Annotated in this window: 54 protein-coding genes and 1 tRNA gene (1 of these 55 running past the window's edge); 30 read left to right on the top strand and 25 right to left on the bottom strand. The window is 69.4% G+C overall.

Annotated features, from left to right (window positions below; all coding sequences use genetic code 11):
- Positions 1-550 carry the 3' portion of a sialate O-acetylesterase gene (locus GGQ61_RS11200; RefSeq protein ID WP_183772614.1) on the top strand. It extends 218 nt beyond the left edge of the window, so 550 of the gene's 768 nt are visible here — the last part of the coding sequence; its start codon lies off the left edge, out of view; it ends in the stop codon at positions 548-550.
- Here GGQ61_RS11200 and GGQ61_RS11195 read toward each other — a convergent pair.
- Positions 547-816, bottom strand: coding sequence for a hypothetical protein (locus GGQ61_RS11195; RefSeq protein WP_183772612.1), 270 nt, complete (start codon positions 814-816; stop codon positions 547-549). The genes GGQ61_RS11200 and GGQ61_RS11195 overlap by 4 nt on opposite strands.
- Before the next feature lie 111 nt (positions 817-927).
- Here GGQ61_RS11195 and GGQ61_RS11190 point away from each other — a divergent pair, with 111 nt between their 5' ends.
- The 3 genes from GGQ61_RS11190 to tauD are packed head-to-tail and all read left to right on the top strand — an operon-like array spanning position 928 to position 3783.
- Entirely contained in the window at positions 928-1584 is a 657-nt protein-coding gene (locus tag GGQ61_RS11190; protein WP_183772610.1) for a type II toxin-antitoxin system HicB family antitoxin, read from the top strand.
- A 6-nt stretch (positions 1585-1590) separates the two neighbouring features.
- Positions 1591-2850, top strand: coding sequence for a DUF445 domain-containing protein (locus GGQ61_RS11185; protein ID WP_183772608.1), 1260 nt, complete (start codon positions 1591-1593; stop codon positions 2848-2850).
- 54 nt (positions 2851-2904) lie between these two features.
- Positions 2905-3783 carry a taurine dioxygenase gene (tauD, locus tag GGQ61_RS11180; RefSeq protein WP_183772606.1) on the top strand — a complete coding sequence of 293 codons (879 nt, stop codon included), beginning with the start codon at positions 2905-2907 and terminating at the stop codon, positions 3781-3783.
- A 3-nt stretch (positions 3784-3786) separates the two neighbouring features.
- On the opposite strand, the gene GGQ61_RS11175 is transcribed toward tauD, so the two are convergent.
- The 5 genes from GGQ61_RS11175 to GGQ61_RS11155 form a co-directional block, all read right to left on the bottom strand.
- The gene (locus GGQ61_RS11175) at positions 3787-5448 is read right to left on the bottom strand and encodes a glycosyltransferase family 4 protein (protein WP_183772604.1); all 1662 of its coding nucleotides are present in this window, start codon (positions 5446-5448) and stop codon (positions 3787-3789) included.
- An 83-nt stretch (positions 5449-5531) separates the two neighbouring features.
- Positions 5532-6239, bottom strand: coding sequence for a 2OG-Fe dioxygenase family protein (locus GGQ61_RS11170; protein ID WP_425501008.1), 708 nt, complete (start codon positions 6237-6239; stop codon positions 5532-5534).
- 143 nt (positions 6240-6382) lie between these two features.
- Positions 6383-6459 (bottom strand) — tRNA-Arg (locus tag GGQ61_RS11165).
- Positions 6460-6554: 95 nt separating this feature from the next.
- Complete coding sequence (locus tag GGQ61_RS11160) at positions 6555-7835, bottom strand: hypothetical protein (RefSeq protein ID WP_183772602.1); 1281 nt, start codon at positions 7833-7835, stop codon at positions 6555-6557.
- Between the two features lie 114 nt (positions 7836-7949).
- On the bottom strand, positions 7950-8972 hold the full coding sequence (locus tag GGQ61_RS11155) for a P1 family peptidase (RefSeq protein WP_221221022.1): 1023 nt from the start codon (positions 8970-8972) through the stop codon (positions 7950-7952).
- A 101-nt stretch (positions 8973-9073) separates the two neighbouring features.
- Here GGQ61_RS11155 and ggt point away from each other — a divergent pair, with 101 nt between their 5' ends.
- Positions 9074-10795, top strand: a complete 1722-nt coding sequence (gene ggt / locus GGQ61_RS11150) for a gamma-glutamyltransferase (protein WP_183772598.1) — start codon at positions 9074-9076, stop codon at positions 10793-10795.
- Here ggt and GGQ61_RS11145 read toward each other — a convergent pair.
- The 4 genes from GGQ61_RS11145 to GGQ61_RS11130 form a co-directional block, all read right to left on the bottom strand.
- Entirely contained in the window at positions 10792-12288 is a 1497-nt protein-coding gene (locus GGQ61_RS11145) for a sensor histidine kinase (RefSeq protein WP_183772596.1), read from the bottom strand. The genes ggt and GGQ61_RS11145 overlap by 4 nt on opposite strands.
- A gap of 93 nt (positions 12289-12381) precedes the next feature.
- Positions 12382-13422 carry a quinone-dependent dihydroorotate dehydrogenase gene (locus GGQ61_RS11140; RefSeq protein ID WP_183772594.1) on the bottom strand — a complete coding sequence of 347 codons (1041 nt, stop codon included), beginning with the start codon at positions 13420-13422 and terminating at the stop codon, positions 12382-12384.
- Positions 13419-13760 carry a DUF952 domain-containing protein gene (locus GGQ61_RS11135; RefSeq protein ID WP_183772592.1) on the bottom strand — a complete coding sequence of 114 codons (342 nt, stop codon included), beginning with the start codon at positions 13758-13760 and terminating at the stop codon, positions 13419-13421. The genes GGQ61_RS11140 and GGQ61_RS11135 overlap by 4 nt, the downstream gene beginning before the upstream one ends.
- A gap of 1 nt (position 13761) precedes the next feature.
- A complete protein-coding gene (locus GGQ61_RS11130) occupies positions 13762-14253 on the bottom strand; it encodes a SixA phosphatase family protein (RefSeq protein WP_183772590.1) in 492 nt (163 codons plus the stop codon).
- Between the two features lie 124 nt (positions 14254-14377).
- Between GGQ61_RS11130 and metX the strand changes: the two genes are divergently transcribed.
- Together metX and metW are read left to right on the top strand one after the other, a co-directional pair.
- A complete protein-coding gene (gene metX / locus GGQ61_RS11125) occupies positions 14378-15529 on the top strand; it encodes a homoserine O-acetyltransferase MetX (protein ID WP_183772588.1) in 1152 nt (383 codons plus the stop codon).
- Positions 15526-16188, top strand: a complete 663-nt coding sequence (gene metW, locus GGQ61_RS11120) for a methionine biosynthesis protein MetW (protein WP_183772586.1) — start codon at positions 15526-15528, stop codon at positions 16186-16188. The genes metX and metW overlap by 4 nt, the downstream gene beginning before the upstream one ends.
- Positions 16189-16234: 46 nt before the next feature.
- Here the strand turns inward: metW and GGQ61_RS11115 are convergent, their stop codons facing one another.
- Entirely contained in the window at positions 16235-16513 is a 279-nt protein-coding gene (locus GGQ61_RS11115; RefSeq protein WP_183772584.1) for a hypothetical protein, read from the bottom strand.
- Between the two features lie 17 nt (positions 16514-16530).
- Complete coding sequence (locus GGQ61_RS11110) at positions 16531-19656, bottom strand: autotransporter outer membrane beta-barrel domain-containing protein (RefSeq protein ID WP_183772582.1); 3126 nt, start codon at positions 19654-19656, stop codon at positions 16531-16533.
- Positions 19657-19828: 172 nt separating this feature from the next.
- On the opposite strand from GGQ61_RS11110, the gene GGQ61_RS11105 reads away from it, so the two are divergent.
- Together GGQ61_RS11105 and GGQ61_RS22465 are read left to right on the top strand one after the other, a co-directional pair.
- Positions 19829-20170, top strand: coding sequence for a helix-turn-helix domain-containing protein (locus GGQ61_RS11105; protein ID WP_056022743.1), 342 nt, complete (start codon positions 19829-19831; stop codon positions 20168-20170).
- Positions 20171-20185: 15 nt separating this feature from the next.
- Positions 20186-21547: a calcium-binding protein gene (locus GGQ61_RS22465; RefSeq protein ID WP_221220997.1), complete on the top strand. Its 1362-nt coding sequence runs from the start codon at positions 20186-20188 to the stop codon at positions 21545-21547.
- Positions 21548-21550: 3 nt separating this feature from the next.
- Here GGQ61_RS22465 and GGQ61_RS11095 read toward each other — a convergent pair whose 3' ends face one another.
- Together GGQ61_RS11095 and GGQ61_RS11090 are read right to left on the bottom strand one after the other, a co-directional pair.
- Positions 21551-21895: a P-II family nitrogen regulator gene (locus tag GGQ61_RS11095; RefSeq protein ID WP_183772580.1), complete on the bottom strand. Its 345-nt coding sequence runs from the start codon at positions 21893-21895 to the stop codon at positions 21551-21553.
- A gap of 67 nt (positions 21896-21962) precedes the next feature.
- Entirely contained in the window at positions 21963-22718 is a 756-nt protein-coding gene (locus GGQ61_RS11090; protein ID WP_183772578.1) for a class I SAM-dependent methyltransferase, read from the bottom strand.
- An 81-nt stretch (positions 22719-22799) separates the two neighbouring features.
- Here GGQ61_RS11090 and gloB point away from each other — a divergent pair, with 81 nt between their 5' ends.
- Together gloB and GGQ61_RS11080 are read left to right on the top strand one after the other, a co-directional pair.
- Positions 22800-23564 (top strand): hydroxyacylglutathione hydrolase, encoded by a 765-nt coding sequence (gene gloB, locus GGQ61_RS11085; RefSeq protein ID WP_183772576.1) that lies wholly within the window; start codon positions 22800-22802, stop codon positions 23562-23564.
- Between the two features lie 8 nt (positions 23565-23572).
- On the top strand, positions 23573-25201 hold the full coding sequence (locus tag GGQ61_RS11080; protein ID WP_183772574.1) for a Na+/H+ antiporter: 1629 nt from the start codon (positions 23573-23575) through the stop codon (positions 25199-25201).
- Here GGQ61_RS11080 and GGQ61_RS11075 read toward each other — a convergent pair.
- From GGQ61_RS11075 to GGQ61_RS11065, 3 genes are read right to left on the bottom strand one after another with little or no spacing between them, the layout of a single operon-like run.
- Complete coding sequence (locus GGQ61_RS11075; RefSeq protein ID WP_183772572.1) at positions 25198-25890, bottom strand: TPM domain-containing protein; 693 nt, start codon at positions 25888-25890, stop codon at positions 25198-25200. The genes GGQ61_RS11080 and GGQ61_RS11075 overlap by 4 nt on opposite strands.
- A 2-nt stretch (positions 25891-25892) precedes the next feature.
- Complete coding sequence (locus GGQ61_RS11070) at positions 25893-26678, bottom strand: TPM domain-containing protein (protein WP_183772570.1); 786 nt, start codon at positions 26676-26678, stop codon at positions 25893-25895.
- Positions 26675-27295, bottom strand: a complete 621-nt coding sequence (locus tag GGQ61_RS11065; RefSeq protein ID WP_183773790.1) for a LemA family protein — start codon at positions 27293-27295, stop codon at positions 26675-26677. The genes GGQ61_RS11070 and GGQ61_RS11065 overlap by 4 nt, the downstream gene beginning before the upstream one ends.
- 256 nt (positions 27296-27551) lie before the next feature.
- On the opposite strand from GGQ61_RS11065, the gene GGQ61_RS22625 reads away from it, so the two are divergent.
- Positions 27552-28352, top strand: coding sequence for a LytTR family transcriptional regulator DNA-binding domain-containing protein (locus tag GGQ61_RS22625; RefSeq protein WP_183772568.1), 801 nt, complete (start codon positions 27552-27554; stop codon positions 28350-28352).
- Here the strand turns inward: GGQ61_RS22625 and GGQ61_RS11055 are convergent.
- Positions 28349-28711 carry a SpoIIAA family protein gene (locus tag GGQ61_RS11055; RefSeq protein WP_183772566.1) on the bottom strand — a complete coding sequence of 121 codons (363 nt, stop codon included), beginning with the start codon at positions 28709-28711 and terminating at the stop codon, positions 28349-28351. The genes GGQ61_RS22625 and GGQ61_RS11055 overlap by 4 nt on opposite strands.
- A gap of 114 nt (positions 28712-28825) precedes the next feature.
- On the opposite strand from GGQ61_RS11055, the gene GGQ61_RS11050 reads away from it, so the two are divergent.
- Positions 28826-29491, top strand: a complete 666-nt coding sequence (locus tag GGQ61_RS11050; RefSeq protein ID WP_183772564.1) for a permease — start codon at positions 28826-28828, stop codon at positions 29489-29491.
- Positions 29492-29493: 2 nt separating this feature from the next.
- Here GGQ61_RS11050 and GGQ61_RS11045 read toward each other — a convergent pair whose 3' ends face one another.
- Positions 29494-30075 (bottom strand): histidine phosphatase family protein, encoded by a 582-nt coding sequence (locus tag GGQ61_RS11045; protein WP_183772562.1) that lies wholly within the window; start codon positions 30073-30075, stop codon positions 29494-29496.
- A 114-nt stretch (positions 30076-30189) separates the two neighbouring features.
- On the opposite strand from GGQ61_RS11045, the gene GGQ61_RS11040 reads away from it, so the two are divergent.
- The 4 genes from GGQ61_RS11040 (at position 30190) to GGQ61_RS11025 (ending at position 33047) form a co-directional block, all read left to right on the top strand.
- Positions 30190-30639 (top strand): MarR family winged helix-turn-helix transcriptional regulator, encoded by a 450-nt coding sequence (locus tag GGQ61_RS11040; RefSeq protein ID WP_183772560.1) that lies wholly within the window; start codon positions 30190-30192, stop codon positions 30637-30639.
- Between the two features lie 5 nt (positions 30640-30644).
- Entirely contained in the window at positions 30645-31913 is a 1269-nt protein-coding gene (fabF, locus tag GGQ61_RS11035; RefSeq protein WP_183772558.1) for a beta-ketoacyl-ACP synthase II, read from the top strand.
- Positions 31914-32221: 308 nt separating this feature from the next.
- Positions 32222-32593, top strand: a complete 372-nt coding sequence (locus GGQ61_RS11030) for a hypothetical protein (RefSeq protein WP_183772556.1) — start codon at positions 32222-32224, stop codon at positions 32591-32593.
- A complete protein-coding gene (locus GGQ61_RS11025) occupies positions 32583-33047 on the top strand; it encodes a hypothetical protein (RefSeq protein ID WP_183772554.1) in 465 nt (154 codons plus the stop codon). The genes GGQ61_RS11030 and GGQ61_RS11025 overlap by 11 nt, the downstream gene beginning before the upstream one ends.
- On the opposite strand, the gene GGQ61_RS11020 is transcribed toward GGQ61_RS11025, so the two are convergent.
- The 3 genes from GGQ61_RS11020 to GGQ61_RS11010 all read right to left on the bottom strand — a co-directional run bounded on the left by GGQ61_RS11020 (position 33044) and on the right by GGQ61_RS11010 (position 38468).
- On the bottom strand, positions 33044-34699 hold the full coding sequence (locus GGQ61_RS11020; protein ID WP_183772552.1) for a M28 family metallopeptidase: 1656 nt from the start codon (positions 34697-34699) through the stop codon (positions 33044-33046). The two genes, GGQ61_RS11025 and GGQ61_RS11020, sit on opposite strands and share 4 nt — an antisense overlap.
- Positions 34700-34761: 62 nt before the next feature.
- Complete coding sequence (locus GGQ61_RS11015) at positions 34762-36609, bottom strand: ABC transporter ATP-binding protein (protein WP_183772550.1); 1848 nt, start codon at positions 36607-36609, stop codon at positions 34762-34764.
- Positions 36606-38468: an ABC transporter ATP-binding protein gene (locus GGQ61_RS11010; RefSeq protein WP_183772548.1), complete on the bottom strand. Its 1863-nt coding sequence runs from the start codon at positions 38466-38468 to the stop codon at positions 36606-36608. The genes GGQ61_RS11015 and GGQ61_RS11010 overlap by 4 nt, the downstream gene beginning before the upstream one ends.
- Positions 38469-38920: 452 nt before the next feature.
- Between GGQ61_RS11010 and GGQ61_RS11005 the strand changes: the two genes are divergently transcribed.
- The 5 genes from GGQ61_RS11005 (at position 38921) to GGQ61_RS10985 (ending at position 44402) form a co-directional block, all read left to right on the top strand.
- On the top strand, positions 38921-39949 hold the full coding sequence (locus GGQ61_RS11005) for an SAM-dependent methyltransferase (RefSeq protein WP_183772546.1): 1029 nt from the start codon (positions 38921-38923) through the stop codon (positions 39947-39949).
- The gene (locus GGQ61_RS11000) at positions 39946-40359 is read left to right on the top strand and encodes a DUF2177 family protein (protein WP_183772544.1); all 414 of its coding nucleotides are present in this window, start codon (positions 39946-39948) and stop codon (positions 40357-40359) included. The genes GGQ61_RS11005 and GGQ61_RS11000 overlap by 4 nt, the downstream gene beginning before the upstream one ends.
- A gap of 190 nt (positions 40360-40549) precedes the next feature.
- Positions 40550-42133 (top strand): AMP-binding protein, encoded by a 1584-nt coding sequence (locus tag GGQ61_RS10995; protein ID WP_246370789.1) that lies wholly within the window; start codon positions 40550-40552, stop codon positions 42131-42133.
- A gap of 79 nt (positions 42134-42212) precedes the next feature.
- A complete protein-coding gene (locus tag GGQ61_RS10990; RefSeq protein ID WP_183772542.1) occupies positions 42213-43001 on the top strand; it encodes a nucleotidyltransferase domain-containing protein in 789 nt (262 codons plus the stop codon).
- Positions 43002-43238: 237 nt separating this feature from the next.
- Positions 43239-44402, top strand: a complete 1164-nt coding sequence (locus GGQ61_RS10985; RefSeq protein WP_183772540.1) for a DegT/DnrJ/EryC1/StrS family aminotransferase — start codon at positions 43239-43241, stop codon at positions 44400-44402.
- A 357-nt stretch (positions 44403-44759) separates the two neighbouring features.
- Here GGQ61_RS10985 and GGQ61_RS10980 read toward each other — a convergent pair whose 3' ends face one another.
- Positions 44760-46484, bottom strand: a complete 1725-nt coding sequence (locus GGQ61_RS10980; protein WP_183772538.1) for a bifunctional helix-turn-helix transcriptional regulator/alpha/beta hydrolase — start codon at positions 46482-46484, stop codon at positions 44760-44762.
- 212 nt (positions 46485-46696) lie between these two features.
- Between GGQ61_RS10980 and GGQ61_RS10975 the strand changes: the two genes are divergently transcribed.
- From GGQ61_RS10975 to GGQ61_RS10955, 5 genes are all read left to right on the top strand, one after another.
- Entirely contained in the window at positions 46697-47662 is a 966-nt protein-coding gene (locus GGQ61_RS10975; protein WP_183772536.1) for a quinone oxidoreductase family protein, read from the top strand.
- A 159-nt stretch (positions 47663-47821) separates the two neighbouring features.
- Positions 47822-48655, top strand: a complete 834-nt coding sequence (locus tag GGQ61_RS10970; RefSeq protein ID WP_183772534.1) for an alpha/beta fold hydrolase — start codon at positions 47822-47824, stop codon at positions 48653-48655.
- A gap of 23 nt (positions 48656-48678) precedes the next feature.
- Positions 48679-49464: an SDR family NAD(P)-dependent oxidoreductase gene (locus tag GGQ61_RS10965; RefSeq protein ID WP_183772532.1), complete on the top strand. Its 786-nt coding sequence runs from the start codon at positions 48679-48681 to the stop codon at positions 49462-49464.
- Positions 49461-50048 carry a histidine phosphatase family protein gene (locus GGQ61_RS10960; RefSeq protein ID WP_183772530.1) on the top strand — a complete coding sequence of 196 codons (588 nt, stop codon included), beginning with the start codon at positions 49461-49463 and terminating at the stop codon, positions 50046-50048. The genes GGQ61_RS10965 and GGQ61_RS10960 overlap by 4 nt, the downstream gene beginning before the upstream one ends.
- A complete protein-coding gene (locus GGQ61_RS10955) occupies positions 50045-50632 on the top strand; it encodes a histidine phosphatase family protein (protein WP_183772528.1) in 588 nt (195 codons plus the stop codon). The genes GGQ61_RS10960 and GGQ61_RS10955 overlap by 4 nt, the downstream gene beginning before the upstream one ends.
- Here the strand turns inward: GGQ61_RS10955 and GGQ61_RS10950 are convergent.
- Entirely contained in the window at positions 50586-50807 is a 222-nt protein-coding gene (locus tag GGQ61_RS10950; RefSeq protein ID WP_183772526.1) for a hypothetical protein, read from the bottom strand. The two genes, GGQ61_RS10955 and GGQ61_RS10950, sit on opposite strands and share 47 nt — an antisense overlap.
- 118 nt (positions 50808-50925) lie before the next feature.
- Between GGQ61_RS10950 and GGQ61_RS10945 the strand changes: the two genes are divergently transcribed.
- Positions 50926-51669, top strand: a complete 744-nt coding sequence (locus GGQ61_RS10945; protein WP_183772524.1) for a YebC/PmpR family DNA-binding transcriptional regulator — start codon at positions 50926-50928, stop codon at positions 51667-51669.
- A gap of 26 nt (positions 51670-51695) precedes the next feature.
- Here the strand turns inward: GGQ61_RS10945 and GGQ61_RS10940 are convergent, their stop codons facing one another.
- Positions 51696-51878, bottom strand: coding sequence for a hypothetical protein (locus GGQ61_RS10940; RefSeq protein ID WP_183772522.1), 183 nt, complete (start codon positions 51876-51878; stop codon positions 51696-51698).
- Between the two features lie 123 nt (positions 51879-52001).
- Between GGQ61_RS10940 and GGQ61_RS10935 the strand changes: the two genes are divergently transcribed.
- Positions 52002-52691, top strand: a complete 690-nt coding sequence (locus tag GGQ61_RS10935; RefSeq protein ID WP_183772520.1) for an MgtC/SapB family protein — start codon at positions 52002-52004, stop codon at positions 52689-52691.
- 83 nt (positions 52692-52774) lie between these two features.
- Positions 52775-54214: an aminotransferase class V-fold PLP-dependent enzyme gene (locus GGQ61_RS10930; RefSeq protein WP_183772518.1), complete on the top strand. Its 1440-nt coding sequence runs from the start codon at positions 52775-52777 to the stop codon at positions 54212-54214.
- Positions 54215-54305: the final 91 nt, after the last annotated feature.

The following is a 54305-nucleotide window of genomic DNA, read 5'->3' as shown; positions in this document are numbered from 1 at the left end:
TGAGTCGCAGTTCGCCTACCGCTGGCGCCAGGACCACGCCTGCGCGCCGCTTTACGTGGTCAAGTACGCCCGCGGGGAGACGGGGCTGGCGCCGGACCCGGCCGCCCGCGATTGGTCGCCGTCCTCGCACGGCGACCTCTGGGACGCCGCCACCGCCGAGATAGATGCGGCCAAGGCCGCCCTAGCCGCCCAGGGCCTGGCCCCGCGCGTGCGGGCGGTGCTGTGGATGCAGGGCGAGACCGACGCGCAGAGCCCGGCCAAGTCCCGCGCCTACGCCGCCAATCTCGCCGCCTTCGTGGCTCAGGTGCGGGCCCGCTGGGGCGACGCCGACACCATCGTGCAGATCGGGCAGATCGACCGTCCCGGACCGGCCGGCTGGGAAACGGTGCGGCAAGCCCAGGCGCGGGTCGCCGGCCGCGACGCCAAAACCACGCTCACCGACACCGATCCCTTTGAGCGCCAGCCGGCGGACGGCGTGCACCTGACGGCTTCCGGCCAGGTCCGCCTGGGCGATGAGTTCTACGAACGGTTGGCCGCGGTTCGGCCCTAGCCGTCGAGGCGATCCGGCGTGAAGCTGATCACGCCCTGACGCTCCAGCTCGGTCAGGATCTGGTCAATCTGGCTGCGCAGCTCCAGCATGCAGTTCGGGGTCAGGATCAGGTAGCCGGACTTGACCTTGTGTTCCTCGCCCGCTTCGTCCGCGACGTTGGCGGCGAAGGCTAGGCGCGCGACCCCGGATTGGAAGCCGAGTCCGGCCATGGCGTCGCCGAAGATCATCGGCAGGTCGAAATCGGGCAATCCGGGCGGGCTGGGCATGCCGCCTGATCGCATGATTCCGGGGGCTGCGGCCAAGTCGCACACGCCGGCTTGAATTTGCGCAAAACTACACAACGTCTATTCTTCGTTTATTCGCGGAGGATCCTCCCCATGACTACCCTCGTTTTCGTCGCCCTGGCCCGCAGCGCTCCGGCCGGCGGCTACAGCGCCAGCTTCCCCGACCTGACCGGGCTCACCGTCGAGGGCGCCGACATCGCCGCCCTGGTCGTCGCCGCCCGCGAAACGGTGCTGAAGGAATTGCAGCGCCTGGCCGACGACGGCCACGACTGGCCCAAGCCGACCGCGCTCGAAGCCGTCACGGTCGAGGCCGGGGTCGTCCCGTTCCTGGTCGACGTGTCGGTCGAGGACACCCCGGTGCGCGTCAACATTTCGATCGGCGAGCGGCTGCTCAAGCGTATCGACCAGGCCGCCGAAACCCGCGGCATGAGCCGCTCGGGCTTCATCGCCGCCGCCGCGCGGACCGCGCTGGGCGAGAAGATCGGGGCCGGCGCGGGCGCCGACTTCGACGCCATCGCCCGCAAGCTGCAGGACGAGTGGTCGGTGCTCGGCCGCAAGATCACCGACAGCCTCGGCCCGGACTCGGCCTTCAACCGCAGCGTCAACGAGTTCGACGCCAAACTGACCGAGACCATCCGCAAGACCGCGGACAACATCTCGGCCGCCATGGCTCGGCGAAAGGAGACCGAAGCCCGCAAGGACGAGGCCGCCAAGGACGAGAAGAGCCACCCCGCCGACGCTGCGATCTAGTCCGGCATGGCTGCGGGCACGATCGCGACCGCCGCGTCGCGGGACGAACTGAAGCTGCGTGAGCTGAAGCGCATGCAGGCCATCGCCACCGGGCTGCTGGTGGCGATGGCGATCGTCTTCGTGGCCGCCAGCCGCGCCGACGACCATTGGCCATGGCTGGCCTATGTCCGCGCCTTTGCGGAGGCCGCGATGGTCGGGGCCTGCGCCGATTGGTTCGCCGTGACGGCGATCTTCCGCCGACCGCTCGGCCTGCCGATCCCGCACACCGGCATCATCCCGCGCAACAAGGACCGGATCGGAGAGGCGCTCGGCGGCTTCATCGCGGACAACTTCCTGACCGTCGACGTGCTGGACAGCCGCTTGAAGCAGATCGAGGTCGCCCGCTGGGGCGGCGAGTGGCTGCGCCAGCCGCGCCACGCGCGGCGCCTGGCCCGGCGTCTCTCGGCCCTCGTCCCGACCATCCTCAAAGTGCTGCCGCGCGACATGCTTCGCGAGACCGCCGGCTCGGCCGCGGTCGCCGCCATCCGCGCCGTGCCGGCCGCCCCCACCGCCTCGAAGTTGCTGGCCGCCTTCTGGAACGAGGGTCGTTCCCAGGCCGCCTTCGACTGGGGCCTCGACAAGCTCGCGGCCTATCTCGAGGCGAACGAGGCGACCATCCAGCAGAAGGTCGAGGCCAAGTCCTGGAAGTGGATGCCGAAGTTCATCGACAAGATGATCGCCCAGAAGGTCACCACCGGGCTTGGCGAACTGCTCGTCGAGATGCGCGAACCCGACCACCCCTGGCGCCAGGAGCTGAAGGCCTGGATCGAGACCTTCATCGACCGTCTGGCCCATGACCCCGAGCTGATCGCCAAAGGCGAGAACCTGAAGGCCAAGCTGCTGGCCGACCCGGCCCTACGCGAACAGGCCGCCGGCGTCTGGCGCGAGATCGAACAGCGCCTGGCCGACGGCGACGGCGCAGGCCTGACCGAGCGGCTGGAGCAGATGCTGACCGCGCTCGGCGAATGGCTGCACACCGAAGAGACCGCACAGGCCCGCCTGAACGAGTGGGCCCGGATACTGGCCCGCCAGGTCATCGCACCGCGCCGTCACGAAATCGGCGGCTTCGTCGCCCAGGTGGTGGCCAGCTGGGACACCAAGGGCGTGGTCGACAAGCTCGAACTGCAGGTTGGCAAGGACCTGCAGTACATCCGCGTCAACGGCACGCTTGTAGGCGGACTGGTAGGGCTGGCGATCTTTTCTGCGAGCCGCGCCTTCGGACTCTAGTAGCGCCGTTCTCTGCCCCGCGCTTAGATGCGGCGAGCAGGCGGAGAACGCGACATGGCCCAGTTCAAGGTGACCCCTCTGACCCCGACCATCGGGGCGCTGATCGAAGGCGTGGACCTCGCCCAGCCAGTCAGCGACGACCTGCTGCACGCAATCCGCCAGGCGTTCCTTAAACACCAGGTGGTGTTCTTCGAGGACCAGCACATCACCCCGGTCCAGCATCGCGACTTCGCCGCGCGGTTCGGCGCGCTGCACACCCATCCGCTTTATCCGGGGGTGCCCGAGGCGCCGGAGCTGTTCATCCTCGACAACCACAAGGACAACCCGACCGACAACGACAGCTGGCACACCGACGTAACCTTCATCGAGACGCCGCCGATGGCCTCGATCCTCTACGCCAAGCTGCTGCCGCCCTCGGGCGGCGACACCATCTGGTCGAACTCCAAGGCGGCGTATGAGGCGCTTTCACCGGCCTTCCGCGAATTCCTGTCGGGGCTGGATGCGGTGCACGACTTTGCGCGCGGCTTTCCCACCCGCGGGATCGTCGCCAAGGGCGCCGGCGAGGACAAGCACGCCAAGGCGGTGGCCGAGCACCCGCCGGTGCTGCACCCGGTGATCCGCACCCACCCGGAAACCGGCGAGGACGGGCTGTTCGTCAATTTCGGCTTCACCGACCGGATCAAGGGCCTGCGCCGCAAGGAGAGCGACGCGATCCTGAACATGCTGTTCGAGCACATCCAGAAGCCGGAATTCCTGGTCCGCTGGCGCTGGAGCCCGAACGCCATCGCCTTCTGGGACAACCGCGTGACCCAGCACTATGCGGTCAACGACTACCTGCCCCATCGCCGGATCATGAACCGCGCCACGGTGCTGGGCGACCGCCCCTATCACCGCTCGCGGGCGCCGGCCGGGCTCAAGGCCGCGGCCGAATAGGGCCTATCGCCAGTCCAGCAGGCCGAGCTTGCACATCCAGACGATGGACATGCCCAGCAGCTGCTGACGCCCGTTCGGGAACGGCGCGACCAGGTCGCGCACGCTCAGCTCGCCCTCGGCGATCAGCCGGCCCAGCATGACGGCGCTGTCCTGCGGCGAGGCGCGCCAGTTGGCGGCGAAGTGATCGAGCCGGATGTTCTGCGTCCGCTCCAGATCGGCGAGGGTCACGCCGGGCCGCGCCGACACGCGAGTGCCGGGCGCCAGCACCTGGGTCGCAAACCGCGCGAAGGCGCCGAACGGTTCGGTCTTGGTCGGATTGCGCTTATATTTGAGCTCCTCCGGCTGAGCGGCCAGACGGATCGCCTCGAGCTCAGCGAGAAGTTCCTGCAAGCCGGCGACGACAACCTTCCAATCGAAGGTCTCGCGGATGCGCTTGCGGCCGGCTTCGCGCATCTTGGCGCGCAGCTCCGGAGAGGCGATCAGTTCGCCGATGCGGGCCGCCGCGTCGCCGACATTAATCGCCGTGTGTTGGGCCACCGAGCCGACATAGGACTGGTACGTCATCCCCATGTGCAGGTGGCGGTTGACCATCCCCTGCCCGGCCCCCACCGGCCCGCCCAGCGAGCGCACCAGGAAGCCGTCGATCCCGTCGCGCACCGTGAAGCGGTAGCCGTCCCAGTCGCTGGCCACCACCGGCATGCCGGCCGCCATCGCCTCCAGCGGCGTGATCCCGAAGGTCTCCTGGATGTTGTCGACCAGCGATAGGAATATGTCCCCGGCCGCCCACATGGCCCCGACCACGGCCGCGTCGTTGCCGTTCAGGTAGTGCACGGCGACCGAGGGGGCGTAGGCCGCCGCCGCCTCCTCGTACATCGATCGATGATCTTCCGGGTTCGGGAACCAGCCGACCAGGGCGAAGTGCACCTTGCCCCCCGTCGCCTTGGCCGCCTCCTCGGCGGCGCGGAACATCGGCTGGGGGAACGCCTTCTCGAAGAAAGACAGCCGCCCGACCCACATGATCACGACGTCGTCGGGTCTAACGCCCATCTGCTCGCGGGTAGCGGCGCGCACGTCCGGTCGGTCGGCCAGGGCGGCGAAGGCCGAGCCCTCCACCCCCAACGGCAGCAGTGGCAAGTGCGGGCGGATCTGCTTGGTTCCGCCGTAGCGGTCGGCCAGATAGCCGGTCCACTCGTCGAACATCTCCACCAGCGATGCCTGCACCACCGGCGAGGTGCAGATCAGCGCGTCCCACGGCTGCATCGGAGCGACGGCGGACTTGGCGATCATCTCGCGCATCGCCAGCGGCGCCAGGGTGTGGACCATGCCGACCAGGCTGTAGGTGTTCTCCAACCCCACCTGCCGGCGCAGCCAGGCCATGTCGGTCAGCTCGGGCACCCCGCGCACGAGCGCTCCGGCGGCGGTTGGCGGCCCCTGGTCGAGGAGGTGGGTCGTGGCGACCTGGGCGCGCACTGCTTCACCGGGAACCAGTCCCGCCACGAGGTCGGCGGCCGCCACCTGGGCGCCGGTCAGGAAGTCCACCCGATCGACGTCGCCATAGCGCAGCACCGCCCTGAACAGCTCGACGTTGGCGACGTCCTTGCCGAACGGATTGTGCTTCGGCCGCACGCCGGCGGACGGATGATAGAGCGCGATGCTGCGTGCCAAGGCGGCCTTCCCCAGTTCGAAGTCGCCGTGCGCTGCGGCCCCTGGCTGTGCTCTCGCACAGCCGCCGCGCCGAGCCAAGCGGCCTAGGGGTCGCTGCGCCGGAAGGTCGTCACCAGCACGTCGCGATAGGCCGGGCGGCTCGGATCGACCGCTTCGATCGCCGTCACGCCATGAAACACGCGATGGTCGTCGATGAACACCGCGTCCAGCGGCTCCAGCAGGGTGAAGCTGCCCAGGGCCGCGCCGGTCGGATCGAAGATGTCGGTGACGCCGGCCGCGACGTTCTCGCGCGCCACCAGCATGACCAGCACCCAGTCGACGCCGTCGCGATGCGCGCCCTCCGGCGTCGGCCGCCCGGCCTCGTCGGCCCGCGCCTCGATTCGGAACTGGTGCATCTCCGTGCGCCAGGGATACCCGGCTTCCGGCCCGGCGACGCGGCCGAACACGTCCAACGATGCCTCCAGGATCGCCTGCGTCAGCGGCAGATCGAGCACTGCCGGCGTGATCGGCGCGAACCACCGTTCGACCCCGCCGTTGAGGCGGTTGTAGTCCACGCTCTGAAAGTGGGGCTGGTGGGGCAGGCGCTCGGTTCGCCCGGGCTGCGCTTCCAGCGTCGCATAGCGCCGCCGCCGATAGCGGCCGCCGTCGGCCATGTACTCGTCCACCGCCAGGTCGTTCCAACTCGCCGCATAGGCGTCCCAGTCGGCGAGCGCAGCCGGACCCAGCAGCTCGCGCATCTGCGGCCCGCGCACCCGCGCGAACCCGTCCCTGGCCACCTGCGATCTGATCACGTCGAGCAACGGCGCGCTCCCTTCGGCGCACCGCAGCTATGCCGTTCGCCGCGACATTCAAGCCCAATCGCGCAGCACGGGAGGCGCAGCCGCCGCCACGGCGGAACCCCGCCTGCGAAGTTGATTTTCATTTCAGGAGAAAATGGCGCGCCCGGAACGATTCGAACGTCCGACCCTCAGATTCGTAGTCTGATGCTCTATCCAGCTGAGCTACGGGCGCGCAGTGCCTCTCGGCGAAGGCGCGGAACCTAGTCGGCGAGGCAGCGGTTGGCAAGCGGGGGCGAGCGGAAAATTTCGCCCCCGCCGATTTTCTTTTCAGAGCCCCGGAAGTCGGCCGCCAAGACCCTTCAAGATCGCGCCGCCGACGCCTGGCACGCCGAAGGGCGACTTGCCCTGCTGGCCGCCTTGACCGCCCTGAGTTCCCCGAGCGACGCCGGCGTCATCGTCATCGCCGCCCATGCCCGGCATCTCCATGCCCAGCATGGCGCCGGTCTGGGATTTGTATCGGACCTTGACGGTCCAATCGATGTTCCAGGCCACCTTCGGGTCGTCCGGACGAGGCGGGTACGAGATGTTGGTCTCGCCGCCATAGGCGGCCAGTTGCACCATCGCCTGCGGAGCCGCCTTGGTGAACTCCACCGGAATGGTGCAGCTGGTCGTGCTGGGCGCCATCAGCGCCCGCGACGCCACCAGGCGCTTGATATCCGCCGAAGAGAGATACTCCGGCATGGCGAAGGCCGAGGCCTGCGCCTCGCTCGACGACCACATGACGACCGTGTCGCCGTCGGACGCGCCGACCGCCGTAGCGAGATAGCCCTCGGCGTTGGTGACCGCGTTCCAGGCCAGCTGACCCGAACCGCTGGGGTTCATCAGGTTCTTGGTCAGGTTGAGCGGTCCCAGGAAGTCCTGCTGGGCGGCCAGCGCGAACTTGATATCGGGGGTGTAGGTGCCGCGGATCAGGTGATCGCCGACCAGCGAGCCGGCGCCCGGCACCGAGGTGCGGGTCTTGTCGTTCGGCCACTCGCCATAGGTGGTGTTGCGGCTGGGCGACGGCGGCTGCATCGGCGTGCCGAATTGGCCGGCCAGGGCTTGCATGCCGGGCGGAGCCTGCCCCGCCGCGACCTTGGCGAAGTCGATGACGATCGGCTGGCCGGCCTTGGCGTGCTCGCCGCAGCCCCAGAAGACCAGCAGCTTGCCCTTGGGCTTGTAGTTCTCGGGCATGTAGTTGTCTTGCCGCGGCGGCCCGACGGGAGAATTCGGGGTCACCAGCGGCAGGCTCTGGCCCGCCCGCAGCCCCGCCGGCGGCAGATGCTCGGCGCTGGGCGCGCCGGTCGGCTTGCGCGAGGTCCCGAGCTGCAGGGTGAGGGTCTTGGCGACGTTCGAGCCGCCCCCGCCGCCCATCATCGCGCCCATCATCGCGCCCATGGAAGGACGCCCGCCGCCTCCGCCGCCCATGGCGCCGAACCCGGTCTGGGTCTGGGCGCTCATCCAGTAGGTGGCGACCGGGCCGGTCACCTGTTGCTTGGTCTGCGCGTCGGCTGCGCCGGCCAACAGGCCTGCGCCGGCCACGAGGGCCGTCGTTCTCACCCACTGCATGGGCAGGTCTCCATTCAGAACTCTAAGAACGCGGGTCTCTAAACTGTATGCGCAGCCGCAGCGTTCTCCAAATCGCCGAATGGGCCCAGGCGAGCGACGAAAGCGCCGAAGGCGTCAGACAGGCAGATCGCGCCAGCCGCGGACGCCCTTCCAGGGCGTGGCGGCGTAGACGCCTCGAGCCGTCGCCCGGGCCAGAACGTCGGTCGCCAGCGCCCCGATCCGCGCCACGACGTAGTCCGCCCCCTCGGCCGGGAGCGGACGGCGGGCGGTCGAGAGCGCAAACACCACGTCGCCGTCAAAGGGGGCATGGATCGGACGAATCGCCCGGGCCAAGCCGTCCTGGGCCATGATCGCCACGCGCTTGGCCTGCGCCGGGGTAAGGGCGAGGTCGGTCGCGACGCAGGCGATTGTGGTGTTCATCCGCGCCTTCGGATCGGACTTGGCGAGACCCCACTCGTCGGGGCCGGCGCGCAGGTCGCCGGCGCCCAGACCGCCGAACTCGCCGTTCAGCTCATAGGGGGCGGCCCAGAAGGCGCGTCCGCCGGGCGCGACCACCGACCCGAAGGAATTGACGCAGACCAGCGCGCCCACGGTGATTCCGTCGGCGCTGACGACCGAGGCCGATCCCGTCCCGCCCTTCAGCGCCCCGGCCATCGCGCCATAGCCCGCGCCGGCCGTACCGAGCTCGACATCGAGGCCGGCCGCGAGCACCGCCTCGCGGCCGAGGCGGCGATAGGGCGGCTCCTCTCCCCACGCCTTGTCGCCGCCGTTGGCGAGGTCGTAAAGGATGGCGCCGGGCACGACCGGCGAGCGCGGCACGCCGCTTGAGCTGACCATGCCGTAGCCGCGGCCCTGCGCCCCCAGCCAACCCACCACGCCATCGGCGGCTGCGAGGCCGTAGACCGAGCCGCCCGACAGCACGATGGCGTCCACCGCATCGACGAGGTTCTCCGGCGCCAGGGCGTCGGTCTCGCGCGTGCCGGGGCCGCCGCCGCGCACGTCGCAGCCGGCGACGGCGCGATCGTCCGGCAGGATGACGCTGACCCCGGTGCGGGCGGCCGCGTCGCTGGCCTGGCCGACTTTGAGGCCCGGCACGTCAGTGATCAGGTTGCGCGCGCCGGGCGCGGCGGAGGGCATCTGGCTCATAATCGGCATCGAAAGCACGGCGGCGCATTTGTTGTCCACGCGCGGATGGCTATGGTGGCGCTCTTCTCCCCTCCGCCTCCGACGGGTTCTACGTGCTTCAGCTCCAGCGTTTCGCCGCCCTCCCCCTCGCCCTGGCCCTGGCCGCCTGCGCCACGACCGCCACGAAGGAGGCGCCCGCGCCCGCGCCGACCGCCACCGCGCCAAGCCCGAAGGTCATGGTCTCGGCCGCCAATCCGCTGGCGGTGGAGGCGGGGCTGAACGTTCTGCGCAAGGGCGGCTCGGCGGTGGACGCGGCCGTGGCCGTGCAGGCGGTGCTCAGCCTGGTCGAGCCGCAGAGTTCGGGCGTCGGCGGCGGCGCGTTCATGACCTACTACGACGCCAAGACCAGGAAGGTGACGGGTTACAACGGCCGCGAGACCGCGCCGGCCGGCGCCACCGACACCATGTTCCTGGACGCGTCCGGCAAGCCGCTGCCGTTCCCGGTGGCGGTGACCAGCGGAAAGGCGACCGGCGTGCCCGGTGCGGTGGCGATGCTGTCGATGGCCCAGGCCCAGCACGGCAAGCTGCCCTGGAAGGACCTGTTCGGCGACGCCGAGCGACTGGCCGCCGACGGCTTCGTGGTCAGCCCGCGGCTGGCCGGCATGATCGCCAGTCCGTTCCCGCAGGCGGGCGTCCCCGACGCCAAGGCCTATTTCACCAAGCCCGATGGCCAGCGTTACCAGGCTGGCGACGTGCTGAAGAATCCGGCGTACGCCGCCACCGTCCGCAAGATCGCCGCCGAAGGGCCCAAGGCGCTGCTGGAAGGCTCGATCGCCGAGGCCATCGTCGCCAAGGTGCATGAAGGCCCGCTGCCCGGCACGATCACGCTGGCGGACCTCAAGTCCTACAAACCGAAATCGGGCGACGCGGTCTGCCGGCCCTATCGCGTCTACATCGTCTGCGTGCCCGACGCCCCGTCCAGCGGCGCGGCCCTGCTCCAGGCGCTCGGCATCCTGTCGCACACCGACATCGCCGACCGCGGCCCGACCGACCCGCAGGCCTGGTTCTTGTTCGCCCAGGCCAGCCGCCTGATGTACGCCGACCGCGACCGCTACTTCGGCGACCCGGACTTCACCCCGGTGCCGATCGAGGGCCTGCTGGAGGACAGCTACGTCGCTCAGCGCGCGACCCTGATCGGCGACGTCGCCGGCCCGGCCCCCGGCCCCGGCACGCCGCGCGGCGCAGGCGCCCTGGCCCCCGACGCCACCAAGGAGCCGGGCGGCACCTCGCACTTCGTCGTCGTTGACGCCGACGGCAACGTCGTGTCGATGACCACCACGGTCGAGAGCATTTTCGGCACCGGCCGCATGGTCGGCGGCTTCTTCCTCAACAACCAGCTGACCGACTTCTCCTGGGCCCCGGTCAACGCCGACGGCGCCAAGGCGGCCAACGCCGTGGCCCCCGGCAAGCGTCCGCGCTCGTCCATGGCCCCGACCATCGTGCTGGACCGCGAGGGACGCTTCGTGGCGGCTGTCGGCTCGCCGGGCGGCAACTCGATCCTGGCCTACAACCTCAAGGCTCTGGTCGGGATCCTGGACTGGAAGCTGAGCGTACAGGACGCCTTCAACCTGCCCAACCTGATCGCCCGCGGCGACAACATCGCCTCGGAGCCGGCTCGCTATGCGCCAGGCGTCGTCGACGCGCTGGCGGCCAAGGGGATAGCCTTTAAAGGCAGCGGCGGCGAAGGCTCGGGCCTGCACGGCGTCATGGTCACCCCGCAGGGCCTGCAGGGGGGCGCGGACGAGCGCCGCGAGGGCGTGGCGAAGGGCTTCTAGCTCTCGGCGTTCTTGGCGCGCCGGCGCTTCGGCGCCGGCGCCCGGGTCGGAGCGCCCGGCAGGCGCAGCTCGAACACCGTGCCCTGCGGCCCGGTCTCGGCGAGCGTCAGGTCGCCGCCATGGCCCTGGGCCAGCTCATGGGCGATGGCCAGGCCCAGGCCCGCCCCGCCCTGCCGCGTCGAGCCGGCGAAGGGCTGGAACAGCCGCTCACGGGCCCGCTCGGACACGCCCGGACCGTTGTCAGCCAGGCGAATGACGCTGACCCCATCCTCCTCGAACAGCGAGACCTGCACCGAGCCCGGCGTCTGGCGGTCTGTCTGCTGCTCGATCGCCTGGCGGGCGTTGCGCATCAGGTTCACCAGGATCCGGTGCAGCTGGTCAGGATCGGCCACGACCTGCTCGGCCGGGTCCACGAGCGAGATCATCCGCACGCCGTCGGGCGAGAGTCTTGCCTCCTCCTCGGCGTCCTCGAGCACCTGGGCCAGGCGCAGCGATCGGACGTCGGGCGCGGCCTCCTCGGTCTTGCCATAGGCCAGCACGTCGCTGGCCAGCTTCACGGCCCGGTCCAGCGCCCGCTCCAGGCGCGGCAAGGCCTGGGTCACCTGCGGGTCCTTCAACGCCGCGAGCCGCTCGGAGGCGATCTGGGCGCTGGTGAGCATGTTGCGCAGGTCGTGGTTGATCTTGGCGACCGCCTCGCCCAAGGCGGCCAGGCGCGCGCGCGATTGCAGGGCCGTGCGCAGCTCCTCTTGCATCCGCTCCAGCTGCACCTCGGCGCGGCCGACCTCGTCGCGACGGCCGGAGGGTTCGATGTGGGCGGCGGTGTCCTCGGGGTCGGCGGCGAAGCGCTCCATCGAGCGGGTGATCCGCTGCATCGGGCGGACCAGAAAGTAGTTGAGCGACAGGTAAACGAGGCCGCCCGCCAGGAACGAGACGAAACCCATGATCGCCAGCAGGCGCCAGAGATAGGCGCTCAGCTCGGCCTTCAGCTCGGTGTCGGGCGCGACCACCTCGATGAACTGGGCCTTGTAGAAGCGCGGCTCGGCGATCACGCGGACCATGCGCCGCTCACCGCCGCCGAACAGGGTCTGGAACGGCGCCGACAGCCAGGAGGCCGGGGCTTGGTCGCGAAGGTCGACGAGATAGGGCGGCTCCTCCAGCCGCGGGCCGGGAACCTTCAGGAACCGGTTGCCGTCGTTGTCGAGCACGGCGACGGTCTGCACGCCGGCGCCCTCGCGCAGCTGCGAGGCCAGATTCTCGCTGAGGATCTGGTCGGGCGCGACCTCGGTGGCCATCGAGGCCAGTTCCGCGGCGCGGACCCGGTCCAGCAGCCACTGCTCCTCGAACGAGGCGAGCGCAGCCGGCAGGGCGATGGCGCTGGCGCCGGCCACGAACAGAATGGTCAGAATCAGCAGACGCGCTGACAGGCCGCCCGGCCAGAAAAAGCGGCGCGTGGGCGGCTTCTTGGGCGCCGGGGAAGAGGGGGCGTCCGCCATGACGACTCCCCCGTTACTGCACCCGGAACGGTTCGGCAACGCAGCGCCGTTCCGAAGCGTGGCCGATTCCGCAGGAAAGCCCGCGCTTTGACCTCAATTGGCGCCCACCGCCTGGGCGACGGAGCCGAACCCGTCGCGGCGCAACAGGTCGGCGAGCTCGCGTTTGATTCGGATCACCAGTCCCGGCCCGCCGAACACCATGGCCGAGTAGAACTGGACCGCAGAGGCGCCGGCCCGGATCTTGGCGTAGGCGTCCTGGCCCGACCCGACGCCGCCAGCCCCGATAAGCACCACGCGGCCGCCGGCCGCCTGGGCGAAGGCGCCCAGCATCTTGGTCGAGAGCGCGGTCAGCGGGGCGCCGGAAAGCCCGCCGGCCTCGCCGGCGAAGCGCGAGGCCAGCTGCGGGCGGCTGATCGTGGTGTTGGAGACGATGATCCCCTCCAGCCCATTGGCGACCACGGTCTCGACGATGGCCTCGACCTCGCCGTCCTCGAGGTCGGGCGCGACTTTCAGGAACATCGGGACACGACCCGCGGCCGGCAAGGCATCGCGCGCCTCGGCCAGCCGGCCGAGCAACTCTTCCAGCGCGGCCTTGGTCTGCAGCGCGCGCAGGCCCGGCGTGTTGGGCGAGGAAATGTTGATCGTGAAGTACGAGGCCAGGCCCCACAGCCGGGTCAGGCCGGTGACGTAGTCGGCCACACGGTCCGCGGCGTCCTTGTTGGCGCCGATGTTGGCGCCGACCACGCCAGGTCCGCGCCGCGCGAGGCGGGCGGCGAACGGCTCCAGGCCCTCGTTGTTAAAGCCCATGCGGTTGATCACCGCCTCGTCCTCGGTAAGGCGGAACAGTCGCGGACGGGGATTTCCGGCCTGGGCCAACGGCGTGACCGTGCCGCACTCGACGAACCCGAAGCCGCTGGCCAGCATAGGCCCGAACACCTCGGCGTTCTTGTCGAAGCCCGGCGCCAGACCCACGCAGTTAGGCAGCTTCAGCCCGGCCACTTCCGTCGCCAGAATCGGGTCGTCGCCGCCGGCGCGCGGGCCGAGCCCCAGCGCCAGCAGGCGGATGGTCAGCCGATGAGCGTCCTCCGGGTCGAGGACGTGCATGGCGCGGGCGGCGATGTCGTGCAGGCTCATGGCAGCTTCCCTAGCTGCGGAACCCCGTCGGAGGCCAGCGGCGCTTCGGTGACGGCGCGCACCTTGTCGACCGCGAGATGGCCGTAGAGATGCGGGAAGAGGTCCCCGCCGCGCGACGGCTCCCAGACCAGGGCGGCGCCCAGGTCGTCGGCTTCGATCTCCAGCGCCACCAGGTCGGCTTGGCCGGCGAAGTGCCGCCGAGCCGTCTCGGCCGCCTGCGCGGCGGTCGAAAAATGGATGAACCCGTCGGCATGGTCGACGGCCGAGCCTTCGAAGACGCCGGCGGCCTGGGCCTTCGCCCACTCGGCCCGGGAGAGGATCTTGTAGATGCGTCCCATCTCAGCCCCGCGGGAAGAACAGGCCGTCGTAGGCCGGCCGCCCGGCGGCGTCGAACAGGAACACCGCCGCGGCCGCCGTGGGGAAGGCGGCGTGGGCCCGGGCGATCAGAGGGGCCGGGGCCGAGCCCTCCGACAGCAGCCGGATCGCCAGTTCCTGCAGACCCGGATTGTGCCCGACCACCATCACGGTGCGCGAGCTTTCGCCCGCCGCCTCGGCCAGTTCACGAACCAGCCGCTCCTCGGCCAGATACAGCGAACGCTCGAGGCGCGCCGCACAGGCGGGAAAGGCGCCCTGCGCCGCCGCCCAGGTCTCGCGGGTGCGCTGCGCGGCCGAGACGAGCGCGATGTCGGGGACCAGTCCCAGATCCGCGAGATTGGCGGCCATCGCCGCCGATTCCCGCACTCCGCGGTCGGTGAGCTTGCGGTCGAAGTCCTCGCCGCTCTTGGAGTCGCGCTCCGCCTTCCCGTGGCGCATGAGAATAAGCCGATCCATGAACTCTCCGCCGCGCTCCTTGCTGCCTGACGCGCCCCCGAGCGCTGCTGGAAGGTGTCATAGCCGTCCAAAGCCGATACGCGAAGCTGTTGACAGCGAAAGAGCTTGGCGGTCCAAGCGGTTGATGAGCGCGATTGCGATCCCGAAGGGCGAAACCGGCGGCGGGCTTTACCGCTTCCCGGCCGATCGGCCGCTGCGGCTGGACTCGGGCGCGCTGCTCAGTCCGCTGGAAATCGCCTACAAGACCTACGGGACGCTGAACGCCGACAAGTCCAACGCCGTTCTGGTCTGCCACGCCCTGACCGGCGACCAGCATGCGGCCTCGCCGCACCCGGTGACGGGCAAGCCCGGCTGGTGGGACCGGGTGATCGGTCCCGGCCTGCCGCTCGATCCCGAGCGCTACTTCATCATCGCCACCAACGTCGTCGGCGGCTGTATGGGGTCCACTGGACCGGCCTCGCTGAACCCGGCGACCGGCGAGCCTTACGCCCTTTCCTTTCCGGTCATCACCATCGCCGACATGGTGCGCGCCCAGGCCATGCTGATCGAGGCCCTGGGCATCGAGACCTTGTTCGCCGTGGTCGGCGGATCGATGGGCGGGATGCAGGTCCTGCAATGGGCGGCCGACTATCCGGAGAAGCTGTTCTCGGCGATCTGCATCGCCGCGGCGGCGCGCCACTCGGCCCAGAACATCGCCTTCCACGAGGTCGGGCGACAGGCGATCATGGCCGACCCCGACTGGCGCGGCGGCGCCTACCAGCGGGCCGGCGTACGGCCGGAGAAGGGCCTGGCCGTCGCCCGCATGGCAGCGCACATCACCTACCTGTCCGAGCCGGCCCTGCAGCGGAAGTTCGGCCGCGAGCTGCAGCGCGACGGCCTGTCCTGGGGCTTCGACGCCGACTTCCAGGTCGAGAGCTACCTGCGCCACCAGGGCGCCAGCTTCGTCGACCGCTTCGACGCCAACTCGTATCTCTACATCACCCGGGCGCTGGACTATTTCGACCTCGCCGCGCGCTGCGGCGGGGTGTTGGCCGAGTGCTTCGCCAAGGCCCGGCACGTGCGGTTCTGCGTGCTCTCGTTCTCGTCCGACTGGCTCTATTCCACGGCCGAGAGCCGTGACATCGTCCGCGCGCTCAACGCCGCCGGCTGCCGAGCCAGCTTTGCGGAGATCGAGAGCGACAAGGGCCACGACGCCTTCTTCCTCGACGAGCCGGAGCTGGATTCGGCGCTGCGCGGCTTCCTGGCCTCTGCGGCCGACAAGCGGGGCCTTGCGTGATCGCCATCCGCGACGACTTCAGGGAAATCCTCCGGATGGTGCGCCCGCACGCGCGGGTGCTCGACGTCGGCTGCGGCGAGGGCGAGTTGCTTGAGCTGCTGACCAATGAAAAGGGCGCCGACGGCCAGGGGCTGGAGCTGTCGCGCGAAGGCGTGGCCGCCTGCCTGGCGCGAGGCCTGGCCGTGGTGCAGGGCGACGCCGACCGCGACCTCGACAACTTCCCGACCAAGGCCTTCGACTACGCGGTGCTGTCCAAGACCCTGCAGCAGGTCCGCGATCCCAAGCACGTGCTGTCGGAACTGCTGCGCATCGCCGACCGCGCCGTCGTCTCGCTGCCGAACTTCGGCCACTGGCGGGTGCGGCTGGACCTGCTGACAAAGGGCCGGATGCCCGAGACCAAGGCCCTGCCCGAGCCCTGGTGGTCGACGCCGAACATCCATCTCTGCACGCTGCGCGACTTCACGGCGCTGTGCGAGGATCTCGAGCTGCGGATCGACGCCTGCGCCTCGCTGGTCCCGGGCAAGCCGGCCCGGCAGATCGACCCGATGGCGCCGATCGAGAACTGGCGGGCGGAGAACGCCCTGTTCCTGCTCAGCCGAAAGGCGGAGCCGGCGCCTCCAAGCACACCGGCCGCGCCCCCAGGCGACCTCTTCGAATAACGGCGGGCGGCGGGGGACCTTCCGCCCGGGGGGGACCAATGCCGCGTTAGGAGAGCCATTTCGGCTGCGGGCGTCCCGCCGCAGCCATCAGGCTGAGGAGCGCCAGGCTCCCCTCGAAGAGGCAGAAGCCGGCCACGAACAGGACCGGCGTCTCCACGATCGCGCGGGGGTCGACCACCACCAGCGCGATCCCGAAGACCAGACAGACGACCGCTCCGGCCAGGGCGGCCCAGGAACGCCAGAGCGGCGGGCGCCCATGCGTGCGCCGCGCCACGCCGACCAGCCCGGCGGCGATCGCCAGGAGACCTCCAGCCAAGAGCGTCATCTCAACCCAACTCCACACTAGAAGAGGAAGCGGACCACCACCCGGCCGTCATAGGCCTCGTAGTCGTCGCGGTACTCCCCGCCGCCCTCGAGGGCGAAGTCGAAGTATTGCCCCTGGCCGCGCAGGGCCAGGCGCACCACCGGCCCGCCGCCCGACAGGTCGGGTGCGGCGAGGCTGAAGGCGGGACCTCCGGCGACGAAGCGGGCGGTCGTGACGTCCACTCCGTCGCCGGTTGCCTGCCGCCAGCCGGCGGTCAGCTCGGGAATCCAGACAAAGGCGCTCTCCTCGCCGAAGCGGGCTCCGAGGGTTAGCCCCGCGAAGGCGCTGAGCTGGTTGCTCGAACGCTCGTCGATGGAGAGATCCATCGCCGCGCCGCCGCCGGACTCGGTCCGGCCGTCTTCCTTCAGCATGAAGTAGTCGGCGTTGGCCTGGGGCTTGAAATAGAAGCGGCCGAGGTCGAACAGGTACGACAGGCCGGCATGGGCGGCGAAGGTCAGGCCGCTCCAGTCCGACTTCGACTGCTTGTTGAGGCCGGCGGCCGGGTCGGACAGCACCCGCGTGCTCTTCAGCGTCGCATAGCCGCCGTTCAGGCCGAGATTCGCGGTCAGCCCGCCGGCCGTGTCGCGCCAGTAGACGCCGGCCGAATAGACCTGGCCGCCCAGCGACTCCGCCGCCGAGGCGAAGGCGTCGTCGACATTGACGTTCACGAAGCTGGTCATCAGGCCCAGCGTGCCGATGCCCGTGTGGGGAGCCTCGATGCCGCCGGCCAGGCCGAAGCCGTCGGCGTCATAGTTGGTGGTGCGGTCGACGTCGCGCTTGACCAGGAAGGCGATCTCCTGGGTCCAGACCCGCAGGCCGTCGCCGTTCAGCTGGCCGTCGCTCTCGTCGATCGCCCGATTGGTGGCGTCCGAGGCCGCCGCCAGGGTGTGGAACAGGCTGCCGGTGAAGTCGGGCAGGAACTGGTCGTAGAGGCCGGCGAAACCCTTCTCGTCGGTCTTGCCGAGCAACGCGTCGCGCACCGTCGTGTCGCGGTCGAAGTTGGCGAATACGGCGTCATAGGCCGCGGCCTCGGCGGAGTTCAGCCCCGCCTCGGCGGCGGTGCGCCGGCGCACGTCGGCCAGCAGCGAGTTGTTGGCCTGGTCGATGCGAAGCTCGGACTTGTAGAGCCACGGCGTGGCGCCGAGCAGGCTTTGGTCGAGGGTCCCGGCGGTCAGCGCGCCGGCCTTGATCAGGGTGAAGGTGGTCGGTTCGCTGAGCTTAGAGCTGAAGCGCAGGCCCACCTTCGAGCCGGTGGCGAGGTTCGCGGCGCCGGCGACGTTCAGCGTCGTCGACTTGCCGGCCGTCGGATCGGCGGTCAGCACGAGCTCACCCGTCGACCCGAGGCTCAGCGAGGTCAGGTTGACGGTGTCGGTGTTGGTCGCCGTCAGCCGCCCCTTGGCGATGTTCATGGTCAGACCGCCGCCGGCGTCGGTCACCGCGCCGGTCAGGCTGGCGCCGCCGTCGATCACCAGGGTGTCCGCGCCCGAGCCGAACGACACCGCGCCGACCATCGTGCCGGCCAGCAGCTCCAGGCGGGCCGGGCCCGAACCGAACAGCACGTCGCCGACGATGGTCGGGGTGACTGATGTCGAGGCGTTCGGGCCCTGGCGGACGGTCACGCCGTTGGCGTTGGCGCGCAAGTCCATGGCCACGGCCTTGCCGGTGATGGTGTCCGTGCTGGAGAAGCCGGCGCCGATGGTCTTCACGTTCTCAATCAGGCTCAGCGAGCCGGATGCGTCGAAAATCGCGGTCGCCGCGCCCTTGCTCCCGGTGATCGCCGCGGTGATCTCGCCCGAGTTGCCGAGGTACGAGACGCCGGCCCCGGCGTCGATCTGCACCGCGCGGACGTCGACCGCGTCGGTGGAAGTAGAAGCGGCCTTGATCGAGCCGCCGTCGACCAGGATCTTCGGCGTGCTGACGCCGGACCCAAGCCGCAGGCCGGTCGCGTTGGCCTTGGCGGCCGTGGCGCTGACCGCGCCCGACACGCGCACGCCGCCGTCGATCGTCACGCCGCCGCCGAGGCCGCCGACTTGCACGGCCGTGGCCGAGACGCCGTCATAGATGCCGAGCGCCTGGGCCGAGCCCTTGATGTTCAGGCCGTAGGCGCTGACCCCGGTCCCGCCGACGCCCAGACGGATCGCCCGCGAATCCGAGCCGATCAGCATGGCCGGCGCCGATCCGATCGAGGTGATCGCGCCGGTGGTCTGGCTGGTGTCGGCCAAGCCGTCGCCGTCCTCGTCGGCGTTGTTCTTGTCGAGATCGGCTGGCGGGGCGTCGACTACGACGCCGCCGAACACATCGCCGCGCACGCGCACGGCCGGGCCGCCGATCAGCAGGTCGTCGGCGTCCAGCTTGGCCACGGCCGCGTCGGTCCCGCGGCTGGTGTAGCGGAAGCCCGTTGAAGAGATCGCGCCCCCCAGGATCAGCTTGCCGCCGACGTTGTCATCGGTGGCCACGGCCACCGCGCCCTCGCCCTGCACGACCGCCGACGAGCGGATCGCCACGTCGCCGCCGACCGTGCTAGCGGAGTGGACGCCATAGACGTTGCTTCCGGTCACGGCGATCGCGCCGGCGGTGCGGATCGATCCGTCGATCGCCGTCTCCACCGAGATGGCGGCCGAATTGTCGCCTTCGACGGTGATCGAACCGCCCGACTGAATCACGTCGCCATGGAAGGCGCCGGGGCCGACCACGCGGATGCCGTAACGGCGCGCGCCGGTGGCGAACGGCCCGTCGACGTCCCCATCGCCGTCGGTGTCTTTCAGCTCGGTCGTCTCGTCGATGGTGATCGTGCCGGCGTTCTTGATCGATCCGGTCATCCCGCCCAGGCCAAGAATGCCGGTGGCGTCGTTGACGTCCGAGAACTTGATCGTGCCCTCGTTGGTCACCGTGTTGCTGCTGTTCAGCGTGACTGCGGCGCCGGCGGACGTCGGCTGGATCGTCCCGGCGGTGCTTATCCTCACGTCGTCGCGCGCCCCGCTGGCGGCGGTGGCGGTGGCGACCGGCGTTGCGACGGTGGTCGAGATGACGGTTTCGGCCTGGGCCGCGCCCGCCAACAGGCAAAGCGGCGATGCGGCGGTGAACAGGACGTGGCGAAGGCGCATGATCACTCCAGTCGGATCTCACGACGTGGCTTGCGGCCACAGATCCGTGCTATGACTATGACGAGGCGTTACACGTCTCGTATTAATGCGTTTCGTAAGTACTGTACATCGGCGGGTCAATGCGCAAAATGCGCAGGCGGCCAATCGCGCCGCGAGCTGAAGGAGTAGAAGCATGCCAAGAAGCGCGGTCGATCCTGCGCGGGCGGCGGTCACCAAGAGTCTGCGGCAGGAAGCCGGACGCTGGTTGAAGGCCGGACGCGAAGCCGCGGGCCTGACCCAGGCCGAACTGGCGGAGCGCGTTGGGTTGCGCTACTACACCTTCGTCTCGCAGGTGGAGAGCGGCCTTGGCCGCGTCCCGATCGAGACGCAAGGCGCCTGGGCTCAGGCGATTGGCCTCGATCCTGCCGAATTCGCCCGTACCTTGCTGCGCTATTATGAGCCGGAGCTATTCCGGCTGCTGTTCGGGGACGCCGCTCAGGATGCGCCGGTCGCGCGCCTGGCGGGAAGGGGCTAAGGAACCACCGTCGGAATGGACAACGTCGTCCCGTTCGCGCCGCGGCCCAGCGCCGGCGGCGGATGGACCGCCGCTGAACGCGCGCGGCTGTCGGAACTGGCCGACCGGCTGGCCGAGGGCGGCGCCAAGGTCGAGGTCGTGTACGGGGTCACCGACGAAGGCGATCCCTGGTGCGTCATCAAGGACGACCAGGAAGAGGTGCTGATCCACGTCGCGCGGATCAACGGCCAGTTCGTGATCCACGACGCCTCGTCCGACGCGATCCAGGAGGGCGAGACCCTCTGGGCCGCCTGCGACCGCCTGCTCGGCGGGGATTGGCGCGAGGCCCGCGACGACGTCGTCGTCTCGCTGAGCGCCCGCCAGGTGCAGACCTTCATCGCCCTGGTGGTCGCCGCCACCTTCATCCACGAGGTCGACGACGCCGAAGCCGCGACGCCGGCCGCGACCGACCATGCCGAAGCCGTCGCGGCGACCGCGCCGTTGGCGATCGTCGCCGCCAGCGCCCAGTCGAACGACGAGGTCCAGCGTCAGGACCTGCTGGCCCCGCAAAATCACGGCGCCGGCGAGGACGTGCAGCCTGCGTCCGCCTCGACCGGCGGGGAAGACCAGGCCTCGCCCACCGCCGCGCAACCGCCCGCCGCCGAGACGCCCGATACCGCGCCCGCCGCGCCGGCCGCGCTCGACGCGCAGACCGAGCCGAACCATGACGCCGCGCCGCCCGCCGAAGACGTCCGCCAGGGCCGCGTGATCGAGGGCACGGCCGGCGACGACACCTTGCGCGGCGGCGACGGCGACGACACGCTCTCGGGCGGCGCGGGCCATGACAGCCTGCTCGGCGGCGCGGGGGCGGATCAGCTCTATGGCGGCGACGGCGCCGACACGCTGGATGGCGGCGGCGCGCCCGAGGGCCGCTTCGACATTCTCGACGGCGGGGCCGGCGACGACCTGATCCACCTGTCGGCGACGACCATCGCCGTGGGCGGGGCCGGGGCGGACACCTTCACGATCGGGGCGCCGCCGCCCGGCGGCGGACTATTGGGGGTGGTGTTCGACTTCTCGGCCGGCGAGGGCGACCGCCTGACCTATCGCGGTCGCGACGTGAACGTCGTCAATCACAAGGAACAGCCGAACATCTTCGAGGGGATGCACACGGCCGGGAACCAGAGCTTCACGCCGACGCCGGGCCAGCGCGTCGAGGTCGACCTCGACGGCGACGGCCAGCTCGACGGCTACCTGCTGCTCGGCCATGGGCGTCCGGGCGGCCCCGGGACGCCGCCCGACCCGAACATGGTGGTGGTTGTCGAAGCGCACGCCTTCGGTGATCCGGCCGACTATGCGGCTTTCCGGGCCAGCCAGAACGACGGGACGTTTATCTAGGCCTCAGCCGGCGATGGCGGACGCGTCGCGATCACCGGTGCGGATGCGCAGGGCCTGCTCCAGATCCAGCACGAACACCTTGCCGTCACCGATCTTACCGGTGTTGGCGGTGCGCGCCACCGCCTCGATCACCGCCTCGGCGATGTCGGAGGGGACGGCGATCTCAAGCTTCACCTTCGGCAGCAGCTTCACCTCGTACTCGGCCCCGCGATAGACTTCTGTCTTGCCGCGCTGACGGCCATAGCCGCGGACCTCGGTGACCGTCAGGCCCGACGCCCCGGCCTCGGTGACGGCCTCCAGCACCGCGTCCAGGCGGCTCGGCTTGATGACCGCGACGATCATTTTCATGGTGCTACTCCAAGACTCCGCAGACGCCCCAAGCTAGGGCCAAGCGATACCGTGTCCAAGCGCTTGTCTACTTCGGCGGTTCCTGCGCCCGCGAAACAGGCGCCCGACTGGCCGGAACGGGCGAAAGGCCCGGTCGGACGGCAGGCGCCCGCACCCGAGACGGCCGCGCCTTGACCGCAAAGCTCTCCTTCACCGCCTCGGTCAGCACCAGCCCGGCGAACCCCGGCCACAGCCGCGAGCCCGCCTGCTCGAAGCCTTCGGCCCAGCCGGCCATCCAGGTCACCGGCGGCACGTAGAGCGCGCGCGTCCAGCCGGTCGGCTCCAGCTCGGCTTCCCGCAGCAGGTCGGCGAGCTGGCTGCGGGTGTAGGGCCGCCCGTGTCCGAACGGCGTGCGCTCGGCGTTGGCCCAAAGGCCGTTGCGCGCGGCCGTGACCACCACAACCCGGCCGGTGGGCGAAAGCACGCGCCAGACCTCGCGCAGCAGGGCGATGGGGTCCGGGCTTTCTTCCAAGGCGTGCACGGCCAGGATGCGGTCGAAGAAGGCGTTCTGGAACGGCAGGGCGTCCTCGGCCGAAAGGCAGGCGAGGTTCGCGCCCTCGGCCGGCCAAAGCTCGACCCCCTGCTGGGCCGGCATCGCCGCCACCACCCGCCGCGCGGCCGGCCGGATCGGGCCAAGGAACGGGGTGGCGTAGCCCAGGCCCAGCACATCAAGGTCGCGGGCGTCGTCCCAAGTCTCCAGCACCTTGCGCGACACCATTTCGCGCGCGGCGCGGCCGAGCCGGGTGGCGTAGAATTGGCGGAGTTCGAGGACGTCGCGACGCATGCTCCGGAAGACTTATGCTCGACTTGGCCGGCTGCCGACCCTAAATCGCAAGAACCCCGACAAGAAGGCCAGGAGAGACACGTGTCGATCATCGTCCATCAGTTTCCCTGCCTCTCGGACAACTACGGCTTTCTGGTTCGCGACGACGCCACCGGCCTGGCCGCCTGCATCGACACGCCGGAGGCCTCGGTCATCCTGCGCGAACTGGCGGCCCTCGGCTGGAAGCTCGACCTGATCCTCAACACCCACTGGCACCCCGACCACGCTGGCGGCAACGCCGAGATCAAGGCCGCCACCGGCGCCACGGTGGTCGGCCCCGCCGAGGTCGAGCGCATCGGCCACGCCCCTGATCGCATCGTCGCCGGCGGCGATCAGGTCATGCTCGGCCAGACCCGGTTCGAGGTGATCGAAAGCGGCGGCCACACGCTGGGCCACGTCGCCTTTTTCGACGCCGCCGATCATGTCGCCTTCGTCGGCGACACCCTGTTCGCGCTCGGATGCGGACGCCTGTTCGAAGGCACGCCGCAGCAGATGTGGGACAGCCTGCAGCGGCTGGCGGCGCTCCCCGACGACACCAGGGTCTACTGCGCCCACGAGTACACAGCCTCCAACGCCCGCTTCGCGCTGTCGGTCGACGACAACCCCGCGCTGAAGGCCCGCACAGGCGACATCTTCGCCGCGCGCGAGCGCGGCGAGTGGACGGTGCCGACCACCATCGGCGTGGAAAAAGCCACCAATCCGTTCCTGCGCGCCCCTCAGCTGGCCGGGCGCCTGGGCCTGACGGGCGCCGCCGACCATGAGGCGTTCGCCGCCGTCCGGGCGGCCAAGGACAGCTTCAAAGGCTAGGGCGGCCGTTGTCCTCGATCACGACGGTCCTCGTCCTGCTGCTGGCCGTCGTGGTCAGCGCGCCGCTCGCGCGGCTCGTGCGCATGCCGCTGCCGCTCGTCCAGATCGGGCTCGGCGCGATCATCGCCCTGTCGTTCATCCCGACGGTCGACCTGAAGCCGTCGATCTTCTTCCTGCTGTTCCTGCCGCCGCTGCTGTTTCTCGACGGCTGGCGCATCCCCAAGGACGACCTGTTCAGAGACGGGGCGGTGATCCTGGAGCTGGCGCTGGGCCTGGTGGTGTTCACCGTCGTCGGCGTCGGTTTCCTGATCCACTGGCTGATCCCGGCCATGCCGCTGGCCGTAGCGTTCGCCCTGGCCGCCATCCTGTCGCCGACCGACCCGATCGCGGTTTCGGCCATCGCCTCGCGCGCGCCGATTCCCAAGCGGCTCATGCACATTCTCGAGGGCGAGTCGCTGCTGAACGACGCCTCGGGCCTGGTCTGCATGCGCTTCGCGGTCGCCGCGGCGGTGACCGGCGCCTTCTCGCTGCGGGAGGCGGTCGGCTCGTTCCTGTGGGTCGCGTTCGGCGGCCTGGCCATCGGCGTCGGCGTCACCTGGACCGTCACCAAGCTGAAGAACTGGATCATCGACAAGCTGGGCGAAGACACCAGCGTCCAGATCCTCGTCAGCCTGCTGATCCCGTTCGGCGCGTACCTGCTGGCCGAGCACTTCCATTGTTCGGGCATTCTGGCGGCGGTCGCCGCCGGCGTGACCATGAGTTTCACGGAACAGACCGGCCGGGCGCTGGCGGTCACGCGGGTGCGGCGCGCGGCGGTCTGGGACACCGTCCAGTTCGCCCTCAACGGCGTGATCTTCGTGCTGTTGGGCGAACAGATGCCCTCGATCATGGCCCGCGCCGCCGAGACCGTCCGCGTCACCGGCCACCACGAGCCATGGTGGCTGATCGTCTACGTGCTGGCGATCACCGCCGCCCTCGCCGTCCTGCGGTTCGTCTGGGCTTGGTTCTCACTGAAATGGAACATCGCCCGCGCCATGCGGCGCGGCCAGCCGCCCCCGCCCGTGAGCTGGCGGCTGATCGCGGCGACGTCGGTCGCGGGCGTGCGCGGGGCGATCACCCTGGCCGGCGTCCTGACCCTGCCCTTCGCCCTGGCCGACGGCACACCGTTCCCGGCCCGTAACCTGGCCATCTTCCTGGCCGCCGGAGTGATCATCGTCTCGCTGGTGCTGGCCAGCATCGTGCTGCCGCGGCTGTTGAAGAACCTTGAGCTTCCGCCCGAGCCCTCGCACCAGAACGAGATCGACAACGCCCGCGTCGAGGCCGCCCAGGCCGCAATCACCGCCATCGAGCAGGCCCAGCACGGCATGGCCGAGGGCCGCGCCGACGCCGATCTCTACATCGACGCGTCAGGGCGGATCATGGAGCTCTACCGCCAGCGGATCGACAGCCGCCGCCAGGAGCCCGAGGCCCTGGAGATCAATCGCCGCATGGACCTGATCGAGCGCCAGCTGCGCCTGGCCGGGCTACGCGCCGAACGCGACGCGATCTTCAAGCTGGCCCGCGCCCGACGGCTCGACGACGAGAGCGCTCGCAAGCTGGTGCGCGAGATCGACCTCCTGGAGGCGCGCTACGGCTAGCCGAGCACGACCACTGAGTCCGACAGCTCGTTGGGATTGTCGTCCTCGCGCGGTGGGAAGTGTTCGGCCAGGATCGCACCGCAGAGGCCGATCGCCTCCTCGAAGCCGTCGGCCGGGCGGCCGGCCTTGAAGCCCGCCATCAACCGCGCCATCGCCTCGTCCCACGCGCCGGCCGACACCTTGGCGGCGATGCCCTCGTCAGCAATCAGCTCGGCCATGTGCTCGCGGGCAGAGACGTAGATCAACACCCCGGTCCGCTCGCGCGTGGCCTGCAGGTTCTTGGCCAGGAACTGCTCCAGGGCGCGCCGGCGCACGCGCTCGCGCTTCAGGCCCCGAGGCGTCATGACGTGGCGGACGGCCGGGATCGCCACGAGGATCGTCACCGCCACGAACAGCGCGCACTGTAACAGGATCGCCCCGCTCAGCGCGGTCCGCGCCGCAGCCTCGGCCGCCGAACTCATCTGGGCCGCCGACCAGCCGCCGCCGATCTCGTCCGGCGCGGTGACGTGCACGCCAGCCGCCAGCAACACCGCCGGCGCGGCCAGGGCGGCGATCGCGCCCCAGGCGATCGGCGCCTCCAGGTACTCCGAGGACTCAGGCGCCACCACGCAATAGATCTCGCCTGTGGTGCCGGCCTCGGCCGCCTTTACGGCCGCCTCGATCCGAACGCGGTCGGCTTCGGTCAACATTCCTACCAACTCCCCGAGGCCCCGCCGCCGCCGCCGGATCCGCCGCCGCCGCTGAAGCCGCCTCCGCCAAAGCCGCCGCCGCTCCAGCCGCCGCGGCCGCCGCCCCCGCCGCCGCTGCTGAGGATCAGCGGCAACCACCACAGGCTTCCGCGCCGCCGGCCGCCGAACACGCCCTTGAGCAGCCAGAAGATGACGAGGATGACGACGATCGTCCCGAAGCTGATCCCGCCCTTGCCCTCAGCAGGCTGCTTCTGCGCCTCGGCGACCGCCGCAGCCGCCTGGTCCTCGGGCAGCGACAGCTGCTGGACGATGGCCGCGGTCCCATCGACGACCCCTTGCTCGAGCTGACCCGCCTTGAAGGCGGGGATGATCCGCTGGTTGATGATCAGGCTGGACAGCGCGTCGGTCAGAACCGGCTCCAGGCCGTAGCCGACCTCGATGCGCACCTTCCTCTCGCTGGGCGCGACGATCAGGATCGCCCCGTCGTTGCGCTCCTTGCTGCCGATGCCCCAGGTGCGCAGCAGCTGGTAGCCGTAGTCCTCGATCTCGTAGCCCTGCAGGTCAGGCAGTGTCGCGACCACCAGTTGGCGGCCGGTCTGGGCTTCAAGATCGGCAAGCTCGGTGGTCAGCTTCGCCTCGGTCTCCGGCGACAGGATGTCAGCGTCGTCGACCACTCGTCCGGTCAGGGGGGGAAAGGTGGGCGCCGCCGCGGTCGCCGCGCCGACCCAGACGAACAGGACCAGGACCGCAAGGCGCAGCGCGCCCCACGGTCCCGTATGCATCGTCATTGGGCGGGAGCCGGAGCCGGGGCCGGGGTCGCCGGCGCCATGTTGACCGGCGGCGCGGCCGGCGCGGAGCCGCCGAAGTTCACGCTCGGCGCGGTCTGCGCGGCTGCACTGGCGGCGAAGGTCTGCATCGGTTTGGCCCAGCGGTGCACGGTCCCGGCCCACAGGGCGCCCGGGAAGGTGCGGATCTCGGTGTTGTAGTCCTGCACCGCGGCGTTGTAGTCGCGCCGCGCGATGGCGATGCGGTTCTCGGTGCCTTCAAGCTGGCTCTGCAGCGCCATGAAGTTCTGGTTCGACTTCAGGTCCGGATAGCGTTCCTGGATCATCATCAGCCGGCCGAGAACGCCCGACAGCTGGTCCTGAGCCTGGGCGAACTTCTGGAACTGCACGGGATCGGTGATGGTGGAGGCGTCGACCTTGACCTGGGTGGCAGAAGCGCGCGCCTCGGTGACCTGAGTCAGCACTTCGCGCTCCTGGGTCGCATAGCCCTTCACAGTCTCGACCAGGTTCGGAATCAGATCGGCCCGGCGCTGGTACTGGTTCTGCACCTCGGCCCAGGCCGCCTTGGCCTTCTCGTCCTTGGTGGGGATGGTGTTGATCCCGCAGCCTGCGATCAGCATGGGCGTCAGCACGATCAAGGCTGCGCGCACGAAGCGTCGGCGAATATTGGTCACGTGAGATTGCTCCCAAAGCCGCCAAGTCCGAGCTTGGCGCGCGCATCATTGTCCTGCGGCGAACGACTTCGCAATCTCCGCGCGGCTACTGAGAACCTGCTCGCGCCGGCGCGGCCTTTGGCGGGGCTTGGCCGAGAGGCCCGAAGCGGTGAAAGTCCGCCCGGGCGCGAGGGCCCGTGCAGGAACCGGCGGCGAGCGATCCGTGACCAGCGAGGATGCATCCGGGACACGCTCGATCTACTGGCGGGCCTACGCCCTGATCGGCGCGGCGATCGTCACGCTCAACGTCGTCAACATGTTCACGGCGTTCCGCGACCGCCCCGAGGCCCCGCCCGTCATGCCGGTCCTGGAAGAGAGCACCAGCGCGGTGTCTGCCCTCGCCTTCCTGTGGATCGCCTTCGCCGCCTTCCGCCTCGCCCCGCCCGGCAGCCGCCCGGTCTGGCGGATGGTCGCCGTGCAGTCCGCCGGGCTCCTGGCCTTTACGACCGCCCACGTCACCGGCTTCATGTTGCTCCGGATGGCCGCCTTCCAGGCGCTGGATCTGCCGTTCCGGTTCGATCTGGCCGATCGCTTCGTCTACGAGCTGCGCAAAGATGCGTTCGGCTATCTGCTGGGAATGGCCGCGCTATGGGCGATGATCCGGCTCTACGGCGCCAAGCCGGCCGCGGCCGTCAGCACGCCCGCCACCTTCGACATCCGCGATGGGGCGCGGATCCTTCGCACGCCGCTGGCCGAGATTCTCGCCGCCACCTCGGCCGGCAATTATGTCGAGTTCATCCTGACCGACGGTCGAAAGCCGCTGATGCGCGCCTCGCTGACCGCGATCGAGGCGCAGCTCGCGCCGCTCGGCTTCGTGCGCACCCACCGCTCCTGGCTGGTCAACGCCGCCCGCGTCACCGAACTGCGCCCCGAGAAGTCCGGCGACTACGCCGTTCGCCTCGGCGATCTGGAGGCGCCGCTCTCGCGCCGCTTCCCCGAGGCCCTGGCCCGCCTGCGCGGTTAGACGCCGTCCTTGGCCCAGGCCCGCGCGGTCTCCAGGTCCTTCAAGTCGAAAGTCCGCACCTGCACCGAAAGGAAGGCCGCGAAGAACCGCGCCATCGGCCCCATCCAGCCGTTGTCGGTCACCACCGCACAGCGGCCGAACGAATCCAGCCGCGAGAAGCTGTAGTTCAGGTCGCGCCACCAGAGGCTCGGCTCCATGCCCGCAAAGCTGCGCACCACCTCGACCGCATTGATCTTCTTATGGGTCTTCAGCAGCGCCTCGATGGCCGCCACCGCGGCCTCGTAACCCGCTTTGTCGATCGCCCCGTCGACGGTCAACTCGATGTAGCCCGCGGTCTCGTCGATCTTGATGTCCATCATGACCAGCTCCATTGCGGCGAGACTTCGGCCCAGGCAAAGGCGCCGCATTGAGGCCGATCAAGGCTGTCGATAACCTTCGCCGCTCGTGATCGCCGCATCACCCTGGAGCCGTCCATGGACTTCATGAAGATCCTGCGGAGCTTCGAGGATTTCATCTTCGAGGCCACCTCGTGGCTGGCCTTCTATCCGCTTACCCTCTGGCGGGTCGTCACCCGCCCGATGACCTGGATGGCCTATTCGGACGCCGAACAGTCCGATGAGGGCGAGGGGCGCTACGACCGAGCGCTTTCGCCGCCGCTGCTGCTGCTGCTCACCGTCGTGCTGCTGAATGCGATCAGTTCCGCCACCCATTCGGCGCCGGACACCACGTCGGAAGTGGTGAAGGCCATGAACAGTACGCCCGAGAACCAGGCGCTTACTCGCGCCTTGGTCTTTAGCCTGCTGCCGCTCGTCGCTGCGATCATGATGCTCAGGGCCCGCCGCGAAGCTCTCTCGCGTGATGCTCTGCGCGCGCCGTTCTACGCCCAGTGCTATCTGGCCGCGCCCTGCGCGCTGATCCTGAATTCCGGGCTATTCATATTCGCGCATGACCAGTTGTCCAACACGCTGGGGATCGCCGTGATGGTGATTGGCGCCGCCTGGTTTCTCTTCGCGCAATCGCGCTGGTTCTCCGCGAAGCTGGCCGTCGGTCTCGCAAAGGGCGCCATCTGGGCCGCGGGCTCAACCGTGACGGCGATCGTCTGCCTGCTGGCGATCCTGATCCCTATCGCCTCGATTTAGATCTAGGCTCCCGCCACCTCCCGCAGGTGCGCGCGCTCGTTCAGGGCCACGACGTTCCGCTGGCCGGCGCGGGCGCACATATAGCGGTGGACGCTGGTGTAGCCGGGCTCGAAGAACAGCCGGGGGGCCATGCCCAGGACGTGCGCGGTCCAGACGTTGATCACCCCGCCGTGGCAGAACACCGCCACCCGCTGGCCCGGATGGGCGGCGATCATCTCCTCCAGCCCGCCGACCACCGCGGCGCTGAACGCCTCGATGTCCATGGCGTGCTCGCCGGTGGCCATGGCCAGCCAGGCCTCGTAGTTCTCGCGCTTCAGCACCTCCATCGGGATGTAGGCGCCGGAGTCGCGGTCGAACTCGGCGACGCCCTCGTGGATGTTGATGGCGTGGCCGAAGCGCTCGGCGAACGGCTGGGCGGTCTGCACGGCGCGTCGCATCGGGCTCGACCACACCGCGTCGGCGCCCTCGTGCGCCAGCCAGTCGGCGACCTTGCGCGACTGCTCGTGGCCCTCCGCCGACAGGTCAGGATCGGCGCTGTCGTCGCGGCGCACCGGCAATCCGTGGCGGATGAGGATGAGTTCCATGTGTTTCCCCTTGCCGGTTCGCCCCAGCCTGGGATCGTTATCTCCGAGCCGGGCGGCCGGCGCCAGACCAGAGCCTGCTTTTGTCGCCGCGATTAATCCTGTATATGCCGGATAATGCAGCCGCCCGACGACATGCTGTGGTTCTGCTTCGGCCATCGCAGCCGCAAGGCCGCGCGCGCCGTGACCCGGGCGTTCAACCAGCGCCTCAAGCCGTTCGGCCTCAACATCAGCCAGTACGTGCTGCTCGGCGTCATCGCCCGCGGCGAGCACGGCTCGGTCGCGGCCATGGCCGAGGAGGTCGGTGTCGAGCCCTCGGCCCTGCTGCGGAACCTGAAGCTGCTGGAGTCCCGCGGCCTCGTCGCCGGCGAAGGCGGGCGCGGGCGCGGCGGCCGGCGCCTTGCGGTCACCCCAGCGGGCGCCGACCTGATCAGAACGACCATCCCCAGTTGGCGCCAGGCGCAGGCCGATCTGGCCGCGCTGCTGGAGGGCCAGGCCGACGAAACCCGTCAGGCCCTGGTGCGCTTGGAACGTGCGGCCTTGGCCCTCGAGAGAGCTGAAAGGTGAGTGAGATGCGTAGAATCGTCGTGACCGGACAGGGCGTGGTCTCCCCGCTCGGAACCGGAACCGAGAAGGCCTGGGCGCGGCTGGTCGGCGGACAATCGGGCCTGCGCCGGCTGCCCGCCGAGCTCGCCCCCGACGTGCCGGCTCAGGTGGCCGGGAACGTCCAGTCCATCGCCGAGGACCCCGAGGCCGGCTTCGACCTCGACGCGGTGGTCTCCGGCAAGGACCAGAAGAAGATGGACCGCTTCATCCAGTTCGCCATCGCTGCGGCGGACGAAGCGGTCGCCCAGTCCGGCTGGGCCCCACAGAGCGAGGCCGAGAAACATCGCACCGCCACCGTGATCGGCACCGGCATCGGCGGCTTCCCAGCCATCGCCGAGGCGGTGCGCATCACCGACGAGCGCGGCGTGCGGCGGCTATCGCCGTTCACCGTGCCCTCGTTCCTCGCCAACCTCGCCGCCGGCTGGGTGTCGATCCGCCACGGCTACAAAGGCCCGATCGGCGCGCCCGTCACCGCCTGCGCCGCCGGCGTCCAGGCCATCGGCGACGCCGCCCGGATGATCCGCGCCGGAGAGGCCGACATCGCGCTCTGCGGCGGGGCCGAGGCGACCATCGACCGCGTCAGCCTCGGCGGCTTCGCCGCCGCCCGCGCCTTGGGTACGGCTTTCAACGACGACCCGCCCAAGGCCTCGCGCCCGTTCGACTCCGCCCGTGACGGCTTCGTGATGGGCGAAGGCGCCGGGATCATGGTCATCGAAGCCCTCGACCACGCCCTGGCCCGCGGCGCCAAGCCGATCGCCGAACTGGTCGGCTACGGCACCAGCGCCGACGCCTATCACCTCACCGCCGGCCCCGAGGACGGCGACGGCGCGGCCCGCGCCATGCGCGCGGCCCTGGCTCAGGCCGGCCTGGAGCCGTCGGCCATCGGCCACCTTAACGCTCACGCCACCTCGACTCCGGTTGGCGACAAAGGCGAGTTGGCGGCCATCAAGTCGGTGTTCGGAACCGGCCACGGTCCGGCGATCAGCTCGACAAAGTCGGCGACCGGCCACCTGCTCGGCGCGGCCGGCGGGCTGGAGGCGATCTTCACCGTGCTGGCGCTGCGCGACCAGGTGATCCCGCCGACCCTCAACCTCGAACACCCCGACGAGGACGCCGCGGGCCTCGATCTGGTAGCGCTCAAGGCGCGGCAGGCGAGCTTCGAGCACGCGCTGTCGAACGGCTTCGGGTTCGGCGGCGTCAACGCCAGCGTGGTCTTCAAGCGCTGGACCGGCTGACCAGCGCCCCCGACGCGCCCAGAAGCTGTATCTGCACGGCCGGCCGCACCCCAGGGTGCGGCCGATGCCGTTTTCGGCCCCTCGCCTCCCCAATATGGGGACCTTCGCGCTCGACCTTCAGGACTTGTTAGCTATCGCCGCGCGGCTATCGGTCCTAGTTGTGCAGCTTATGTTTCAGAGCGCGTTATGATCGAACTTAAGAAAATAGACTACTCATTGTCAGGATACGAGGCATTAGCGTCGTATACCCGACGCCATCTGATCTGGATTTTACATGGCGTTACAATTCGTCGTCCGGGAAATTGCGAATGACAATCATCAATTTCCCGACCGATCGCTTCCGAACGCCGCACAGTGCTGCTGAAAAGGCCCGGATTCTCATCATTATCGTTACCGGCATCCGCACGCTGGGCGAGCCCGCGACCACCGACGAGTTGGTCGAGTTCGCGCGCGGCCGACTCGCGACCATGGAGGGCTTTCGCCTGAAGGCCGGCGTCGAGGCGCTGCTGCGCGAGTACGCCGAGCCGGCGCCCGCCGCGCCCTTCGCCCACCCGCCGTTCCGCCGGGTGCTGTTCGGCGGGACCGAGGCCTGGGCGTTCAGCAAGCCGTTCCGCATGGAGCTCGCCGCCAGCGGCCTGGACGTGCGGTTGCGGCCGATCGGCGGCGCCCATGACGCCTGAGCCGACCGAGGAGCCGGCGGACATCTTCTTCGCCCGGCTGTCAGGGGCCTTTGTCCTGCGCACCCTGGCCAACGCCAGCGAAGTGTTCGAGGGCGACATGATGCTCGGCATTGTGTTCATGGCCATCGGCCAGGCGACGGTCAGCCACGTCGCCGCCGAGCGCCACCTCTCGGAGTTCGAAGCCGGCGTCGCGCCGGACGACATGCGCCATCCGGTCAGCGTGCTCTCGATCGCCGGCTCGCTGAACATCCCGCGCGAGACCGCGCGCCGCTATGTCTCGCGACTCATCGATCTCGGCTACTGCCAGAGGGTGCACGGCCGCCGCGTGATCATTCCTGGCGAGGTCTATCAGCGCCCGGAGCTGGTCCAGGCGCTGCACCTCAACAAGCGTGACCTGTTGCTGCTGCTCGCCGCCTACCGCCGGGCCGGGGCGCCGAAGGACGACGCGATCTAGCGCCGCTTGGCGGCGCTGGCGTCGCGCAGCGGCTTGAACTCCGAGCCGTCTTTCCAGTTCGGCCAGGTCCCGCCCGCGGCCAGCTGCTTGCCCATCTCGTAGAACAACGCCACGTCCTGGGCCGCGCCCGACAGGTCCCAGTCCGCCGACCAAGCGTCGCCGGTCGTGTGATAGGCGCTGGCCGTATAGTCGGTGACCCACTTGTCGCCCGCCGCGCGGCCGCCGTTGACCAGGTCCGCGCCGCCGCCCAGCCCCATCAGCAGCAGCACCGGCACGCCCTTGCGGGCCAGCGAGAAGTGGTCGGCGCGGTAGAACAGCGCCCGCTCCGGATGGGCGTCCGGCGTCACCGTCCGCCCCTGCGCGGCGGCCGCCTTGGCCAGCATGTCCTCGAGCGCGTTCTGCCCTGCCCCGATCAGCACCACGTCCTTGGACAGGCCGTTGGGCTGCAGCACGTCCATGGTCAGGTTGGCGGCCATGGTCTCCAGCGGCACGGTCGGATGCACGCCATAGTATTCCGAGCCGAGCAGGCCGCGCTCCTCGGCGGTCCAGGCGGCGAACACCAGGGTGCGGGCCGGCGGCGGACCCGCCTTGAAGGCCCTGGCGATCTCCATGGTCCCGGCCACGCCGATGGCGTCGTCGAGCGCGCCCGGGCGTACCGTGCGCCCCTGGGCGTCCGGCGCGCCGACGCCGTAGGCGTCCCAGTGGGCGGCGAACATCACGCTCTCGTTCGGCAGCTTCGAACCGGTGATCTTGCCGATCACGTTGCGGCTGACGATCTGGTCGTGGGTCACGCCGTAGCTGGCCGAGAACGCCGCGCCGGTCAGCGGCACAGGCTGGAAGTCGGCTCGCTGGGCCTTCGCCTTGAGGGCGTCGAAGTCCTGTCCGGCGGCGGCCAGCAGCTCGCGTCCGGCCGCCCCGCTCAGCCAGCCCTGCAGCAGCACCTTCTCCTTGGCCGGATCGGCCCGGACGATGTCGAAGCCTTCGCCGTTCGAGGCGATCACCGTCGACCAGCCGTAGCCCGCCCCCGGCGCCTCGTGGATGATCAGCGCCCCGACCGCCCCACGCCGCGCGGCCTCCTCGTACTTGTAGGTCCAGCGCGCATAGTAGGTCGCCGCCTGGCCGCCGAACATGCCGGCGACCGCCGCGTCCGCCGGGGCCTCGAAGTCGGGATCGTTGATCAGGAAGACCGCGATCTTGCCCTTCAGATCGACGCCCTTGAAGTCGTCCCAGCCGCGCTCGGGCGCGGTCACGCCATAGCCGACGAACACCAGCTGGGCCTTGTCGATCGCCACCGTATCGACCGGCCGCAGGGTGGTGGCGGTGACGTCGGTGTTGCGCGCCAGTTCGCGGCGCTTGCCGTTCAGGTCGAGCGCGAAGACGGCGCCGTCCTTCAGCTTGGTGTGTAGCAGCGGCACGTCCTGGGTATAGGCGCCCGCGTCCCCGGCCGGCTCCAGCCCCAGGGCTTTGAACTCCTTGACCAGGTAGTCGATGGTCTTGGCCTCGCCGGGCGTCCCCGGCGAGCGGCCCTGGAACTCGTCCGAGGCCAGCACCTTGGTCACCTCCGACAGCCGCGCCGGATCGATCGGGTCCTGCGCCAGGGCGCTCGTGGCGAGCAGCGACAGGGCGAGCGACAGCGCGGCGGTGCGGATCATGGGAACTCCTGAAACTTGAGCGCCCGAACCTACAGCAGCCGGCCACGCGGCCAAAGCCGGCCTCACGTCCGCGTCGCGAACTCCGCATCGCCGGTCGTCGCCACCACCTGATCGTCGAACGAGGCGTGCGCCGAGGTGTAGAGGTGCGAATAGAGCCCGCCCGTCGCCATCAGCTCGTCGTGACTTCCCTGCTCCAGGATGCGCCCCTGTTGCAGCACGATGATCCGGTCGGCGTCTCGGATGGTCGCCAGCCGGTGGGCGATGACGATGCAGGTCCGCCCCTCGAACAGCACCTTCAGCGCCTTCTGGATCGCCTGCTCCGTGAAGCTGTCGATGTTGGCCGTCGCCTCGTCGAGGATCAGGATCTGCGGGTCGGCGACCAGCGCCCGGGCGAACGAGATCAGCTGCCGCTGGCCCATCGAGATGTTGCGCCCGCGCTGGCCCAGCTTGGTCTGATAGCCGTCCGGCAGCTTCATGATGAAGTCGTGCGCCGCCACCGCCTTGGCCGCGGCGACCACATCCTCGAAACTGGCCCGCTCGGTGTTGTAGCGGATGTTCTCCTCGATCGTGCCGGTGAACAGGAACGGCTCCTGCAGCACCATGCCGATGGTCTTGCCGAGGCTGTCGAGGGTTACGTCGCGCACGTCCTGGCCTCCGACCAGCACCTGCCCCTTGTCGACCTCGTAGAACCGGTGGGTCAGGGCGATGATCGAGGTCTTGCCCGAGCCCGTCGGCCCGACCAGCGCCACCACCTCGCGCGGGTTCACCGTCAGGCTGATGTCGTGCAGCACCGGCCGCGCCGGGTCGTAGCCGAAGGTGACGTTCTTGAATTCCACCGTGGCCGGCGCGTCGCTCAGCGGCTGGGCGTCCGGCGCATCCTGGATCGCCACCTTGACGTCCAGCACCTCGAAAATCCGGTGCGCCGCAGCCATCGCCCGCTGCATGATCGTGTACTGCATCGACAGCATGCGGACCGGGTCGAAGAACCGCTGCACATAGAAGATGAAGGCGACCATCACCCCCACTTCCAGCCGCCCGCCCAGCACCGCGTTGCCGCCGACCACGATGACGATGGCCATGGCCAGGCCCGTCAGCACGTCGACCGTCGGCACCATGATCTGGGTCATCCAGGACGCCCGCGCCTGGGCCTCGAAGTTGTCGTAGGCCTTGTCCTTGTAGAGGTCGAAATTCACGGCCTCGCGGCGAGTCTCCTGCACCGTGCGCACGCCGTTGATGTTCTCGGCCAGCGCCGAGTTGGCGGTCGAGGAGGCGTCGCGCGCCTCGCGGAAACTGCTCTTGGAGAACGGCAGCCACACCGCCCGCACGGCGATCAGGATCGGCAGCACTGTCAGGGTCAGCAGCCCCAGCTTCCAGTCCATGCTGATCAGCACCGCGGCGATGCCGATCAGCATCGCGACGTCGCCGACCGCGCCGGTCGAGCTTTCCAGGAACTCCTGCAGCGCGTTCACGTCGCCCTGCAGCCGCGACATGATCCGCCCGACGTGGGTCTTGTCCATGAACGACAGCGAGACGTCCTGGAAGTGGTCGAACATCTTGCGGCGGATGTCGAAGATCACCCGCTGGGCCAGCCGCGCCGACAGCCACTGTTCGATGAAGAACGCCGTCGAATAGACCGCCACCAGGGCCGCGAACGCGATCAGGGTCTGGTCCAGCAGATGGCCGTCGCGGGCCACCGCGGCGTTCACGGCCCGCCCGATCAGCGCCGGGATGGCAACCACCGAGGCGGCCGAAACCAGCACGGCCACGACGGCGACCAGGAACGCGCGGCGATACGGAACCATCATGCCGAGGAAGCGCTTGGCCACCCCGGCGTCGAAGGTCCCGAAGATGTCCTCGCCCTCGGACGAGCCGAGCGAGGCGCGGGGCTTCTTGACCTGATCCTGGCTCATGCGGCGTCCTCGTCCAGCACGGCCTCGGCGTCGGACCGCGTCTGCAGCTCATAGAGTTCGGCATAGACGCCGCCGGCCTTGATCAGCTCGGCATGGGTCCCGCGCTCGGCCACGCGGCCGTCGTCCAGCACGACAATGTGGTCGGCGTGCATCAGCGAGGACAGCCGATGGGCGATGATGATCGTCGCCTTCGTTGCGGTCGCCTCGGCCAGCGCGTCGCGCACCCGCCGCTCGGTCACCGCGTCGATGGCGGCGGTGGAGTCGTCCAAGATCATCACGCCTGGGCCCGGCACCACGCCGCGCGCGATCGACAGCCGCTGGCGCTGGCCGCCGGACAGCGCCACGCCGCGCTCGCCGACCCGAGTCTCGTAGGTCTCGGGCAGGCCGGCGATGTGGTCGTGGATCTGGGCCGTGCGCGCCGCGCCCTCGATCCGCGCGTCGTCGGCCCAGGGGTCGGCGTAAGCGACGTTATGGCCGATGGAGGCGTCGAACAGGAACGACTCCTGCTGAACCAGCCCGACGTATTCGCGCAAGCTGGCCAGGGTCATGTCGCGGATGTCCTGCCCGTCGATCGTGATCGCTCCGCCGGTCACGTCGTAGAAGCGCGGGATCAGGTTGGCGATGGTCGACTTGCCGCTGCCCGGCGGGCCGACGATCCCCAGCGTCTGGCCGGCGCGCACCTCGAATGAGACGTCGCGCAGGATCTGCTTGCCGGCCGGATCGAACGCGAAGTCGACGTGCTCGAAACGCAACGTGCCGGCGCTCGGGGCCAGCGGCTTGGCCCCCGGCGCGTCGTCGATCTCCGGCTCCAGGTCCAGCACCTCGAACAGCCGCGCTCCCGACGAGGTCGCCCGCGCCGCGGCGTTGAAGATCATCGCGATCTGCCGGATCGGCGTCTGCAACAGCGTCATGTAGGTCAGGAACTCGGTGAGTTTGCCGATGCTCATCGCCCCGCCGACCACCTTGTGGCCGCCGTACCAGAGCAGCACGCCCATCGAGCCATAGAACGACACGGTCATCACCGCGACCGCCCGGAAGCGCAGGGTGATGCGCTTGTAGGAGTACTCGAGCGCGTCCTTGGAGGCGGCGTCGAACTTGCCCATTTCAAAGCGCTTGCCGGCGAAGGCGCGGACCACGCGGATGCCCTGGAGGTTCTCCTCCATGGTCAGGGTCAGCACGGCCATCAGTTCCTGCACCCGCAGCCAGGTGACCCGCAGGAGGAAGCCCATCCGCCCCAGCGCAAAGCCGGCGATCGGCACGAACGCCAGGCCGATCAACCCCATGACCAGGTCGGTCGTGAGCATCATGTAGGAGGCGAAGCCGAGCAGCAGCAGCAGCGAGACGAGTTGCATCGCCCCGTTCTGGATGAACACCCGCGCGCCCTCGAGATCGAGCATGCCGCGGGTCACCAGGTCGCCCGAATGGATCCGATCGTGGAACCCGAAGCTCAGCCGCTGCAACTGCTGGAAGTACTCAAGGCGCAGGTCGTAGCCGACCCGCTGGCTGACATACTCCGCCTGATAGCCGGTCATCATGGTCAGCACGCCGCGAATGACGGTCGCGGTGATGACCAACAGCGCGGTGGCGACCAGCGCGCCCTGCGCCTCGCCGGCGTGGGCCGCTCCGGCCTTGAGCAGCGCGCCGGCCTGATCGACCCCCTGGCCGAACAGCCGCGGCAGGGTCAGGCTGGCGACCGCCGCTCCTAGCGAGCACCCGATCGCCAGCGCCATCCGGCCTGGATAATGCAGAGCCCGGGCGGTGATCCGTTGCAGCACGCGCGGCATTTTGCTGACGTCCACACGCGCTACGGTGGAGTCAGAGCTGCGCGCGCCCCGCTGGAAGGGGCGTGACTCGCTCATGGCAAGTTTCCATCTTGAAGTGTGCGAAGCATTCTGACGCGCACGCCGGCTGCGCGCCAGACTTGTTTTGACGTTATCGCAGATTTTGCGGGTTGTGTGACAAGGCCGCTTCTAGCAGTCGGTGTGCGCGCCGACGGTCACGAGTCGCGGCGGCGGCGCGGGCCGGCGGCGCAACGGTTCCCCCGTCGCCCACAACCACAAGGCTTCCCAGCGGATCGCCCACATCACGCCCATGCCCTTCAGCGGATGGGCGGCCGACAGTCCGCGACGTCCCAGCCGATTACGGCGACTTTCAATGGCGGCTCCCAAGTCACGCCGTGCTCTCCACGCTCGCGCCGTCGGGCGGACGGTTCGGAAATTTGCGACCGCCCGCCGCGCTCGGATGCGGTCGCAACATCCAACACCAGGTCTGCGTCGTATTACCTGAAGTGCGTAATCAACCGGAGACGCCCATGCGGCTGCTCGCTTCGACGATCCACGCCTTCGAAGGCGCCCCGTTGCCCGATGCCGCACGACGTGCGGCCATCGGTCTGCTGGTCGCCGGCGCTAGGCGCAACCTTGCCGCCGGTCCGGCGCAGAGCGCCGCCGACTTCGCCCGTGAGATGGCCGCCCGCCCCATCGCCGAGCACGTCCAGGCCGCCAACGCCCAGCACTACGAACTCCCTGCCGCCTTCTTCCAGGCCGTGCTCGGTCCGCAGCTCAAGTACTCGTCCGGCTACTATCCGCCCGGCGTGACCACCCTGGCCCAGGCCGAGGAGGCGGCGCTCTCCGAGACCGCAGCCCACGCCGGGCTGCGGGACGGCCAGACGATCCTCGAACTCGGCTGCGGCTGGGGGTCGCTGTCGTTGTGGATGGCCCGCGCCCTGCCCGCTGCGCGCATCGTCGCTGTCTCCAACTCCGCCAGTCAGGGCGCCTTCATCCGCGCCCGCGCCGCCGAACGGGGCCTCACCAACCTGTCGGTGATCACCGCCGACATGAACGAATTCTCCCCGCCGCAGACGGACTTCGACCGCATCGTCTCGGTGGAGATGTTCGAGCACATGGCCAACTGGCGCGCCCTGCTCGGCCGCGCGCGGACCTGGCTGAAGCCGGACGGCCGCCTGTTCCTGCATGTCTTCACCCATCGCACGACGCCCTATCGATTCGACGTCGACGACGAGGCCGACTGGATCGCCCGGCATTTCTTCACCGGCGGGGTCATGCCCAGCCACGACCTGGCCCGCCAGTTTCCCGACGTCTTCCGGGTGGAGGCCGACTGGCGTTGGAACGGGACGCATTACGCCCGCACCGCTCGCGATTGGCTGGCCAACTACGACAGCAGGCGAGAGGTCATCCGTCCGCTGCTGGTCCAGACCTATGGCGACGACGCCGTACTCTGGAGTCGACGCTGGCGACTGTTCTTCCTGGCGACCGCCGGCCTGTTCGGCCACCGCGCGGGGACCGAGTGGGGCGTCAGCCACTATCTGATGGCGCCGGCATGATCCCCCTCCTCTCCGCCTATCTCGCCGCCGGGGCCGCGTTCGCGGTCGTAGACGCGATCTGGCTGACGCAGGTCGGCCCGCGCCTCTACCGCCCGGCCCTCGACGCGGTGCTCGCCGAGCGCTTCGACCTGACCGCCGCGATCGTCTTCTATCTGGTGTACATCGCCGGCGTCGTCGCCCTGGCCGTGCTGCCGGCGGCGCGGGAAGGGGCGGGCCTGTCGCGGGCCGCGCTGAACGGTGCGATGCTGGGCTTCGTCGCCTACGCGACCTATGATCTCACCAACCAGGCGACGCTGAAGGTCTGGTCGTGGAAGATCACGCTGGCGGACATCGCCTGGGGCACGTTCCTCACCGCGTGCGCGGCCGCCGCGGGCTATGCCGCCTGGCGCTGGGCGAGCGCTCGCGGCTGATCCGATCCATGTTCGGATTTCGCGCGCCGTTGTCGGCGGCGTCGAGCCGTGTGATTGTAGGTTTCCGAAACGGAAGCGGCCCATCCCGCAACGCATATTTCGCGTGGCGGCCGCCGGGGAAACGCCGTCTCGGATCATAGAAAAGATCGCTGCGCGGACCTCACCGGCCGTCGGCGACGGGAGGAATTTGATGGAAGATTTGAAAGAGCGCATGAGCCTGGAAGACGCCCTGAACGCGGCGGCGGCGACCGGCATGACCACCGCCGTCTGGGCTGGGCTGAAGCCGGACAAGGTCGCCGTCGTCAATCCCGACGGCAGCTCGCGGACCTTCGCCCAGGTGAACGCGGCGGCGAACAAACTGACCCGCCTCTTCCGTCAGCACGGCCTGAAGGCCGGCGACGCTCTGGCCATCGTCTGCTCCAACCGCGCCGAGTTCATCGAGGTCCAGGCTGCGACCCTGCGCTCGGGCCTGCGCATCACGCCGGTCAACTGGCACCTGACCACCGACGAGATCGCCTACATCATCAACGACTGCGAAGCGAAGGTGCTGGTCGGCGAAGCGCGCGTCGCGTCGGTCGGCCCGGCCGCCGAGCAGTGCCCGAACGTGGTCCTCAAGCTGGCGGTCGGCGGCGATATCCCCGGCTTCCAGAGCTATGACGAGGCGCTCGCCCCGCTGGACGGTTCGGACATCGACGATCCGGTGCTCGGCAATCAGATGATGTACACCTCGGGCACCACCGGCCGTCCGAAGGGCGTGTTCCGCGAGGCCCCGACCATCACGCCGCAGGCGATGTACGGCATGCGCGGCTACGACGACGATTCCGTCCAACTCTGCGCCGGCCCGGCCTATCACGCCGCCCCGCTCGCCTTCGACATTCGCGCGGCCATGGGCGCCGGCGCCCCGCTCCACTTCATCGACAAGTGGGACTCCGAACTGGTTCTGCGCACCATCTCGGAACAGAAGATCACCCACCTGCACCTGGTGCCGATCATGTTCCAGCGCCTGCTGGCGCTGCCGGACGAGGTCAAGGCCCGCTATCCCGTCGACCACGTGAAATACATCGTTCACGGCGCGGCCCCCTGCCCGCCCGAGGTCAAGCACGCCATGATCGAGTGGTTCGGCCCGGTGCTCAGCGAGTATTACGCCGGCTCGGAAGGCGGCGCCGGTTTCACCATCTCGTCCGAGGAATGGCTGAAGAAGCCGGGCAGCGTCGGCAAGCGTCCGGCCCTGCTGCAGGTGCGGATCCTCGACGAGGAAGGCAACGAGTGCCCGCCCGGCGTGCCCGGCGGCATCTATCACCAGCTGCCGCCCGGCGGCGGGTTCCAGTACTACAAGGACCCGGGCAAGACCGCCGCCAACCGCGTCGGCGACTTCTTCACCATGGGCGACGTCGGCTACTTCGACGAGGACGACTACCTGTTCCTCACCGGCCGCAACGCCGAGACCATCATCTCCGGCGGCGTGAACATCTACCCGCAGGAAGTCGACAATGAGCTCATCAAGCATGACGCCGTCGCCGACAGCGCCACGGTCGGCGTGCCGCACGACGAATGGGGCGAGCAGGTCAAGGCGGTGATCCTGCTGAACCCGGGCTACCAGCCCTCCGAGGAACTGGCCCAGGAGATCCTGGACTTCGGCCGCAAGGCCCTGCCGGCCTTCAAGGTCCCGCGCAGCCTCGACTTCGTCACGGAACTGCCGCGCTCCGAAGCCGGCAAGATCCAGCGCAACAAGGTCCGCGCCCCCTATTGGGAAGGCCGCACGCGCCAGATCTGAGCCCAATGCTCACGGACGGGCGGTGGTAAAATCGTTTCCCGCCGCCCGCGCCCGGCCGCAGCCTCGCAGCCTCGCAGCCATGACTGAAGACCAGCAGACGCTTCTCGACCAGATCCTCGCCGCGCTCGCCGCCGACGGCCGTGTCCGCTCGGCCTGGCTCTCGGGAAGCTTCGGCAAGGGCGCCGGCGACGCCTGGAGCGATGTCGACCTCACGGTCGTCGTCGACGGACCCGACCTCGCCGCCTGCCTGCGCGATTGCGCCGCCGGCGCGCTGGGCCTCCCCGCCACGGTGTTCTCGCACCTCGTTCACGGCCGTATCTTCTCGGGCGTCACGCCCGGCTGGAGCCGCTTCGACCTCGCCTTCCTGACCCCGGCCGAGTTCTCCGGCCAAGACGGCGCGGGTCTGCGCCGCCTGCTCGGCGAGACCGCCGCGCCGCCGCCACGTCCCGCCGCCCCTGATTCAGACGCCGCCGACCGCATATCGCGTCTCGCCCACGAGTTCCTGCGGGTCCTCGGCCTTTCGCCTGCCTGTCTCGGGCGCGAAGAATGGCTGGTCGGCCAGCAGGGGGTCGAACTCCTACGTGGCATGCTGGTCGAGCTGATGCTGGAGGCGAACGGCGTCCCCCGTTCGGCCCGCGGCGCCAAGCGCCTGAACGACTTTCTGCACCCCGCGCAACGCGCCGCCCTCGAGGCTCTACCCGTCCCCGCCGCCGAGCGCGCGGCGCTGGCGGCGGCCCAGGGCGAGATCGCGCGCCTGTTCCTCGCCGAAGCGCGGCCGTTGGCGCAGCGCCTGGGCGTCGCCTGGCCCGAAGCCTTCGAAGCGGCCACCCGCGACCATCTGCGCCGAGAGCTCGGCCTCGCGATCTAGCCTGCGTGCGCCCCAACCCGACGCTGAGCAAAGGGGCCGGGACGGACGGATCGCCGCCTGAGCGCCGGCGGTCCTCAAGCTCCTTCTCTTCTCGGCGAACAGCCGGCTGCCGGCGGCGTCGGGGTACGCCACGGGGCCATTTCGTTTCAGGCGAAACGTTCCGAAAACAAGCGTGTTTGGCCTAGACTCCCGACGCGTGCCATGTAGCGCGCCGCTTCGTTACGCGAGATCTCGCCCATGCCGATCCCCTTCATCGACCTGCAAGCTCAACGCGCGCGCCTCGGTCAGCCGCTCGAGGATGCGATCCTCAAGGTCGTGCGATCGGGGGCCTACATCATGGGGCCGGAGATCGCGCAGTTCGAGAAGAAGCTCGGCGCCTTCGGCGACGCGCCCTACGTGCTCTCCTGCGGCTCGGGCACCGAGGCGCTGCAGCTGCCGCTGATGGCATGGGGCGTCGGTCCCGGCGATGCGGTGTTCTGCCCGTCTTTCACGTTCGCCGCCACGGCCGAGGTCATGCCCCTGGTCGGCGCCTCGCCCGTGTTCGTCGACATCCTGGACGGGACCTACAACCTCGATCCCGTCGCGCTGGACGCCGCCATCGAGGCGGTGAAGGCCGAAGGCAAGCTGATGCCCAAGGTGGTGATCGCGGTCGATCTGTTCGGCCAGCCGGCCGACTATCCGGCCATCTCGGCGGTGGCCAGGAAGCACGGCCTGAAGCTGATCTCCGACAGCGCCCAGGGCTTCGGCTGCACCCTGAACCGCCAGCATCCGATCCACTGGGCCGATGTCACCACCACCAGCTTCTTCCCGGCCAAGCCGCTCGGCTGCTACGGCGACGGCGGGGCGGTGCTGTGCAAGGACGAACGCCTGCATGACCTGCTGGTCAGCCTGCGCGTCCACGGCCAGGCGGTGAAGTCCGACCTCGAAGGCAAGACCTTCGACCACGACCCCAAATACCTGAACCTGCGCATCGGCATGAACAGCCGCATGGACACCATCCAGGCCGCGGTGCTGCTGCAGAAGCTGACCATCTTCGCCGACGAGATCGCCGCCCGGAACCACGTCGCCGACCGCTACGCCGCCGGCCTAGGCGACGTGGTCAAGGTTCCGAAGGTGATCGATGGGGGGGTCAGCGTCTGGGCCCAGTACACCATCGAGACCGACGACCGCGACGGTCTGATCGCCCATCTGAAGGGCCAGGAAATCCCGACCGCCGTCTACTATCCGATCCCGATCCACCGCCAGGATGTCTACTCGGTCTATCCGGCCCCGGGCGGACTGCCGGTCACCGACGCCAAGTCCAAGGTGGTCATGAGCCTGCCGATGCACCCTTACCTGACGCAGGACGATCAGGACCGCGTCATCGCCGCGATCCGCGCCTACGTGAAGCGCAACGGCTGAGCCTGCGGGAGGAGACGGCGGACGCGGCCCTCTTCGGACCGTATCCGCCGCCTTGGAGGCTGGCCGACCTCCCCCGAAGCCGACCAGGGCGCGCCGGGGGGCCTAAACACCCTGACGACTTCGCTCCCGTCCACGGTCGTCGACCGTGGTCACGCCAGGGTCCGGGACGTTAGTCCCTGGCGAAGGTCGGACCCGCCGCCGAGGCTGGGTGGAGCCTGATGGCGGGCCCTCGACAACGCCGGCGCCAGACCGTCGCTGTCGGTTCTTCAATTGTTGCTAGTGGGTTGCCTGCGCAGCCTGACCCGCTGTAGGCGCAGCAAACCCTGTGTCGGCCCGGGCGCGCATGACCCAAATGCACTAGGCCTGGACGGCGGCGAGTTCGCGCATGATATCGTCCCAGTAACGCAAGATCATGAAGTGGCCGACGCCCGGCCGCACACGCACTTCGCTGGCGTGCTCGCCCAGGAACGCCAGCAGTTGCGGCAACGGCGCCAGGCGGTCCTGCTCGCCGTGCCAGACGATCAACGGCGCCTTCAACCCGCTTACGCTCATGTTGCGCCCCCGCCGGAAGGCCCGCAGTTCGTCCGCGGGCCCGCGACTGGAACGGGCAAGGGCCTCGGTCATGTAGGCCGCGACGTAGGTCGCCGCTTCCGGGTGCGCGGCCAGATAGGCCTGGTCGCCGGGCGACTGCGCGCTGGAACGCTGCATCACCCGGATCATCATCGCCGGCGACAGCCGCAGCCGCAGCACCGCCAGGAAGGTCTCCATTAACCACGGATTGGCTTCGATGCGGCTGCGCATCATGGTCAGTGGATTGCGCGTCGGCTCGGGCACGCCGCGCGGCGGGCGGCCGGAATAGATCAGCACCCGCTCCGCCCGCTCGCCCAGGGCGATGGCGGTCTGGATCGCCGACGGGGTTCCCGACAGCGCCGCGCCGATCTGCAATCGCTCCAGACCGAGTTGGTCGCACAGTTCGACCATGTCATGGGCGACGCCGTCGAAGCTGTAGTCGGGCCGCGGATCGGACTGCCCGAAGCCCGGCCGCTCGGCGCTGACGATGCGCAAGCCCAGCCGCCGCGCCAAGGCCTCGGTCTCCGGCGGCAGCAGGCTCGAGCCGAGCCCTTCGTGGAAGGTCAGCACCGCCCGGCCGGCGGGGTCGCCATATTCGCGATAGGCCAGCCGTCGGCCGTCGGCGAGGCTGACGAAGCGTAGCGGGGGCGCCTGGGCGATCGCCTCCTCCTGGGCGCGGACCGGATCGTCGGCCTCGATCAGCCCGGCCAGCGCCGAAAGCTCGGTCAGGGCCCGGATCAAATCGCTCTGCCGCTTCAGACCCATCTTGTCGAAGATCGCCCGCAGCTGGTTGCGCACGGTGTTGACGCTGACAGACAGCTCGTCGGCGGCGTCTTGCAAGGAGCGGCCGTCGCGCAGCTTGCGCGCCAGCCGAACCTCCGCCGGCGTGAGGCCGAAGCTCTCCGACAGCGAGCTCCAAAGCCGGCCCGCCTCGGCCGCGGCCGGGAACACCACCGCAAAGCTCTCGTCCTCGGCCGCCAGAGCCGGCAGATCGGTAAGGCCCGGCAGCGACCGGGCCGGGAGCACATAGGCGAAGCCCGGCCCGTCGTCGTCGCCGCGCTCCAGCTTCAGAATAATCTGGCCGCGTTGGCGGGCGCGCGCTCGGGCCAATGCGGCTGCAAGCGCCTCGGTGTTGTCGGGGTCGCGGAAAACGACAGGCTGTCCGATTTCCAACCGCGACACCGCCCCGCCTAACGCCGCCAGCACGGCGCCATTGTGGGCGATCACCTTTCCGCGCGGGTTCAGCAGCAGCCAACCGATGTCCGAGCGGCGTGTCGTCGTCGGCCCCTCGTCGGGCCGGCTCGCCAGCCGGGCGATGTCCTCGCTGAGGGCCAGGCCGCGCAGGATCTCGGGATCGGGATCGCGGCCCAGCCCGTCTTCGTCGAGCACGTCGATCAGCCGCTCCCAGGCCTCGGGATTGGCCGCCACCTGGTACATGGTCTCGATCACCAGCCGCACGGCGTCGGGCGACGGCGGATCGTTCGCGACTTCCTGACTGTCGAGCAGGGCCATTAGGTTAACGCCGCGGTCCGAACGAAGGTGTGCCGTTCTGGTACAGGAGAACGGTGTTCCGGCAAGCCCTGCAAGCGATGCACCGCCACGTGCTCGTCGCAGCCTCGTGTGAGGACGCGGATGCCCGACCGGCGGCCACGCTTTCCCTTGCGTCGCCCCTGGGTCGTGGCTAGCGTCCTCAAACAATTGTTTAAGTCATTAGGAGGAAATCCATGAAAGCGGCGGTCTATTATGAAACCGGCGGTCCCGAGGTCCTGAAGTACGAGGAAATCCCGGATCCGCAGTGCCACCCCAAAGGCGTGATCATCAAGGTCGAGGCCATCGCCATCGAAGGCGGCGACGTCCTGAGCCGCTTCGGCGGCAGACTGATGACCACCCCGCACGTGGTCGGATACCAGGCCTCCGGCGAGATCATCGAGGTCGGCTCCGAAGTCACCCATTTGAAGGTCGGCCAGAAGGTCGCCACCCTGAACAGCTGGGGCAGCCACGCGGCCCTGCGCGCTGTGCCCGCCCGCAATTGCTGGGTCGTGCCGGACGGCTACGACATGCAAAAGGCCGCCGCCATTCCGGTGACCTTCGGCACCGCCCATGACTGCCTGTTCGAGTTCGGGCGCATGAAGGCCGGCGAGACCGTCCTGATCCAGGCCGGCGCGTCCGGCGTCGGCGTCGCCGCCATCCAGCTGGCCAAGCGCGCCGGCGCGGGCCTGATCCTGGCCACCGCGTCTTCGGACGAACGCCTGGAACGCCTGAAGCCCCTCGGCCTCGATCACGGCATCAACTACGCCCGCGAGGACGTGGTGAAGGAAGTCATGCGCCTCACCGACAACAAGGGTGCGGACGTGATCGTCGACTCGGTCGGCGGCCCCACCCTGCAAGGCTCGATCAACGCCCTGGCCTATCGTGGCCGGGTCTCGATGGTCGGCGCCGCCGGCCGTGAACCGATGGTCGCGGACGTCGGCTCGATGATGGGCGGCAACCGCACGCTGTCGGGCGTGTTCCTGGGCGCCGAAATCGGCACCGATCGGGTTCACGACAACATCCAGCGCCTGATCGAGGACGCCGCCAAGGGCGAGTTGGAAGTGCTGATCGACAAGGTGTTCCCGCTGTCGGACGCCGCCGGCGCCCACGCCTACATCGAGAGCCGCGCCGCGGTCGGCCGCGTGGTGATGGTGCCGTAACGCCAACGACAAGGCGTCATCCCGGAAAGCGCGCAGCGCCTGTCCGGGACCCATTCGCACGGGCCTCTCCTGAGAGATCGAAGCGTATGGGTCCCGGCCTTCCGCTTCGCTCCAGCCGGGATGACACTTTCGGTTTCATCGTCCTCTGAAGGAGCCCCCATGCCCCGCGCGAAGAACGGTCAGGTCGAACTTGAGTACGAATCCTTCGGCGACGAAGCCGCCCCGACGATCCTGCTGATCAACGGCCTCGGCTCGCAGATGACCCGCTGGCCGGCCGACTTCTGCGGCAAACTCGCCGCCCGCGGCTATCGCGTCATCCGCATGGACAACCGCGACACAGGTCTATCCACCTGGTTCAAGCCGGGCGAGAGCTACAGCCTCTCCGACATGGCCGCCGACGCGGTCGCGGTGCTCGACGCCGCGGGCGTGGCCAAGGCGCATGTGGCCGGCGTCTCGATGGGCGGCATGATCACCCAGGCGCTGGCGATCAATCATCCGGACCGCGTGCTCTCCATCACCTCGATCATGTCGGCCACCGGAGCGCCCGGCACCCTTGACCCGACGCCGGAAGCCGGCGCGGTGCTCAACACCGCTCCGCCCGATCCCAAGGCGGACTTCGAGGCCTTCCTCGACTTCGCGGTCCGCAATGGCGAGACCATCGGCAGCCCCGGCTATCCCTGGCCGCCGGGCGCCCTTCGCGAACGGGCCGCCGCCGAATATGCGCGCGCCTTCAATCCGACCGGCTCGGCGCGCCAGATGGGCGCCATCCGCAGCGACGGCGACCGCACCGAGCGGCTTTCGAAGCTCAAGATTCCGGCCGTCGTGCTGCATGGCGCCGACGACCCGCTGGTGCGGCTGGCGGGCGGCGAGGCGACCGCCGCGGCCATCCCCGGCGCCGAGCTGCGCGTGATCCCGGGTATGGGCCACGATCTTCCGCCGGCCCTGCACGACACCTTCATCGACGCCATCCTCGCGGCCGTCGCGCGCGCCTGATCTTCAAGTACAAGGAACACCCCATGGGACGTCTCTCCGGCAAGACCGCCGTCATCACCGGCGCCGGTTCAGGCATCGGCCGCGCCGCCTCGCTGCTGTTCGCAGCCGAGGGCGCCAACCTGGTCATCGCCGACAAGACCGACGGCGCGGTCGAGACCGCCCGCCTGGTGACCGAGGCCGGCGGCAAGGCCATCGCCCTGACGGGCGACGCCGGCGACGAGGCCTTCGTCGAGAGCCTGGTGGCCAAGGCCGTGGCCGAGTTCGGGGGCCTCGACGTCGCCTGGGCCAACGCCGGCATCTCCGGCGGCTGGACCGGCTTCGACGAGCAGGACGGCGCCTTCTGGGCCGAGATCCTGCGGGTCAACCTGATCGGGGCCTTCCTGCTGGTGAAGCACGCCTCGCGGGTGATGATCCCGACCGGCAAGGGCTCGATCATCTGCACCGCCTCGGTGGCGGGCATCCGCTCGGGCGCCGGCGGCTCGCCCTACTCGGCCTCGAAGGCCGGGGTGATCAACCTCGCCCAGACCTCGGCCAACGAGTTCTACGGCACCGGCGTGCGCGTCAACGCCATCTGCCCGGGCCTGATCGAGACCGGCATGACCCAGGCGATCTTCGACGGCGCCCGCGCCCGCGGCAACGAGGACAAGATCGGCCAGCTCAACCCGATGACCCGCGGCGGCGTCCCCATCGAGATCGCCAACGCGGCCCTGTTCCTGGCCTCGGACGAAAGCTCCTACGTCAACGGCCAGGCGATCGTCGTCGACGGCGGACTGTCTTCCTCGCATCCGGTCGTGCGTCGAAAAAAATGATCTACCTGCTGCGTCACGGCCAGACCGACTACAACCGCGACGGCCGTCTCCAGGGCCAGACCGACTCCCAGCTGACCTCGCTCGGCATGGCTCAGGTCCAGGCCATGGCCAACGTGCTCGCCGACCAGATCGGCGACCTGGAGGGCTGGCGCATCCTCGCCAGCCCTCTGCGCCGCACCCGCCAGTCGGCCGCTATCGTCTCGCGCACGCTGCGCCTGCCGGTAGAGATCGATCCGGCCCTGATCGAGGTCGGATGCGGTTCGTGGGAGAACCGGATGTACGCCGACCTGCGGGTCGAGCACCCCGAGACTTTCGCCAGCCGGGAATGGGTTTTCGGCAGCCCGGACGGCGAGCGGTTCGAGGACGTAGACGCCCGGGTTCGCCCCTGGCTCGCCAACCTGCCGCCGGAGCCTGAGCGCAAGATCATCGCCGTCAGCCACGGCATCGCCGGGGTGCTGATGCGCGGCGCCTATCAGGGCCTCTCGCGCGAGGCGACGATGGAACAGGACACGCCCCAGGACGCGCTCTTCCGCCTCTGGGGCGGCAAGGTCGAACGCCTTGCCTGCGTTCCGGTCGCCGCGTGATCTACCTGGTCCGCCACGGCCAAACGGTATTCAACGCCGAGCGGCGTCAGCAGGGCCATCTGGACTCCCCGCTGACGGCGCTAGGCCGCGCGCAAGGCGCGGCTATCGGCCGGTTGCTGCAGGGGCTGATCGAAAAACCTGACGATTGGCGGCTCATTTCCAGCCCGCTCGGCCGCGCCCAGGACACCGCCGGCCTCATCGGCCAGGCCCTCGGCCTGCCCGTCGAGACCGACCGCCGGGTGATCGAGGTGTCGTTCGGGCAGTGGGACGGACGGCTGCGCGACGAGCTCGCCGCCGAGCACCCGGACACCTTCGGCCGCGGCGACTGGCAGTTTGCGGCGCCCGGCGGAGAGAGCTTCGAGAGCGTCGAGACTCGCGTCGGCGACTGGCTGGCCAGCCTGCCGCCGGAGCCCGAGCGCAAGGTGATCGTGGTCAGCCACGGCGGCTCGGGCCGCGTCGTCCGCGGCGCCTATCTCGGCCTGTCTCGCGCCGAGACCTGGGCGCAGGACGTGCCTCAGGACGCCGTCTTCCGGCTGGCTAGTGGATCAGTCGAGAGAATTGATTGCGAAGTCGCGGTTCAATAGTCGTCCGTCGACTCAGCACGACCAATCCCAAGGCCGCGACGGCGCCGAGCAGGAAGGCTCCCGCCACGGCGCCCGACAGCGCCGCCGCCCCCACCTGCATCGGCGGGCGGTCCATCCAGCGCACGAGGGATCCGGTCGGTTCTTCGTCAAGCACGTCGTCGAAGTAGTCGGTCATCGGCTAGGCTCCGGTGTCTGCGCAGGCCTAACCCCTGTGCGGCAAGCAGGTTCCGGCCCCGCTGGCGTTCAAACGCCTCTGAGGTTAGAAGCCGCCCACTGACTTTTCAGAGAGACACATGGCCGGACATTCCAAGTTCAAGAACATCATGCACCGCAAAGGCCGCGCCGACGCGGCCCGGTCCAAGCTGTTCTCCAAGCTGTCGCGTGAAATCACCGTCGCGGCCAAGTCGGGCATGCCCGACCCGGCCATGAACCCCCGCCTGCGCTTGGCCGTGACCAACGCGCGCGCCGAATCGATGCCCAAGGACAACATCGAGCGAGCGATCAAGAAAGGCGCCGGCGGCGACGGCGAGAACTACGAGGAAGTGCGCTACGAAGGCTTCGGCCCGGGCGGCGTCAACATCATCGTCGAAGGCCTGACCGACAACCGCAACAGGGCGGCCTCGAACATCCGCTCGATCTTCTCGAAGAACGGCGGCAACCTCGGCGCCTCGGGTTCGGTGACATTCCAGTTCGACCGCCTGGGCGAGCTGACCTATCCGGCCAGCGTCGGCTCGGAAGACAAGGTCATGGAAGCGGCCATCGAGGCCGGGGCTCAGGACGTCGAGTCCGACGAAGAGAGCCACGTAGTCTACACCGCCTTCGAGGGCTTCGCCGAAGTCGCAGCGGCGCTGGAAGCGGTGCTCGGCGAAGCCAAGTCCAGCAAGATCGTCTGGCGGCCGAAAAACTACGTCAACGTGGACGCCGAGTCGGTCCCCACCCTGCTCAAGCTGATCGACGCCCTGGACGACGACGACGACGTCCAGAACGTCTACGGCGACTACGACATCTCCGACGAGGACATGGAGAAGTTCGGCTAGGCCAAACCTCTCCGCCGCGGACGGCTCTAGTTGTCCGCGGCCTTGCTCACCACCACGCCGACGCCCGCCCCGACGGCCGCGCCCACGGGCCCGCCGACGATAAGTCCGGCGGCCGCCCCGGTAGCGGCCCGCTGCTCGACGTTGTGCCCGCAGGCTGCGAGCCCGAGCGCCGCGCCGGCGGCGGCCAAGGTCAGAATGATTTTGCGCACGATGTTCGCCCCGTTGATGCGCCGAAGCGCTGCCCTATGGCCCTCTTCCATAAGAAGAAATGGGCTACTTTGCGGCGCCCGCCGACTGCGGAAGCTTAAGCGGAGCTTGCGCGTTCATACGTCATGGATTTCTGGCGGCACGACTACGTCATCCCCATCCTCGCGGCGATCGCAGCCGGCGGTCTGATCGGCTGGGAGCGCGAGTTCCGCGGCCGCGCGGCGGGCATCCGCACGCATATTCTCGTCTGCCTCGCCTCGACTCTGCTGATGCTCGCCGCGGTCTATCAGGTCGAGTGGATGCACGAGACGCCCCACGACGTGATCCGCATCGACCCGGTGCGCATGGCGCACGGAGTGCTCACCGGCATCGGCTTCCTCTGCGCGGGGGTGATTTTCCGCGAGGGCTTTTCCATCCGCGGCCTGACCACCGCCGCGTCGCTGTGGATCACCTGCGCCCTCGGCCTCCTCTATGGAGCCGGCCTGAACGGCCTGGCGATCTCCGGCACGGTCGCCACGCTGCTGGTCCTGGCCGGACTGCGGCTCCTGGGAACCCGCTTGCCGCGGTTGCACCATGCTGACGTCGTCATCCGTTACGCGCGCGCCCAGGCCCCCACCGAGGCCGAATTCCTGGCCGTCTTCGCCGCCTACGGCATGAAGCCCGACGTCGTCGTGCACCGTCTTCTGGACGCCGATCAGGGCGTCGAACTCGCTTCGACGCTTCGCGGGAAGACCCTGGAGAGCGACAGGATCACGCAGGCGCTGCTGGCAGATCCACGCGTCCTGGCCTTCGAATTGGCTCCCCGACACGAATAGCCGAGCCTTTGCGGGATTCACCCGATGGCCGAAACTCCCACGACAAGCTGCGCATTGTCCTTTCAGGAGTTCCGGAGGGCTGCATGCGACAGGCCGGCGAAGCGCCGAAACTGAACCGCCGCCATTTGCTGGCCATCGGCCTCGTCGCCGCCCCGGTCGCCGGAGCCGCGAGCGAAGCCGCGGCCTGGCCCACGCGCAAGCCCAAGACCCCGCCGCCGCCCGCGCCGGCGCCGGCCGCCGCGCCCGCGACCGAGGCTCCGTCCGCCGAGTTCGACGATGAGCCGCCGCTGCCGCAGGCCGCTCCCCCGCAGCCGGGGTCGCGCCCGCCCCCAGACTGGGGCCGCCTGCGCGCGCAGTGGGACCTCGACTGGAGCGACGTCGACCTCTCGGCGATGCTGTTCGCCGCCAATCCGCGGCCCGTGCGCGAGGCGATCACCCGCCACCGAATGGCGCTCGACCGAAATCCGATCACCTACCTCGAGCAAAACAACAAGCGCGGCCAGAACCTCTCTCGCGCCGCCGCCGGCGCCTACTTCGGCGTGCCGAGGGACCACGTCGCCCTGTGCGAGAGCACCACCGCCGGGATCGGCCTGCTCTACGGCAGCCTGACGCTGCGCTACGGTCAGGAAGTGCTCACCAGCGTCCACGACTACTATGTCACCCACGAATCCTTGCGCCTCTCGTCTCTCCGCAACGGCTTTTCCGTCCGCAAGATCACCCTGCACGACGGAGCCGAAACGGCCTCGACGCTCGACATCGTCTCGCGCATCACCCGCGCGATCACCCCGGCGACCCGGGTGCTCGCCCTGACCTGGGTGCACTCTTCCACCGGTCTCAAGCTGCCGATCCGCGCCATCGCCGACGCGTTGAAGCCGATCAACGCCGGCCGCCCGCCCGCCGACCAGATCATCTTCTGCGTCGATGGCGTGCACGGGTTCGGCGTCGAGAACGCCACCCTGCCCGAACTCGGCTGCGACGTACTGGTCGCCGGCTGCCACAAGTGGCTGTTCGGTCCCCGCGGGACCGGCGTCGTATTCTTCTCGCCCCAGGCCCTGCAGAAGCTTTCGCCGGTGATCCCCAGCTTCCTGGCGTCCAACGCCTACTCCGCCTGGATCGGGGGCTACGATCCGGGGCCGGCCACGGCCGCGCGCATGACGCCAGGCGGCTTCAAGGCCTTCGAGCATGTCTGGGCCCTGGCCGACGCCTTCCAGTTCCACCAGTCGATCGGCAAGGAGCACGTGGCCAAGCGCACCCAGGATCTGGCCGGTCAATTGAAGAGCGGTCTGGCGGCGATGCCTCACGTGCGGGTCCGGACCCCGATCAGCCCGACGATGTCGGCCGGGATCGTCAGCTTCGACGTCGCCGGCATGTCGGCCCGGGGCGTCGTCTCGCGGCTGCGGCAATGGCGAATCATCGGTTCGGCCGCGCCCTACGGCGTCTCCCACGCGCGGTTGACGCCCAGCATCCGCAATACGCCCGATGACGTCGCCTTCGCCCTCAAGGCCATCGCCGCCCTAGGCTAGGCGATATCGACATTCAGGATTCTCACGATGTGAGATGTCTGATTCATAGGGCTCGGTTCGATGGACGGAGCCCTATTGATGTCGGTGAAGC

This window comes from Phenylobacterium haematophilum (assembly GCF_014196295.1).
Lineage (GTDB): Bacteria > Pseudomonadota > Alphaproteobacteria > Caulobacterales > Caulobacteraceae > Phenylobacterium > Phenylobacterium haematophilum.
Note: the sequence above shows the minus strand (reverse complement) of the source record. Positions and strands in the feature narration are given on the sequence as shown.

Bases quoted from the DNA above. Each gene is read 5' to 3' on its own strand.
- GGQ61_RS11195 (WP_183772612.1), bottom strand. From the start codon at position 816: ATGCCCAGCCCGCCCGGATTGCCCGATTTCGACCTGCCGATGATCTTC.
- GGQ61_RS11190 (WP_183772610.1), top strand. From the start codon at position 928: ATGACTACCCTCGTTTTCGTCGCCCTGGCCCGCAGCGCTCCGGCCGGC.
- GGQ61_RS11185 (WP_183772608.1), top strand. From the start codon at position 1,591: ATGGCTGCGGGCACGATCGCGACCGCCGCGTCGCGGGACGAACTGAAG.
- tauD (WP_183772606.1), top strand. From the start codon at position 2,905: ATGGCCCAGTTCAAGGTGACCCCTCTGACCCCGACCATCGGGGCGCTG.
- GGQ61_RS11160 (WP_183772602.1), bottom strand. From the start codon at position 7,835: ATGCAGTGGGTGAGAACGACGGCCCTCGTGGCCGGCGCAGGCCTGTTG.
- GGQ61_RS11155 (WP_221221022.1), bottom strand. From the start codon at position 8,972: ATGCCCTCCGCCGCGCCCGGCGCGCGCAACCTGATCACTGACGTGCCG.
- GGQ61_RS11145 (WP_183772596.1), bottom strand. From the start codon at position 12,288: ATGGCGGACGCCCCCTCTTCCCCGGCGCCCAAGAAGCCGCCCACGCGC.
- GGQ61_RS11140 (WP_183772594.1), bottom strand. From the start codon at position 13,422: ATGAGCCTGCACGACATCGCCGCCCGCGCCATGCACGTCCTCGACCCG.
- GGQ61_RS11135 (WP_183772592.1), bottom strand. From the start codon at position 13,760: ATGGGACGCATCTACAAGATCCTCTCCCGGGCCGAGTGGGCGAAGGCC.
- GGQ61_RS11130 (WP_183772590.1), bottom strand. From the start codon at position 14,253: ATGGATCGGCTTATTCTCATGCGCCACGGGAAGGCGGAGCGCGACTCC.
- metX (WP_183772588.1), top strand. From the start codon at position 14,378: ATGAGCGCGATTGCGATCCCGAAGGGCGAAACCGGCGGCGGGCTTTAC.
- GGQ61_RS11115 (WP_183772584.1), bottom strand. From the start codon at position 16,513: ATGACGCTCTTGGCTGGAGGTCTCCTGGCGATCGCCGCCGGGCTGGTC.
- GGQ61_RS11110 (WP_183772582.1), bottom strand. From the start codon at position 19,656: ATGCGCCTTCGCCACGTCCTGTTCACCGCCGCATCGCCGCTTTGCCTG.
- GGQ61_RS11105 (WP_056022743.1), top strand. From the start codon at position 19,829: ATGCCAAGAAGCGCGGTCGATCCTGCGCGGGCGGCGGTCACCAAGAGT.
- GGQ61_RS22465 (WP_221220997.1), top strand. From the start codon at position 20,186: ATGGACAACGTCGTCCCGTTCGCGCCGCGGCCCAGCGCCGGCGGCGGA.
- GGQ61_RS11095 (WP_183772580.1), bottom strand. From the start codon at position 21,895: ATGAAAATGATCGTCGCGGTCATCAAGCCGAGCCGCCTGGACGCGGTG.
- GGQ61_RS11090 (WP_183772578.1), bottom strand. From the start codon at position 22,718: ATGCGTCGCGACGTCCTCGAACTCCGCCAATTCTACGCCACCCGGCTC.
- GGQ61_RS11075 (WP_183772572.1), bottom strand. From the start codon at position 25,890: ATGTTGACCGAAGCCGACCGCGTTCGGATCGAGGCGGCCGTAAAGGCG.
- GGQ61_RS11070 (WP_183772570.1), bottom strand. From the start codon at position 26,678: ATGACGATGCATACGGGACCGTGGGGCGCGCTGCGCCTTGCGGTCCTG.
- GGQ61_RS11065 (WP_183773790.1), bottom strand. From the start codon at position 27,295: ATGCTGATCGCAGGCTGCGGGATCAACACCATCCCCACCAAGGACGAG.
- GGQ61_RS11055 (WP_183772566.1), bottom strand. From the start codon at position 28,711: ATGATGGACATCAAGATCGACGAGACCGCGGGCTACATCGAGTTGACC.
- GGQ61_RS11050 (WP_183772564.1), top strand. From the start codon at position 28,826: ATGGACTTCATGAAGATCCTGCGGAGCTTCGAGGATTTCATCTTCGAG.
- GGQ61_RS11045 (WP_183772562.1), bottom strand. From the start codon at position 30,075: ATGGAACTCATCCTCATCCGCCACGGATTGCCGGTGCGCCGCGACGAC.
- GGQ61_RS11040 (WP_183772560.1), top strand. From the start codon at position 30,190: ATGCAGCCGCCCGACGACATGCTGTGGTTCTGCTTCGGCCATCGCAGC.
- fabF (WP_183772558.1), top strand. From the start codon at position 30,645: ATGCGTAGAATCGTCGTGACCGGACAGGGCGTGGTCTCCCCGCTCGGA.
- GGQ61_RS11030 (WP_183772556.1), top strand. From the start codon at position 32,222: ATGACAATCATCAATTTCCCGACCGATCGCTTCCGAACGCCGCACAGT.
- GGQ61_RS11025 (WP_183772554.1), top strand. From the start codon at position 32,583: ATGACGCCTGAGCCGACCGAGGAGCCGGCGGACATCTTCTTCGCCCGG.
- GGQ61_RS11020 (WP_183772552.1), bottom strand. From the start codon at position 34,699: ATGATCCGCACCGCCGCGCTGTCGCTCGCCCTGTCGCTGCTCGCCACG.
- GGQ61_RS11015 (WP_183772550.1), bottom strand. From the start codon at position 36,609: ATGAGCCAGGATCAGGTCAAGAAGCCCCGCGCCTCGCTCGGCTCGTCC.
- GGQ61_RS11010 (WP_183772548.1), bottom strand. From the start codon at position 38,468: ATGAGCGAGTCACGCCCCTTCCAGCGGGGCGCGCGCAGCTCTGACTCC.
- GGQ61_RS11005 (WP_183772546.1), top strand. From the start codon at position 38,921: ATGCGGCTGCTCGCTTCGACGATCCACGCCTTCGAAGGCGCCCCGTTG.
- GGQ61_RS11000 (WP_183772544.1), top strand. From the start codon at position 39,946: ATGATCCCCCTCCTCTCCGCCTATCTCGCCGCCGGGGCCGCGTTCGCG.
- GGQ61_RS10995 (WP_246370789.1), top strand. From the start codon at position 40,550: ATGGAAGATTTGAAAGAGCGCATGAGCCTGGAAGACGCCCTGAACGCG.
- GGQ61_RS10990 (WP_183772542.1), top strand. From the start codon at position 42,213: ATGACTGAAGACCAGCAGACGCTTCTCGACCAGATCCTCGCCGCGCTC.
- GGQ61_RS10985 (WP_183772540.1), top strand. From the start codon at position 43,239: ATGCCGATCCCCTTCATCGACCTGCAAGCTCAACGCGCGCGCCTCGGT.
- GGQ61_RS10980 (WP_183772538.1), bottom strand. From the start codon at position 46,484: ATGGCCCTGCTCGACAGTCAGGAAGTCGCGAACGATCCGCCGTCGCCC.
- GGQ61_RS10975 (WP_183772536.1), top strand. From the start codon at position 46,697: ATGAAAGCGGCGGTCTATTATGAAACCGGCGGTCCCGAGGTCCTGAAG.
- GGQ61_RS10970 (WP_183772534.1), top strand. From the start codon at position 47,822: ATGCCCCGCGCGAAGAACGGTCAGGTCGAACTTGAGTACGAATCCTTC.
- GGQ61_RS10965 (WP_183772532.1), top strand. From the start codon at position 48,679: ATGGGACGTCTCTCCGGCAAGACCGCCGTCATCACCGGCGCCGGTTCA.
- GGQ61_RS10960 (WP_183772530.1), top strand. From the start codon at position 49,461: ATGATCTACCTGCTGCGTCACGGCCAGACCGACTACAACCGCGACGGC.
- GGQ61_RS10950 (WP_183772526.1), bottom strand. From the start codon at position 50,807: ATGACCGACTACTTCGACGACGTGCTTGACGAAGAACCGACCGGATCC.
- GGQ61_RS10945 (WP_183772524.1), top strand. From the start codon at position 50,926: ATGGCCGGACATTCCAAGTTCAAGAACATCATGCACCGCAAAGGCCGC.
- GGQ61_RS10935 (WP_183772520.1), top strand. From the start codon at position 52,002: ATGGATTTCTGGCGGCACGACTACGTCATCCCCATCCTCGCGGCGATC.
- GGQ61_RS10930 (WP_183772518.1), top strand. From the start codon at position 52,775: ATGCGACAGGCCGGCGAAGCGCCGAAACTGAACCGCCGCCATTTGCTG.